Consider the following 57,671-nt stretch of genomic DNA (forward strand, 5'->3'; position numbering starts at 1 on the left):
GCCTGGCAGACCGCGCGGATAATCCTGGCCAAATGATCCTGGCCGACGTCGGCGCCGGCCCGAATGACCACATCGCCCAAACAGATCTCCACTGTCAAAGACGCCGCTTGGGTGACCTCGACAAAGCCAAGCCGATCCGCATCTCGCTGCGGCGTGACCGCACCGTTCTTGATCGCCTTGCGCCGCCAGCCGAACAGCCGGGCGGGCGCCATCCCCGCTTGTCTGGCAATGGCCGATACATTCGCGCCCGGCTTCAGTGTCGCCTCGATCAGCCGCGACTTCGCTTTCGCCGACCAGCGCCGCCGCGGACGCTGCGGGCTTGCCTCCAGCCGGTTCGGGACCGCCTCAAGAACATCATCAGGCATAGGCGCAGACATAGAAATTGACACTGCAAGCTCCTCGGCTCCTTGCTTCAGTGCCACTATCTCTCGCTCATCACCTCAAGCCGCGCCAGATGGGGTCAGCTTGGCGCTTACCATACATCTGGCGTTTGATGGTTTTGAGACGGTTGATCTGTCCCTCGACGGGGCTGGTGCTCCAGGGCTGGGTGATGGCCGCCCGGACAGCCTCGATGTCACGGCCGATGCCTGCTGCAAGGGAGGCCAGTTCGCTGTCCGCGGTATCGGCGATCCATTGCTCGAGGCCGGATCTGGCGCGGCGACAGGCCGGAGCCGCGGCTGCATCGGGCGGGCGAACTGATCGGAGTGTGGGTGCCGGACGTAGTCCACGAGGCTATCCGCGATCTGGTCCGGGCTCGGGAATCCGGAGCCGACGACCTGCGCCGCAAACGCCAGCAGCTGCTCTCCCTTCTTCTGCGCCATGGTCGGATCTACGAGGGCGGCGGTCATTGGACATTGGCGCACCGGCGCTGGCTCGCCCGCCAGAGCTTCGAGCATCCGGCGCAGCAGATCGTGTTCCAGGAGAAAATCGACGCGATCGAGGACGCGGTTCAGCGGCTACGCCGCTTGGACGAGCAGCTGAGCGCCATCGTGCCGACCTGGTCCATGGCGCGGGTCGTCGAGGCCTATCAGGCGATGCGCGGTGCCTCGTTCCTGGTCGCAGTGATCTTCGCGGCCGAGATCGGGGATGTGCGCCGCTTCGATACACCGCCACAGTTGATGGCCTTCCTCGGCCTGGTTCCGGGGGAGCGTTCGACCGGCGACACGGTCCGCAGATCGAGCCTTACACTCGCCGGCAATCGACGCGCCCGCCGCGCGTTGGTCGAAGCGGCATGGACTTACCGCTATCCCGCCAGGGTTAGCGAGGCCCTGAGGGTCCGGCTCGAGGGTTTACCCAAAGCTGTCCGCGACATCGCCTGGAAGGCGCAGGTCCGGCTCTGCGCTCGCTATCGTTGCGGATTCCGACGTGAAGCCGGCCGCCATTCCGATCAAACACCGGCCACCATTCCGGTATGAAGCCGGCCACCATTCCAACCAAAGACCGGCCAGTTTTCGGCACTGAAGATTACCTCCTGGGTCAGCAACTTTGGCATCAAATACCTCGCTACGAGCGAGGAGATTTTGATGCCGGCAAAGAGAAGGCTGACCATGAGACAGTTGAGACAAATGCTTCGGCTTGCCGGAAGCGGGACCAGCGCTCGCAATGCGTCAAACAGGGTACGCGGCGCCGTACAGAGCCGAACTGGGCCCATGCGAGATCCGTGAGGCGGAGATCTTTGTGGCGGTCTTGGGAGCGTCCAGCTTCACATATGCCGAAGCAACCTGGACCAGACACTGCCTGATTGGATTGGTTCACACGTCAGGATGTTTCGTTTTTTTGATGGCGTTCCCCGACTGATCGTCCCCGACAATCTGAAGTCGGGCGTCAGCCGCGCCAGCTTCTACGATCCCGAGATCAATCGCAGCTACAGCATGATGGCATCCCATTATGGCGTCGGCGTTCTTCCGGCACGGCCGCGACGGCCGAAGGACAAATCGAAAGTCGAGAACGGCGTGCGTTTCGCCCAGTCATGCATTCTGGGGCGGCTGCGCAACCAGACCTTCTTCTCGCTGGCCGAGGCCAATGCCGCCATTCGCCAGGCACTCGATCGCATCAATGATCACGCGCCGGCTGGGCGTCAGTCGCCGGCAGCTCTTCGAGACAGTCGAGCGCCCGGCTTTGGCCAGTCTTCCACTGGAGGATTACGAGTTTGCCGAATGGCGTTTGGCCCGCGTCTCGACGGATTACCACGTCGAGTTCAAGACCTTCTTTTATTCCGTGCCCCACAGCCTCATTCGCCAGCAAGTCGATCTTAGAGCAACGGCACGCATCATCGAGATCTTTCACCGCGGCAAGCGCATTGCCGTCCATCAGCGCCGCTATGGCGGCCCTCGTCATGGAACCGATCCGGATCATATGCCCAGCTCCCACCGGCGATATGCCGAGTGGACGCCGGATCGTTTCCGTCGCTGGGCCGCATCCGTCGGCCCCGAGACGGAAGGCTTGATTGTCGCAATCCTCGCCAGCCGCCCACATCCTGAACAAGGCTTTCGAACATGCCTGGGTGTCCTGCGCCTGTTTCGCGATGTCACACGCGATCGCGCCGAAGCCGTGTCAGCCCGCGCTGTCGAGATCGGTGGGCTGAACTGCAAGAGCATCGCCTCGCTCATCGCCAATCACAAGGCCGCAAGGCATTCCACCGAACCGACCGCCATCGTCGATCACGCCAATCTGCGTGGCCCTGATTACTTTCATTGAGGAGACACACCAATGCTTATCCATCCGACGATCGACATGCTACGCGAACTCGGCCTTCATGGCATGGCCACCGCCTTCCAGGAGCTCGACGCACAATCCGAAGCACGCGGCCTCGAACATGGCGAATGGCTTGCCATGCTGCTCGAGCGCGAGGCTACCATGCGCCGCCAGAAGCTCGCAGCCCGCAAAGCAGTGGAGCATAAGACGATAATCCCCGTCACGAACAGAGAGGGAGGGATGGCGGTCGCCTTTCCCTTGCCCGTGACTTGGTACTGGGCAACGGCACAAGTAGCTCCCGCGCGCCGGGAATCCTCCCAAGGCGCGATATACCTGGGCAGCGCTTGGCCATGACACCTTTGTCATGGGCCTGATAATGCCGCCAAGCCGCTATCGGATCAATAGAATGATTTAATAGCGCGTCGAACATCCCCAGCGAAATAGCCGGGGCGCTTCACGCGTTCTGCCGCTTGGAATACATTCGCGAACAGCGGTACGTTGTGCTCCAACCTCTTCGCAAGGTTGCGGCACCGCTGGCGCGTGCCTCGGGGCTCCGGCGCCGAATGGGCTTCTGGCTGACCAGTTCCCAGCAGACGGCATAACCGCGCTCGTGCGACCAATGGCGCATAACCTTCTCGGGCACGGTTTGCGCGCCGAACGAGGACAGCGGCGAGAACCTTCGGGCCGGGCGGCTGGATACCCCCCGATCAACGTGTAAGGGAGGGGAAGGAAGGCGAGGGGGTTTTCCTCGCGCCGCCCGCCGCGATGGGCATCCGGCATCTGGGACAAGAGAGCAAGGGCCAGGACTTAGCTGTCGTGACCGCAGGATCGCCTCGGCCAGGTGGCCCAAGCCTGCATCGCTGAGAGCGCCATTCGCAAACCTCGAGATTGGCGACCAGGAGCCGTTGCATCAGGTAACTACGAGGACCACCTGCGCGCGAACACAGCATAGTGGTGTCTGCCGCAGGAACGCTTTATCACTGCGCGAGGGCGCGCGACCCCGACCTTCGGACGATCGGCACATTGGCGGCGTCCCTGGGCGTCTCGGTATGGGCCTTTTGGGAATTTGGGACGCCGCCGTGCGCAAGCGTTGAAGCATTTGGGGCTACGGTATCAGGAGATCGCAGACCTGACGGAACAGGAGGATCGGCTGTGCGCGTGATTGAGCAGATCCTGGCACGGTAGGACCTGTTAAAGTTTGAAGCGGCCAAGGCGCTGATCATTGAGGCGGTACTGCCAAACCAGGTTCGGATCCTTAGGGTTGACGCCGGACGTCGACCAGGCGGAGCGCTCGAACTTTGCAGCGTCATGCAAAGGAAGATCGTCATCACAGCGCGACGGCTGTAACGACGAGCGAAGGCGATAACGTCCGATACTGTGAGTTAGAAATTCGATGACACAGACGGCGGCGAGGGACAGGATCAAGAAAGCAGTGGAAAAGCTGAGCAGGCGAAGGCCGGCTTCCTGATCGGGCAGGGCGAAGAAAGCGAGCACGCCGCCGGCGAAAATTGCGAACGCGAACCTCATGAGCATGACACAGAGCCTGTTTGAAAGAGGCAGCCATCCCCGCTGGGGCAACCTCCGAGAAGAAGCAGCTACCTCCGGCCAAAAAGAGACGCAGGACAAGCCAGTAGCATACAAGAAAAGTAGACGAATCGGCGTAGATTCATTTGCTACGATAGACTGAAAATATGCTTTATATTTCTTTGACTGGCATTCGAAAATCCGCCAGCGTCGATGCAATGGCATCATTTTGCTGAAGGGTTCACGATGCAAGCGAATCTCTGGCAAGTCGCAGGAGACAATGCGCTCTATAAGGAAGCGGCGGCGTTCGTCGATTGCAATCCGAAACCATGGGCGGAAGAGGTTTCCGAATTTCTGCGGAAGAAAGGCAAGCCCGAGACGATCACGTTGGTGATCGGACAGTTCATCGTGGCGGCCCTGTTCGAAGGACGACACGCGGACCTGCTGTACTGGTCGCTGGTTGCGGCCGAAGTGAACTGCGTTGGGATGGAGCAATGGCCTGATGATGTGCGCCAGGAGTTGGCGAGCCATCTGAAACGGGGATTTGGAAAGCTCTCGCCGCGCAATCTCTCCCATTGAAGGCGGCGGGCCGACGGCGTGGCCCTCAATGGGGAGACGGGGTCACACCTGACCAGAGGCAACGTTGATGTCGCTGCCGGCGGGACCGGGAGCGGATGAAGCGAGTTTTGTGTCATCACCGTTGGGCGTCGGAAAGTCGCCTGGTCCCATTTGGCAGACCGCTTGCGCGCGGCATCCCTGAGGAATGGATTGGCCGGCCGAATTGAGGCCGGCATAGCGGCGGTTTACGTCGTTCGTCCAGTTACGGCGCTGGGCTTTCAGTGCTGCCGTTGTAACGATCGGCGAGGCAGCGAATACTTGACGTGCCGCCGCACGATTTGACGGCATCGCGAAGCGTCATTACGGTGAGCGCTCTTCGTGCGATTGGCTTGCCGCTCTGCAGGTCGGTGGTTGTCCTCCCCAGCTCGCGCTTTCGATCGAGCGGTCGACAAGCCCCGCCCCCGGCAGCCAAGTTCAGCCTGTTCCCTTTGTATCGCGCCCGTAAGGCGACCGGTAACTTTGGGGTTGGACACCGGTGGTTTGTTTCAACGGCCGAGTAGGGATGCAGTGAGACCCGAAACGAGACCAATCACGCGGCGAGGATTTCAAGCTGCTCGGCCAGGGCCGGACTCAGATGAAGGCGTACCTCGACTGTCGCTTGCGGATCGTATGGACCTATTTCGATGGCGGCCAGGATGATCGCGGCTAATGCTGGTGATTTGTAGCCCAGCATCGGCCGGATCTAGCAGGCTTCTCTGATTGGGATCGGTGAGGTCAAGCGTTTCCTGTCTTTTTTCCGGACCATGTCTCCCCGCGGGTCACTCGCTTCTCTTCGCGGTCGGCGCGGAGCGGCCGCATGATGGGCCGCATCGTCAACGCCAATCCCGACGAACCAGCGGAACAGAAGGTCGTATTCCAGCCGCTCCATCAACAGCCGCTCCGAGCGGATCGAATAGAACGCCTGTAGCAGCATCGCTCGCAGCAGCTTTTCCGGCGGGGTTGAAGGGCGCCATCGGCGAATACAGCGCCGCGAAGTCCCGCTCCAACGCCGCCAGCGCCTCGTTCACAATCGCCCGAATGCGGCGCAACGGATGATCGCGCCGCACCCGAGCCTCGAGATCAACATAACTGAACAGTTCGCCAGACCGGTCGTCCCCGCCGCGCATGCCTCGTTCTCCGAATCTCTTCGGAGACACTGAATCACGCTCATAGCCTCGCTGCGAGCCACTTTTTCAACAGATGGGGTGATTGGGGTCTCGCCCGAGCCAAGGTGCGGGCGGCTGCTCCTGTATGGATGTTAGAACGTGGTCGCCTTGGAGCGCCACAAACATCGGAAGGAGCAGCCGTGAAGTATTTTGCTGGATTAGATGTATCTTTGGAAGAGACCGCGATTTGCGTCGTCGATGAGAGCAGTCAGATCGTGAAGCAAACACGAGCGGCGAGCGAACCACAGGCCTTGTCCGATGCGTTGCGGAAGCTCGATCTGCCGCTGGAGCGCATCGGGCTTGAAGCGTGCTCGCTGACGGCCTGGCTTCACGATGGATTGTGCGCCGAAGGTTTGCCTGCGATCTGCATCGAGACGCGCCAAGCCAATGCGGCCATGAAGACGATGCCGAACAAGACCGATCGCAACGACGCCCGCGCGCTTGCGCAGATCATGCGCACGGGCTGGTATCGGCAGGTGCATGTCAAGAGCCGGCAATGCCGGCTGTGGCGTGCGCTGCTGGTTGCCCGCCGGACGGTGCTGAACGAGATGCGCAGCATCGAGAATGTCGTGCGCGCCATGCTGCGAGAGGCCGGCGTCCAGCTCGGTACGCCGTCGCGCACCGCCTTTGCTGATCGCGTGCGCGAACTGGCCAGTGCCGAGGTGATGGCGATGGTCGAGCCGCTGCTTACGATCCTCGGCACCATGCTCAAGGAGTTCGCCCGGCTGACCAAGAAGGTTCTCGACATCGTCCGCAGGGAGGAGGTCTGCCGGCGGCGGATGAGCGCGCCAGGCGTTGGTCCGATTACGGCGCTCGCCTTCCGCGCCACGATCGACCGGCCGGAGCGGTTCGGCTCCTCGCGGGCGGTGGGAGCGCATCTGGGGCTGACGCCAGCGCGATACCAATCCGGTGAGACCGACATCCAGGGCAAGGTCAGCCGCTGTGGCGACGAGCTCGCCCGCACAGCACTCTACGAGGCAGCCCATTCACTGCTTGTGCGTTCCAAAAAGTGGTCGAGCTTGCGCGCCTGGGGCATGAACATCGCCAGACGCCGCGGCATGGCGCGGGCGCGGGTGGCGGTGGCCCGCAAGCTGGCCGTCATCCTGCACCGCATGTGGGCCGACGCAACCGAATTCCGCTTTGGAAAGGAAGCCGCCGGATCGGCATGAAATGAAATAGCGCAAGGAACAAAAACGAACACAGACAGTGGTTCGCCCGCGAGGGTGATCTGGATCGTTCCCGTGGGGACGATGGGCAAGGCGATCTCGTTAGCAGGCACGATCCTGGGCGAAGTCTCCCAAGGTCGTTCAACAGATTGAGACGCCTCGCTCTCCTGACCCCATCATGCGGCGGCTCCGCGCCGACCGCGAAGAGAAGCGAGTGACCCGCGGGGCGACATGGTCCGGAAAAAAGACAGGAAACGCTTGACCTCACCGACCCCAATCAGAGAAGCCTGCTAGCGACGCGCCGATGATCCTCCTCGAACCAATTGTTCAATAGCGCGCTGCGTCGTTTAGCTCCCACAGAATTTTTTTCGGTTTCTTTGTTTCTCTTCAGTAAGAGCTTTCTAAAACTGAACGTAAATCAGCAACACTTCCATAACCTGCGATGTTAACGTCAGCCTTAACGAGTTTTGGCGGGCCACGGGCTATGATGGAGACGGGGCAGCGCTTGAGAAACCAGCTAGTCGAAAGGTGCATCCTGGAAGCGATCAGCGTTTTCAAATGGCAATGCGGGCTGCCGAGAAAAAGCTACTGACGTGGAAAGTGCGCTCCTCCAAAAGCGTGCGACAGATAACAGTCCACGTGCGACCTTTTGAGATCGGTGGGATCAATGATCGGGGGCTACTTTCCTGATCACGGCGTCATCGATGTCGCCAAGCTGTCTACCAGGCGTTTTCACCACGAACAACTCGGAGGGCCTATGGGATCAATCCCACAACAGACTCCTGATTGCCTAATAGTAAAGGGCCGCCGAAATGAGACGAAGTAAATATGTGGAGTACGATGCCACCGGTTTGGCCTCCTCGTGAGGGGCCGGCGAAGTGACGCCGTGCAATTGACGAGCTTGGCTCGCGAGGCGCACGACGAGTTCAACCCCATCACCAGATGGCCGCCAGAGTAGAATTTCCAAACGGTCTCTCCTGCATTCATTTGGCTCTTCGCATTTGTTCAACGGTGTCTAAAGCCGGGATGTTGTCCTTCCGAAGGCGGCGGTGGCCGCCGATGGCTGGGGCTACTGACCAACGCAGAAGCCGGAGTTGTGCGCTCCTCACGAATACTATTCACACCCAAACTTGTACTTGTAAAGGCTTTCCGCATGACTGTCCCCTCGATTACCAATCCAGACTTCGAAGTCCTGTTCGACAACAAGCCGCGCTGGAACCTGCCCGACTACCGCCGCTGCGGCTTCCATAACCTCCACACCACGGCGCGCTACGCCATGTCGCTGCGTGCCCCCCGCGTCCTGCCACTCAGGAAGGAGATCGACTGGACCATAGGCGAGCGCCCCGGCGTCGCACGTTTCCTCGCCATGCCACACTTTTCGGCCTTCGTCGTGGTGCGCGACGATCGCATCCTCTACGAGGCCTATGCGCCGGACTTCGGGCCTGACAGGGCGCATACCATTATGTCAATCACCAAGACGACACTCAATCTCATGCTCGGCCGCGCGGTGGCCGACGGCCTTGTCAATCTCGACGAGCGAGTAGGCACCTATCTGCCGGAGATCGGTACTGGCTACGCCGAGGCGACCGTCAAGGCGGTCGCCGACATGAACGTCACCAACGACTTCAGCGAGGACTACAGCGACCCCTACACTTCGGCCTTCGACATGGATGCCGCCTGCGGCTGTCGCCTTCCGCCGGAAGGCCAGAAGGAGGAAACGATCCGCTCCTTCCTCTGCGGCATTACCGGCGGCGACCTGGCAAATCGCACCGGGTACGCGCTTTACAAGTCGAGCAACACTGAAGTGCTCGGCTGGATTATCGAGCGCGCCAGCGGCCGGGCGCTGCGCGACTGGCTGATCGAGATCGTCGAGGCGGCGGGCCTCGAAGGGTGCTATCACACGCCCTGCGACCGCGAGGGCGTGCCGGTGTTCGGCGCCAGCCTCACCGCCCGCGATCTCGCGCGTTACGGCCTGCTATTCGCACGCAAGGGCGAGGGTATCGACGGCCGCCGGGTCGGCGATGCCGCCTTCATGGAAGAGACCCGCCGCAATCCCGGCCCTTCCATGCCAAAGCCGCTAGACTGGTTTCATTATAGCCGTCAAACGTACACCGACGGCACGTGGGTCGGACATAGTGGCTATGGTGGGCAGTATATGTTCGCGAACCCTGACACCGGCACCGTCGTTGTCGGGCTCGGCGTCCTCGAGAACAAAGACGCCAGCGACCCCGAAATTGGCGCCGCTATGATGAAGATGGCCGCCGATCTTGTTGCGGAAAAATGAGAGCTGTTCGACGGCAGCCGGAATTCGACGTTGCTCTAGTTGCGCTAGACGCTTTGCCGTCTTCACCGTGCTTGGTGAAGGCTGCTCACCGCTATTCCGCCAAGGTGGCCTGAGCAGGGCTGGCGTCGGAACGCTGCTCGCACGGTGTGAGAATGTGCGACTGTCCCATAGTGATGGGCGACGTTCTCCTCACTAAAACACGATCATAAGCATTACCCGGTTCCCCACCCTCCCAGGGCAGGTTGGCTGTCGTCGAACATGCTTCGGCGACAGCCTTTTTTTGGCGAAGTTGCAATTCGCGCAGTCACGATCTCGTGCCAGCATATGAAACGGTACTGTCACATTGATTGAGCGGTAAGGAAAATAAGGTAGCAGCCGATTTCCATTTGAACCGAGTGTTGTCGTATGACAGGCCAAGACCCGACCAGAGGCTACCGATCAATTCTTGCCGGACCCCCTTTCCACTCTCTCCAGTATCCGGATCAATATCGTGATGGCGCGTCCGACACACCTGAACCCGGCGGGCTGGAGCGGCATCTAATGACCTGAGCGGGCAGTTTGTCGAACAGGTCGGTGGCGCTACCCCATGCCGCCGAGCCGCAGAGGAATCCGTCTCCCCTTGGGGCATAGCTTCTCTTCGATGATCTGCAGTTTGCGTTCGGTTGTCCAGCGCCGATGCCGGACATCGCCAACCTTCAGTTCGACCTGTCGATACTCGTTAGACATAGCCTATCCTCAAGCATGTGCTTCAGCCCTCCTGCTTATGCCGAGTGTGCGGTCGACAGGGGGGCAGTTCAAAACGAGCAACGGAAGTCGTAGCGCCTCTTCGTGTTGACCCGAACGTTCTCTTCGAAACCTTTTTCGTTTTGCAGGTAATCTTCGGCAACTCTTTCTTTGACCATGTCGCTAGTATCTCAAAAAACTGGGAGGAAGATGCTGTCAATCCGCCGCCTTCGGGAAATTAGAGTCTTTCTCGTGGTTAGCCCATCGTTCTGCGGACGGACCGGGCAAGACCGTGTGCTAGCACTCGGTCGACAGGTCTCGTTGACGGCCGGGAAAGAGAGAATCGTACGAATCTCGTCAATCATTCGCCAGCAAAAAATAAATTAGGGGAAAGGGTATATCACCCATGAATAAGCACTATCGCATTCTCGATCTCATCCGGCGCAATCGTTCGCCGCATGAAAATCATCTCATCGATGGCCTGGTAGACGGCCGGGTCAGCCGCCGCGACTTCATCCGCCATGGCAGCCTACTCGGTGTTTCGCTGCCGCTACTAAGCCGCATAAGTGCCGTCGCGGGTTTCGGTGGCTTGCCTTCGCTCGCTCGCGCCCAAGGTACGCCCGGCGCCACCATTCGTGTCGCCTGCGGCGCACCGACAGCCCTAATCGATCCGATCACCACTACTGATAGTAGTGGTTTTCTGATGTTGCAGCAAGCTGGAGAATATCTCTGCGTTGCCGATTCAGACCTCATACTACAACCGGTATTAGCTGAAAGTTGGAAATCCAACGACATAGGCACGGTGTGGACGTTCAATCTGCGCAAGGGCATCAAGTTCCACAGTGGCGGCGAGATGAAGGCAGACGACGTGGTCGCAAGCATTGACCGCCTCGCCGATCCAGCTAGTGCTTCAAATGCGCTGTCGGTGTTCAACGGAATCTTGCGGAAGGGTGCGACGAAGAAGGTTGACGATTACACGGTCGAATTTCACCTCGACGCGCCGAACGGCAACTTCCCCTATATGATGTCGGCCGACAATTACAACGCCATCATCATCCCCGCGGGCTACAAGGGCGATTACGAGAAGAGCTTCGACGGCACCGGCCCGTTCAGAATAGAGAAATACGCGGCAAAAGTGGGCGCATCCTTCGTCCGCAACGAAACCTATTGGGGCCAGAAGGCGCTGCCCGAACGCACCGAATTCACCTTCTTCAATGATGAGCAGTCGCAGATCCTAGCATTGCAGGGCGGTCAGGTCGATATGATGGCCGGGGTATCGCCTCTAGCCGGCGTTGTCCTGCTTAACGATCCGAACTTCAATGTCATAAGTGTGAAGTCGTCCGCGCATAACCAGTTTCACATACGCTGTGATTCCGACCCGTTCAAGGATCCGCGCGTGCGTCGTGCTATCGCGCTCTGCCTTGACCGCGACAAGCTGGTTGCCGGCCTGATGAAAGGCCGGGCTTCACTAGGTAACGACAGCCCATTCGCTCCAATCTATCCCTCGACTGACGTGAGCGTGCCGCAACGCAAGCAGGACATCGCACAGGCAAAGCAGCTCATGGAAGCGGCGGGCGCTGGCGATGGCTTCAAGGTGACGCTAACCACCGAGCGCTATATTGAAGTCCCCGAATACGCGCAGCTCATCCAGAACTGGGTCAAGGAGATCGGCATCGATCTCGATCTTAGCCTCCTGGACCAGGGCAGCTATTATGGTGATGGGATGTTCGGCAAGTCGAACTGGCTGGATTCGGTGATGGGCATCACGGACTACGCTCACCGCGGCGTGCCAAACGTCTTGCTTAGCGCACCGCTGAAAAGCGAAGGCACCTGGAACGCCGCGCATTTCAAGAACAGGGATTACGACGCGCTCGTGTCCAGCTACATTGCGCATCTCGATCTCGAGGCGCAGAAGGCGACAGCCGGCAAGATTCAGAAACTTCTGCTCGAGGAAACACCGGTCATTTTCGGCTATTTCACCGACCTACTGGTGCCAACCGCGAAAGGTGTGACAGGCGTGCAGTCGACGCCCATGGCCCAACTTTTTCTTGATAAAGCGTCGAAGGCCTGAACCGAAGCGAAGCGAATTTGTCGCCAGCCAGCTCTCGCACGGGGCTGGCTCCACGAGGAGTCTTAGCCATTCTCTCCTTCTTTGCACGACGTGTATCGCTGTCGCTGGTTACATTATTCCTGCTCAGCATCATGGTGTTTCTGGGCGGCCAGGTGCTGCCCGGCAATGTCGGCCGCGCCATATTGGGGCCGTTCGCCGATCAACGCGCTGTCGACGCGCTCAACCACACGCTCGGCGTCGACCGTCCGCTACTCGTCCAGTACTCCACCTGGATCTGGAACTTCGTCCGGGGCGACATGGGCACGTCCTATATCTTCCGCTCGCCCGTGGCGCCCTTCGTCATCGACGCGCTGGGCAATTCGATGAAGCTGGCGGCGGTCGCCTTCGTGCTGGTGGTGCCGATCGGCATTCTCGGCGGGGTCGTGGCAGCCCTCAACCTCAACCGCCCGCTCGACCGCATCATCAGCCTTGGTGGCCTGTCGGTGACGGTGCTGCCGGAATTCGTCACCGGCATCATCCTGATCCTGATTTTCGGGGTCTGGCTGCGCTGGCTGCCGATCTCCGCGGCATGGCCGCGCGATACCGGCTTCTTCACCCAGCTCTACTGTCTGATCCTGCCTTCGCTGCCGCTGTTCCTGGTCTTGTTCGGCTACATCGCCCGCATGGCGCGCTCCGGCATGATCGAGGCGCTCGATTCCGACTACACACGAACAGCGGTGCTCAAGGGCCTGCCGTGGCGAACGGTGATCTGGAGGCATGTGCTGCGCAATGCACTGCTGCCGACCATCACGGTCATCGCGACGCAAACCGGCTATCTCATCGGCGGCCTCGTGGTGGTCGAAACTCTGTTCCGCTATCAGGGCATCGGATCGCTAATCGTCACCGCCGCGCGCGGCAAGGATTTCCCGATGCTGGAATCGGGGACTTTGGCCATCGGCATCGTCTATGCAGTGGCAAATCTTGCCGCCGACTTTCTCTATTCCGTGCTCAATCCGCGCATCCGGCTGGAGTCAGACCAATGAGCGCCGTCCAGACCACTTCCCCCACGCCCGACGACACCGGCGAGCGCGGTCCGCTTGCCGAAGTCTATTTCTCGCTGCTGCGCTCGCGAACCTTCCTTGTCAGTCTTGCCATCGTGCTGTTCTGGGTTGCCTGCGCGATTTTCGGCGAACATTTCGCGCCCTACGACCCGCTCGCCGACGACATCATCAACGCGCTCGCGCCGCCTTCGGCCGAACACTGGTTCGGCACCGACCAGATCGGCCGCGACGTCTTCTCGCGCGTCATCGTCGGCTCGCGCGACATCCTGACCGTCGGCCCGCTGGCGACCTTGCTGGCAACCGTGGCCGGCACCGCGCTCGGCCTCATGACCGGCTATTTTCGCGGCCTCGTCGACGATGTCGTCAGCCGCATCCTCGAAGCCTTCATGGCGATCCCGGTGGTTATTGTCGCGCTGTTGGCCATCGTTGCGCTCGGCACCTCCAAGACGACGGTCATCGTCGTCATCGGCCTTAGCTTCGCGCCGATCATCGCGCGCACGGTGCGCTCCGCGGTGCTGGCCGAGCGCGAACTCGATTATGTCGCCGCCGCACAGCTCAGGCATGAAAGTGCGCTGCATACGATGTTCGTCGAGATCCTGCCGAACGTCATCCCGCCGATCCTGGTCGAAACGACCGTGCGGCTCGGCTATGCCATTTTCGCGGTCGCCACGCTCTCCTTCATGGGCTTCGGCATCCAACCGCCGTCACCCGACTGGGGGCTCTCGATCTCCAACAATTACGGCATGATCGGCGGCGGCTTCTGGTGGACGGTGCTGTTCGATGCCCTCGCCATCGCCTCTCTGGTCATCGGTGTCAACCTGATGGCCGACGGCGTCCATGGAGCACTCAATGACTAACTCCGCTAAGGCGCAAAACGCCCTCGAACTGCACGATCTGTCGGTTGCCTACGGCGTTGGCGGCCGCAACCGCGCCGTGCTGCGCAATCTCAGCCTCACCATCGGCCAGGGCGAAGCCTATGGGCTGGTCGGCGAATCCGGCTGCGGCAAATCCACCGTGGCGCTCACCGTCGTGCGCTACCTGCCAAGAAACGGCTCGATCATCGGCGGCGCGATTTCGCTCGACGGCCAGGACGTGATGAAGCTGGACGCCGAAGCGCTCAGGCGGGCGCGGGCCGAAAGCGTCTCCATGGTCTACCAGGATCCGGGCAAGGCGCTGAACCCGTCGATCCGTGTCGGCCGGCAACTGACCGAAGTCTTCGAGCTTGGCGGCATTACGGGACAGGAGGCCACCGACAAGGCCATCGCCATGCTGAACCGGGTGCGCATCTCCGACCCGGTCAGCGTCATGCAACGCTATCCGCACCAGCTTTCGGGCGGCATGCAGCAACGCGTGGCGATTGCCATGGCGCTGGCCAACGATCCGTCGATGCTGATCCTCGACGAGCCGACGACCGGTCTCGATGCGACGGTGGAGGCCGAGGTACTCGACGTGATCGCGCGGCTCAGGCAGGAACTGTCGGCATCGATCCTGTTCATCAGCCACAATCTCGCGGTGGTCTCCAACATGTGCGACCGGGTCGGCGTGCTCTATGCCGGCATGCTGGTCGAAGAAGGGCCGACCGAGGTCGTGTTCAACGATCCACGCCATCCCTATACCGTCGCCCTGCTGCGCTGCCTGCCGCGCGGCGGCCAGCGCAAGGACCAGGGTCGGCTCGACACCATTCCTGGCTTCCTGCCGGGCATTGGTGCCGCCATCAAGGGCTGCGCCTTCGCCGACCGCTGTGCCCTGGCGACGGAGCGCTGCCGCACAGAATTGCCGCCGCTGTACGACCTGAGTGACGATCGAGGCGTTCGGCTTTCGCGCTGTCACTATCACGAGCAGGCGCAATCCCTGCCGCGCGAGACGCCGAGTGATGTGGCGCCGTTTGCACCGAAGGCGACAGCCGTGCCGGTGCTGCGGGTCGCCGGGTTGAACAAGACCTATGGTAACGCGGTACGGGCGGTTAAGGACGTATCACTCACGCTGCGGTCAGGCGAGACGCTCGGGTTGGTCGGCGAATCCGGCAGCGGCAAGACGACCTTCGCCAGGCTGCTGCTCGGCCTGGTGCCGCCTGACGCAGGCGGCACCATCGAACTCGAGGGCAAGGCGCTGGCGCCTCGGCTGGAGAACCGCAGCGACGACCAGATCAAGGCGATGCAGATCGTCTTCCAGAATCCGGACTCAGCGCTGAATCGCTCGCATTCGATCCGGCATTTGATCGGCCGGGCGCTGAAGCGGCTGGCGGGCCTCAGCGGCAAGGCGCTGGAGGCGCGCCTCAACGATCTCGTCCGTTCGGTGCGGCTGACCGAGCGGCATCTCGCAGTTAAACCACGCCAGCTTTCAGGCGGCCTGAAACAGCGCGTCGCCATCGCGCGCGCCTTCGCCGGCGATCCCGGCATTGTCGTGTGCGACGAACCGACCTCGGCGCTCGACGTCTCCGTGCAGGCGGCGATCCTCAATTTGCTCGCCGACCTGCAGTCGAAGGAAGATGTCAGCTACATCTTCATCTCGCATGACCTTGGCGTCGTGCGTTACCTCTCCGACAAGATCGCCGTGCTCTATCTCGGCCGCATCATGGAGCTCGGCCCATCGGAAGACGTCTTTTCCGGCCCGCATCATCCCTATACCGAAGCGCTGCTGTCGGCCGTGCCAAAACTCGACCAGACGGAGACGGTGCGCATTCGGCTCGACGGCGAAATCCCCAGCGCGGTCAACCCGCCATCGGGATGCGTGTTCCATACACGCTGCCCGCGCAAGATCGGCCCGATCTGTGAGCAGGAGGAACCAGCGCTAGCCGAGACGCAGCCCGGCCATTCGATCCGCTGCCACATCCCTTATACTGACCTTGCCAAGCTCCAAAGCTCCACGCCGCTGCAGGAGGCATGGGGTAACCAACTCATAGCGTGTCAAACGGATTGGGATGGAGAAACCCCACGTGCCGCGGACAGCCGGCCCGACTGTATCGGTTTACAAGGATCGGAGCTCTCTCCGAATTCAGTATGTTAGATAACGAGGCAAGCGGATAAAAGATAAAGCAACCGTCGTTACCTGAAGCGTACTTGGCCCCTCGCGCCTTTGACGTTCGATTGTCTGATGGAAAAACGGTACGCGCTTACGAGATTGGGCCGCCCGACCTGCGGCTTTTGGTCGGGATTCACGGCATGCGTGATACCGGGCTGAGCCGTGTTGTCCACTACTTAGCTAGTGGCAATATATTCTGTCCCCTCGTCACGTTTGATCACCAAGGATACGGTGGAGCAACCCCCTCGAGCCTCGAGGCTGAGGTACAGGGTCAGCTCGTTCGTGAGGCCGGACACCGTCGTCGAGCGTGATCTCGCCAAACGACAAATCGGCAGTTCGCTAGCAAGCCCGCATTCCGGGGTATGACGCGGCCAATATGTGGCGGCGGCCGTCATGGCGGAGGCAGAAGACCGCGCGCAGGTCCCAATCTCGTTGGTGGCGCGGCGCGATCGGGTGAACCCAGGGCCGGTCGTATTATACGGCTGTTACGGAACATCGATTTGGCCCTCGTTCTTGACTCGGTACTTATCCATGACCGCGGTTTTGAGCCTGCTCGATCGCGGCGTTGCTTTCGGCATCGTGCACGTACGAGGGGGCGGCGAACTTCGGACGCCCGTGCCACGAGGCGGCTACCCGCGATCGAAATCGTCAGGGTTGGCTTACGCGTGAACCGCGAGGGATCACGATCCGCTGATCCTTGTGGCTCATAAGCTTGGTCCTGCGATCGCCGAAGTCGTCAGAGTTGATACCGCTTTCGGCGATTAACCTCGTGGAAGCGCTTTGCAAAGCGGTTGCCACAGGAGATCATAACAGTTGCGCTTGGCGGCACAGATCTTGACAAGGCCTTGGTAGCCGCCCGCGATATCCGCATGGTGTCGTTCACCGGCGGATTTGCAACCGGAGAGGCAATCAGCCCCTTGGCGATATTTCAGTCAATGGTGACAACGCCGTACCGTGTGTTCTGGCGAATATTCCGGCAAATCGCATTACGGCAGAAGGGGCAGCGCGAAGCATACGGATTCAGATCTCCCGGCCATTTGCCGCTGCCGCATGAGCGGCCGAAAGGCTGCAGTTTCCGCCCGCGCTGCAGATGGAACTTATCATTGTACTCTACCGGTCTAAAACCAGCCGCCGAAATAAGCGTGACAGAAATAGGGGCTGTTACAATTCGGCAAATGTGGCAGGGTGGCGAAGCACTAGCGTTGGCGACGCATCGCCGCGGCATCCTATTCCGGCCACATAGCCAGCGCTGTCGAAAAACACGACGTTGAGCAAAGTTTATCGTACTTAGAGTAAGTGATATGAACAAGCTAGACCGCATGGATTACCGGATTCTCAATGTGCTCCAAGAAAACGGCCGACTCCCAATTAAGATCCTAGCGGACAGGATCGGTATTTCCGTGTCGCCGTGCTGGCAGAGGGTCAAAAAGCTCGAAAAAGATGGGATTATCCGCCGTTACATCGCAGAAATAGCGATTGAGAAATTACAAACTGTCCAGATTGTTTTGGCCAAGGTAATCCTCTCAAGACAGAATCGAGAGGCATTGGAGTTCTTCGAACGTCATATATGCGCCATTCCAGAAGTTGTCGAGTGCTATGAAGTAATGGGTCAGTTTGACTATCATATAAAATTTGTTGTTTCCTCAATAGACCTCTATACCGAGATCGTAGAGAGATTTCTAACTCCCGAATTCGGAGTTGAAAGGTATTTCAGTGATATAGTGAGCCGGGTTGCCAAAGAGGATCGGGCTATCCAGTTTGGCAGTTTGGTATAATCAACGTACTGTAATTTCGACCAGAAATTAGTAAGCCTGACTTATTGGAACGACCGACCAGCTAAAGCTGCACGACGCCAAGAATGTTTCGGGAGTGGTCAATCCGCGAGATCATCGACGCGATCCTCTTTCGGGAAGATCATCTGGCGGCTCTGCCGTTCGTGGCTATGACGCGGTCAAGAACCTCAAGGGCAGCAAGCGCTACGCGCTCGTTGACACCGGCAGGCGGGGGGGGGCATCTCGTGAACCTGATCCGCCGCCATCCAGTCTTAGGGGCCTAGGGGCCCTACTTCAGGTGTCCTCCCTTGTTCCATTCTTCAAGCTCATCTGGGCCGATGGCGTATACGAGCACGTGACGACGGCCACGACCATCGCTGTCGAAACCGTTAGCCAGTCGAGTTGCCTTCGTCGTCTTGCCAAAGAGTTGGGCGGCCGAACGCTTCTGGGTGCGGATCAAAGGCCCGATGCCTCGCCAAGGGTTTCGAGACGACTGTCGAATCCGCCGCGTTCCTATACAATCCCTCCCTCATGTGCCTCACTCAATACGGAATAAAGCCTCACGAGCTCCGAAATCGGTTCCTTTAGTCGCCGTCGCGAGCTGAAGCTTTCAATTCGGAGCAGATCCAAGAAAAGACTTTTTCGAACGGTGACAGAAAACAGAAGCACTTATCAGAGGCTATTTGCTACAACTGCCTGCACCTAAAATAATACTCTCGGAGACGTTTGCATATGCCTGCCGCACAATTGGAAATCACTACTGGTGAGTCGTTCCCACAGAGGGGCATGATACGCCAGGAGATTGAGCAAGAATTAGAGCAGTTGCGTACACAAGATGCGGACCCGCGTTCGACGTTCCCAGATCGTTGGCTCAATGACCGCGGGCTCCTGCTTGATGACGGCACAATCGAAGTTGCCAAAGCCGCTCACCTCGCCTTTTTTACAAAGGGCAACAACTACCCCACCGTTGTAAAATTCGAACGCGATCTAATACAGATGGCCCTTAGTCTGTTCCACGCTGGAAAGGACGCAACCGGGGCCGTGACCAGTGGCGGATCTGAGAGCCTCTTTCTTGCTACTGCCGCTGCTCTAGCATACGCCAAAGAAAGACGGCCTCACATCGCCACGCCGGAAATCATTATCCCTCAGACGGGCTATCCCACATTCGAGAAATACGAGCGGTATTTCGGATATTCAATTCGTCGCGTTCCAGTGGACGCAAATTTCCGCGCAAACGTCTCGGCAATGTCCGAAGCAGTTACCAAAAACACAGTCATGATGCTTGCGTCAATGCCATCCTGGTCGCATGGCGTTTGTGACCCAGTTCGCGAGTTAGCGGAAATTGCCAGCAAACACAGTATTTGGTTGCATGTGGACGCTTGCGTTGGTGGGTTTTTAGCGCCTTTTGTCCGCGAGCTCGGACGAAACCTTCCCGACTTCGATTTTCGAATTCCCGGCGTAAGTTCAATCTCGGCGGATTTCCATAAGTACGGCTATAGTGGCAAGGGAGTTTCGGGTATTTTCTATAAAAATAGGGAGGCCCGCCATCAGCCCTTCATCTTCGATGCATGGGCAGCTGGACTTTATCGCTCACCGGTTCTTACTGGGACACGTAACGGAGGCGCAATTGCTTCGGCTTGGGCGGTCATGCGTTATCTGGGGCGTGACGGATACCTCTCCCGTGCAGCTCAAATCCTCAAGCTGAGAGATGCCATACTGGCCTTGGTTGAACGATACCCTGGGTTGAAGATAGTCGGCGGGGCTGAACTCAACGTGGTCGGAATAGGCAGCGCCTACTCCGACATATATTCGATTGCGAGCAAGATTAAAGGCTACGGATGGAATATCAATTTACTGAAGGAACCGGAAGCAATACAATTTGTGCTTGGGCCACTGCGGGATGAATATATTAAGTTGCTAGTGAATGACCTTGGGAAGGCCGTGGAAACAGTACGGCGCGAAGGGTTCAAGGCTCCTTGTCCAGCTGTGGTCTATTCCGATGAATTCGTCGACTGAGGCGGAATTTTTTGTTGTTTTGCGGAATTATATGCAAAATGGCGAAACCCAATCCCGGTATTTGAATGGCCAGCCGCCGGTCGTTCATGGCCCGCATGTGGATGTAGGGCGTCCTCTGAGAGTTGAGGAGAGGGGGTCTATTCCGTGGCGATTCGGTCAGGCCTTGGCTGCTAGAGATTACTCTTCTTTCGGCAGTCTGCCCAATCCTTGAACAACCCCAGTCAATAGAGCGACTAAGTGTTATCTTAGATACAGCGGCTCTTGGAATTGTACCGGTACGGAGAAACCAATGGGACTTTCTGAAACAGTTCTGGCTAAGTTGAAAGACAAGTCGTTAGTGACGGACAAAGCTCTTGTAGGGACTAGGTGGATGGCGGCAGGTTCAAAGGGCCTCACGTTCGAAGTCACCAATCCCTCAACCGGCGAAGTCCTCGCAACCCTTCCAGATCTCGGCGAAGTGGAGGTCAGGTTGGCCATTGACGCTGCATATGTCGCCCAAAAAAACTGGGCAAAGAAGACGGGCAAGGAGCGCGGCGCAATCCTGCGAAAGCTTTACGACCTCTTACTCTCGAATGTCGATGATCTTGCCACCATCCTCACTTTGGAGATGGGAAAACCATGGCCAGAGGCGAGGGGAGAGATTCTTTATGGTGCATCCTATGTCGAGTGGTTCGGTGAGGAAGCAAAGCGAGTTTACGGCGACACCATTCCAGGTCATCAGCCGGACAAGCGAATTATCGTGATCAAGCAGCCCATCGGAGTTGTTGGGGCCATCACGCCGTGGAACTTTCCGAATGCGATGCTTGCCCGCAAAATGGCCCCGGCAATCGCTGCCGGCTGCAGCATCGTGTCAAAACCTGCGGCTCAGACCCCCCTATCCGCGCTCGCTCTGGCTCTCCTTGCCGAACGCGCCGGTCTGCCATCCGGTCTTTTTTCTGTGCTCACCACGACCGATGCGGCGATGGTCGGTCAGGAATTCTGCGGAAATGAGAAAATCCGGAAGCTCACGTTCACAGGCTCGACCAATATCGGAAAAAAGCTGATGCGGCAAGGCGCAGAACAGATCTTAAAGCTCGGCCTCGAACTTGGGGGTAACGCGCCCTTCATTGTCTTCGATGACGCAGATCTCGACGCTGCCGTCGACGGCGCAATGATTTCCAAATACCGCAATGCCGGGCAAACCTGCGTCTGCGCCAATCGGCTCTATATTCAGGAGGGCGTCTATGATGCCTTTGCCGCCAAGCTTGCCAAGCGCGTTCGCCAGATGAAAGTCGGCGACGGCTTTGCCGAAGGGGTCACGACGGGCCCTCTGATCGACCGGAATGCGCTGAAGAAGGTACAGGAGCACGTCACAGACGCGGTCGCTAAGGGGGCTACGGTGGAGGCCGGTGGCAAGCCTGCGAGCCAAGGCGGCCTCTTTTTTCAGCCCACTATCTTGACCGGGGCAACAGGGGATATGCGCCTCTCCAGGGAAGAGACGTTCGGCCCTATCGCACCGTTGTTCAAGTTTTCAACCGAGGAACACGTCATTGAAATAGCGAACAACACCGAGTTTGGCCTGGCTTCGTACTTCTATTCCAGGGATGTCTCGAAAATCTTCCGGGTGGCGGAGGCTCTTGAATACGGCATGGTCGGGGTCAACACTGGGCTGATCTCCACGGAAGTTGCGCCTTTTGGCGGTATCAAGCAATCTGGACTTGGCCGCGAAGGTTCAAAATACGGAATCGATGACTATACAGAGATGAAATATTTGTGCCTGAGCGTGTGATCGGCATGGGCTCCGAACGAGCGCTTCGAGCAGGCGCTCCGCGAGGCGGGCCTCCAGCGGTCGGACGGCGACGGCTCGGTCCCTGGAATGCCGTTTCTGTTGAAGGACACCGGGCCAGGGCAGGCCGGAGTGCCGCGGACCTCGGGCAATGTAGCACTGAAGCGCATCAAATACTCGCCTGACTCGGATGAGCCTCTGGGGAAGCGGTTCGGCGAATGCGGATCGATCATCTTGGGCGCCACCAGCGCTGCTCGATTCACCCGGGATCCGCTGGTTGCACCTCGGCGAGATGGCCGATGGGCTGGATGTGGTATTCGCCGAGATCGCCGAACTAGCCTGAATATCTCAAAGTAAGGGGTGCATCGGCCCCAAGAATCTGAGAAACTGCGTTGTAACAAAGAGTTATCAGATTCAGGAACGGGGTCCGATGCACACACACTATATCTCCGATCAGCTCGAATTTGAATGCTTCGACGGCCACAAAGTGGTCGCCGGTTTCGACGGCGGAGTGATCACCTCAGATGCCGGCGCCTTGCTTGTGCGCCACGTTGACAAAACCGTCGGCCTGTTCGGCCGGGTGGCTGCCTGTTTCATCGACCGACGCGATCCGGACGACGGTGCCCAGCGTAAAGACGCTGGTGGGACAGCGCATCGCGGCGATCGCGCTGGGATATGAGGACGTCGACGACCACGACACGCTGCGCCACGACCCCGTGCTGGCCCTTGTGTCGGAAAGCCTGACGCCGAAGCGGGAGGATTGCGCGGTGCTTGCCGGCAAGTCGACGCTCAACCGGCTGGAGCTCAGCCGGGTCGGGGAGCCGACGCGCTACCACAAGCATGACATGCGGGCGATCGAAGCTCTGTTCGTCGATCTGTTCCTGGAAGCCCACGACACGTCGCCGGGCGAGATCGTGCTCGACCTCGACGCCACCGATGACCCGCTGCACGGCCGCCACGAAGGCCGGTTCTTCCATGGCTACTACACAACTGTTACTGCTACCTGCCGCTCTACATCTTCTGCGGCCGGCACCTGCTGGCGGCAAAGCTCAGGCGTTCCAACATCGACGCCAGCAAGGGAGCGGTCGAGGAGGTCGAGCGGATCGTGCGGCAGATCCGCGGGAAGTGGCGCAGGGTGCGCATTGTCCTGCGCGCCGATTCCGGCTTTGCCCGGGAAGAGCTGATGGCCTGGTGCGAGGCAAACCGCGTCGACTATGTCTTTGGCCTTGCCCGCAACGAGCGGCTGGAAAAGAAGATCGCTCCCGCCTTGCAGGAAGCTCGCCTGGCATCCAGGAAAAGCGACAAGGCCGCGCGCGTGTTCCGCGACTTCATGTGGTCGACGAAAGACAGTTGGTCACGCCGACGGCGGGTCGTCGCCAAGGCCGAGTGGACGACGCAGGGCGCCAATCCGCGCTTCATCGTGACCTCGCTCAAGCCAAAGCGTTGGGCGGCACGGGCCCTCTACGCCGACCGCACCAGCGCTCACACCATGCGTGCCAATCAGCTGCGGCTCTGGTTCGCCTCGTTTGCCTACGTCCTGATCTCCGCCTTGCCGCCTCGGCCTCGCCCACACCAGGCTCGCCAACGCCACCTGCGGCACGATCAGGCTGAAGCTGCTGAAGATCGGTGCGCAGGTCCGTGTCTCGGTGCGTCGCATCAAGGTCGCAACGGCTTCAGCCTGTCCAGACGCGGACGAATTTGCCCTGGCCCACGCTCGAATACGCGCCGCGGCCGGCTGATGCCGTCGGACCTGAACCCTTCCCGCAAACCACAGAGGATAAATTGCACAAGCCCCAGCACCGCCGCTCTCCGCGGCGCAGGCCGCTCTCGTCCTCAAAAGCAGGATGAGCAGCGCCGACCCGCACCAGTCAAGATACGGCTCGAGCCGCGGCACGGTGAGAGAAGCGGGCTAGCCCGAATATCTCAGTGCGCCCTGACGGCGCGTATCACCAGTGGAGGAAGGTTCCACCCAGATAGTAGTCGATAAGTCTGGTAGCTGACGAGCGGTTCGGCCGGGTAACTGGCCGGGTCGAAGCCTCGCGACAAAGGCCGCCTTGGGCGGTTGAGTAATCCGATGGGCCGTAATGCGAGTAAAGCCTGAGCAGAACTCGAAAGTGATGATGCGGATGCCGACCCGCCTGAGATTCGGGGAAGGCCGCGTGAACGGGGAAGCAATCGACATGTGCACCCGTTCGATCCGCCGGGGTAGTGGGCACGGCACGTTGGAAGGGTGATGCGGGTAATCGGGGGAGACCCGTTTGGCATGAGGGTAGCGGCCTCAACGCGGCCTTAAGGGCGGCGGTGCCGGCGGGAGTCGGACAGGGTCATACTACTTCTGAAGCTGGGTAATGCCGGTGGAGGGAAGGGCCCTGACTTCTGGTGCGCTTTCGAAGTTGGTGAGGAGGGGGTGATTGGCGATGAGCCTGGAAACACCCGAAAAGATCAGGAACCTGCAGAGGAAGCTGTATTGTAAGGCGAAGGCGGAGCCTGCCTTCCGCTTCTACCTGCTCTACGACAAGATCTGCCGTAAGGACATGCTGCGCCATGCCTATGCGCTGGCCCGCGCCAATGCGGGTTCGCCGGGCGTGGACGGGGTGACCTTCGCGCAGATCGAGGCGGAGGGCGTGGAGACGTGGCTGGGGGGCCTGCGCGAGGAACTCGTCTCGAAGAGCTACCGGCCACAGCCGGTGCGACGGGTGATGCTCCCGAAGCCGGGGGGCGGCGAGCGCCCGCTCGGCATCCCGCCTATCCGGGATCGGGTGGTTCAGACTGCCGCCAAGCTGGTGCTGGAACCGATCTTCGAGGCGGACTTCGAGGATGGTGCCTATGGCTATCGGCCCAGACGCAGTGGGACCGACGCCATCAAGGAAGTGCACCGGCTTATCTGCCGGGGCTACACTGACGTGGCAGACGCTGATTTGTCGAAATACTTCGACACGATTCCGCATTCGGACCTCCTTAAATCGGTGGCCCGACGCATTGTCGACCGGCACGTGCTGCGGCTGATCAAGCTGTGGCTGAAAGCGCCGATCGAAGAGCGGGACGGTGACGGGAAACGGCGCTTGAGCGGTGGCAAGAGCAGTACGCGCGGCACGCCGCAAGGTGGGGTCGCAAGCCCGCTGCTCTCGGTCATCTACATGAACCGCTTCCTGAAACATTGGCGGCTCACCGGACGCGGCGAGGCGTACCGTGCGCATGTCATCTCCTATGCCGACGGACTTCGTCATCCTCAGCCGCGGGCACGCGGAAGAGGCGCTGGCGTGGACACGTTCGGTGATGACGAAACTTGGGCTGACGCTCAACGAGGCGAAAACCTCGCTGAAGGACGCCCGTACGGAAAGCTTCGAATTCCTTGGTTACAGTTTCGGCCCGCACCGTTTCCGGAAAGACGGCCATTGGTACCTGGGCGCGAGCCCGTCCAAGAAGAGCGTGCAGAGGATCAAGACGAAGATTGGCGATCTCCTGGTGACCGGCAACAAAGAGCCGTGGCCCGCGGTCTGCACCCAGCTGAACAGACTTCTGCGCGGCTGGTCTACCTACTTCGGCTACGGAACACGTTTGCCGGCCTATCGGGCGGTCGACAACCACGCCTATGATGCTGCTTCGTGGATGCCCGCCGTCCGGCACTGATCGAGCATGAGGTGAAGACGCTGGTCGGTCAGCGCATCTTCGCGCTCGCGCTTGGCTATGAAGATCTGAACGACCATGATGAGTTGCGCCATGATCCGGTGCTGGCCGGCAAGCTCAAGGCGCGCCGTCACAAGAAATGCGCGGCCGTTGCCGGCAAGTCGACGCTCAACCGGCTGGAGCTGAGCCGGCCGCAGCCTTCGCGCTATCACAAGATCAGCCACGATCCGGTGGCGATCGAGGCGCTGTTCGTCGAGCTGTTCATGGGTGCGCACGCCGCCCCGCCCGAAGAGATCGTGCTGGATCTGGATGCCACGGACGATCCCCTGCACGGCAACCAGGAGGGGCGGTTCTTCCACGGCTACTACGGCAACTACTGCTACCTGCCGCTCTACATCTTCTGCGGCGATCACCTTTTGTGCGCCAAGCTGCGGCCCGCCAACATCGACGCGGCCGCCGGCGCGGTTCAGGAGGTCGAGCGCATCGTGTGCCAGCTGCGTCAGCGCTGGCCCAAGGTCCGCATCGTGCTGCGCGCCGATTCCGGCTTCGCCCGCGAGGAGCTGATGGCCTGGTGCGAAACCAACGCCGTCGACTACCTGTTCGGTCTGGCCCGCAATGTTCGGCTGGTCCGCCACATCGCGGCCGAACTGGAGGCGGCCAAGGCAGAAAGTGCCCTCACCAGCCGGCCCGCCCGCCGCTTCAAGGACTTCCTGTGGACCACGCGCAAGAGCTGGAGCGGCCGGCGCCTGGTCGTGGCCAAGGCCGAGTGGACGCAAGGCGAGACCAACCTGCGTATTTCAGACGATCGTGAGCACGGATTTCACCGCATAGTGAGCACGGATTTCACGGGATCATGAGCAACGATTTCGCGGGATCGTGAGCAGCGATTTCAGACGATCGTGAGCAGCTTTTCGAAGGTGCTGGACGCTTCGGCCGACAACTCAGCCAGTCTACAGGATGCCTCGTTCAAAACGAGGAAGCCTGATGCGAACCCAGAGATTGTCGATGCGCCGGATCAGAGAAGTTTTACGTCTAAGACATGTTCAAGGACTGACCGAGCGCGTCATCGCGCGCACGCTCCGGGTGAGCAATGGCGTCGTCCATGGTTATCTGCGGCGCGCCCGTCTTGCCGGGTTGAGCTGGCCGCTGCCTGAAGGGATTGATGACGAGGGCCTTGAGCTGCTGTTCTTCCCGGCGCCGAAGGCGGCGTCGCAAAGCCTCCGCCGGCCGGTGCCCGATTGGAGCTATGTGGAGAAGGAGTTGCGCCGCCGCGGCGTGACGCGGGTCCTGCTGTGGGAGGAGTATCGTGCCGCCAATCCCGACGGGTTTGGCTATACGTGGTTTTGCACGACCTTCGAGGCCTGGAAAGAGCGCGCGCGCCCGACGATGCGCCAGACCCACCTGGGCGGCGAGAAGGTGTTCGTCGATTTCGCCGGCGACCCCATCGACATCTTCGATCCCATCACCGGCGAAGCGCACGCCATGAAGCTGTTCGTCGCGGCGATGGGCGCCTCGAACTACACTTATGCCGAGGCGTGCCCGAGCGAGAGCCTGTCCGACTGGATCGGCGTGCACACGAACCTCTTCGCTTTTCTGGGCGGCGTGCCGAAGTTCGTGGTCTGCGACAATCTCAAGGCCCCCGTCACCAACCCTGATCGCCTACGACCCCGGTCTCAACCGGACCTACGCCGAGATGGCGAGCCATTACGGCACCGCAGTACTCGCGGCGCGGCCGCGACGGCCGAAGGACAAGGCAAAGTCGAGGTTGCCGTGCAAATTGCCCAGGTCCTGGCGCGGCTGCGCAATCAGCGCTTCTTCTCCCTGGCGGAACTCAACGCCGCCATTCGCGTGCTTGTCGATGAACTCAATGCCCGCCAGATGCGCGGCTTCGGCTCCAGCCGTGCCGAGCTGTTCGCCGAGATCGACAGGCCGAAGCTGGGCGCACTGCCGGACCAGCCCTACGTGTTCGCCCGCTGGAAGCGCTGCCGCGTCGCCCGACTACCACGTCGAGGTCGACGGGCACTGGTATTCCACGCCCTACCGCCTGATCCGGGAACTCCTCGACGTGCGCATCGCCGACAACGCCGTCGAGATCTTCCACAAAGGCCAGCGGATCGCCAGCCACGCCCGTGCACCCAACCGGCGCGGCCATACGACCGTTGCCGATCACATGCCGAGCGCGCATCGCCGCTACGGCAAGTGGACGCCAGGAGGATTGATCGCGGCCGGCGAGAGGATCGGGCCTTCCACCGCCGCCTTCTTCCAGGCTGTCATCGCTGACCGGCCGCATCCCGAACAGGGCTTTCGCACCTGTCTCGGCATTCTTTCTCTGACCAAGAGCTACGGCAACGCGCGCGTCGATGCAGCCTGCCAACGCGGCATCCTCATCAAGGCACGCTCCGTCGCCTCGATCCGTTCGATTCTTAAGATCGGCCTTGATCGCGCTTTCCTCGACGAGACGCCCGACCATCAACCCCTGCGCCACGGCAACATCCGCGGTCAGGGCTATTTCCACTGAACCATGGAGATCTCAATGCTCACCCATCCCACCCATGAACGGCTGATCGCACTCGGCTTGGCCGGAATGGCCAAAGCCTTCGAGGAACAGCGACGATCGCCGGACCTCGAGGCCCTGTCGTTCGAGGAGCGCATCGGTCTTCTTGTCGACCGCGAAGCGCCGAGCGCGACACCAAACGGCTCACGACGCGGCTCAATTCGCCGCGCTGCGCCAGAGCGCATGCGTGGAGGATGTCGATTTGCGCACCCCGCGCGGCATCGACCGCGCCGTCTTCGCCAGGCTCGTCGTCGGCGACTGGATCGACCGCCATGAGAACTTGCTGGTCACAGGCGCAACCGGCCTGGGCAAGAGCTGGCTTGCCTGCGCGCTCGGCCACAAAGCCTGCCGCGACAATCGTTCGGTGCTCTACCATCGCGTCCCGCGGCTGTTCGAGGCGCTGGCGCTGGCGCGCGGCGACGGGCGCTATGGCCGCCTGCTCAAGATGCTCGGGCGCGTTCAGCTCCTCATCCTCGACGACTGGGGCCTGTCGGTTCTCAGTGCCGCCGAGCGGCCTGAGCGGCCCCATCCACTCTTCCCGTCAACAGCAAGGAAACAGCGCCGAACCACACCAACCGCTCCAAGCGGCGGACATCCATTGCCCGCAGCTCAAGCGCCGGCAAAATCGCTGCCGCCAGCCTCGCGCCCAAAGACTGTGTGAGATATCCGGGCTAGCGCCGCAGTGCAAATTCAGCAATTGCACGCACTCTCAGCAGCCAGGCTAGGCGTCCTCGCCGCCATCGCGCGTGGGAATTCATACCGTGGTGCGAACTTCGCGACAGGACATTCGAAAGGCAGTTCCATCGCGCCTCAGGCCTGAACCTGCTGATCAACGTCATCGTTTACTGGAACACCCTGTATCTCGAACCGGCATTCGCTGACCTCAATCGCAATGGCATCGCCACCCCGCCGTAGGTAGTCAAGCATCGCCCCGCTCGGATGGCAGCACATTAGCCTCATTGGTTGCCGTGGCGAGGATGGCGATCGAGCGGCGCGACGACCACGCCAATCAGACGGCTAAGCCCCTTACTTTCCAATCTATCGAATGATAACGCCATCGCCTCCATCTCGTCGGCCCGGCCCTTGCCGATCAAACCGGTGGTGAAATTGACGTACTTGGTGTGGAACTCTTCTGCGGTCATGGGATCGTCGCGATCGCCTTTCGGAGTGCGCGGCTCCGACATGATTTCTCGGCCGTCGTTTAGGTAAAGCGTCACGTCGGCCCAGCGCTTGCCGACGCTGATGCGGGTGTAGTGCTCGTTTTCGACAAGCTCCGTGGCCTTGGAAATGCGCCGGATTTCTTCATCCTGCAGAACCTCCGGCAAGAGCTCCTGCGGCCCTATTTTGCCACGCACGATCATCGTCGCAACCGGAAACGCGATCGAATAGCTCATTTCGTCCAGCGTCTTCGGGTTGTGACCGGCAAGCCGAACGGCATAATGGAACGTCTGAATGCGGACGCGCGTGACATCCTTACTGGAAAGGTTGTTGTCACGCATCAGGTCGAGCGCGGCATCGATCGATGGATGCGCCCAGCGACAGACAGGATAGGGTTTGTATGAGGTATCTTCGGCAACACGCCAAGCATCTCCGAGATCACGCCACCACGGCTCGGCGCTGGCCCCCTCAGCCGTGATCGCCGGCGCGCCAGTGAAGCCGAGTTCGGCCAAATAGGCCGCCATGACGCCTGAGGGCGCACCCCAGCCGACCCCATCACGCAGCATGGTTGGGAAATCGATGCAACGCATCATTTGGCTGCGCGGCCCGTGATATTCTGCAATGCCCGCGGCGTGGCGCGTCTGCTGCTGGCTGAGCCCCAGCAGTCGGGAGACACCCGCAGCTACGCCGACTGCCGTCCACGCCCCTGAAGTATGGTAGTCGGAGACGGTGCCGTGAAGCGTCAGGCCGGCGCGGTAGGCAACCTCATAGGCGACGGCCAGCGCAACCATGAATTCTCTGCCTGAAATTGCAGCGCCCGAGGCCCTGAGGGAATCGGCAACGGCAAGCAGCGCAGGAAACACCGCCGAGCCGGCGTGACCCTTGCAAGGGCTGTTGTTGTCGTGGCCATCGATAGAGTCGACGGTGAAGGCGCCGGCGAAGGCCGCCCCCGCGGGGCTGACCGGGCGCCCGTCGAAAATCATCCTGGCCGAGCCAACTTCAGGCGACGAGCGCCATAGGCGATCGGCGATCTTCCTGGCAATAGACGAAATCTCTGTGGTCGCGCCCACCACCGCGACGCCGAGTGTGTCTGCAAAACTGCGCCTGAGAACGGCACGGATCTCCTCAGGAATGGCATCGTAGGTCAGGCTACCGGCAAATTCGGAAAAAGTGATCATGTTAAACCTCGCACAATCTCTGATGCGGCCAATTTCCAAGATGATGGTTTTCCAGGGACACTCTCATCCTAAATAGATGGACACCGCATAACTTGGCAAATTGCGATGCCGTTAGAAGGCGGCCCGGATCCGCTGGTCGATGAGGCCCTGCGCTGGCCTGCGATGCGGCGGCAATCTTCGAATGGGGTTTTCCCTGCGGCCAACCCTCAGCGCTGATTTACGAACAACACGCGGATCAAGGCCACGGCCCTGATTTCGACCCGTCTTTGTCCGGCGCCTGACGAAAGGTTGCGATCAAAGCGGAATCGCCACGTGCCATTCGACATTTTCCTTCTGAATCATCCTGTGGATCCAGAACCCGTCGGGCCCTATTCGCTCGTTCGGGGCAGAAAGTAGGGCGTCACTTGGTCGTTGTGTCCATAGTTTAATGACCCACCCCAGCTAAAAAATTGAGGTATTTGTCACCGGTCTCGGCGATCAGATAACTCCACTTCGCTCCGACGAACCTTGCAGGGTAGAAGCGACAATAGCTCCGCGCTTCCGATTCATGTCCTCTCTCATTGCATTTTCTCCAGGGACGTCATGATTCGAGTTCTGTCCGCTCTGCACCGAGTTGACACAGAGAAACTGCATATTGCTGGCTTGAGTCCGTCCAATGCTGAACCGGCCGGAAGTTATACATACCAAGCAGCTTGTGGAAGGCATACAATTCGACCTTCCGCATGATCTCCGTCCTAATCATCTCTCCCTTCTCGAGATGAAAGGAGAAATTCAGATTTTTGAGATTGATTATTTGTTCCTGCATTGCTTCCAGATGGCTCTCCATTCTATACATAGATTTATTATGGAATGCCACGTGTCGAAACTGGAATGGATCAAAATCTCCATTGAAACGCCAGTTTAAATGTTGTAGGACACACAAGTTGGTCAGAATAGCCGTTTGGTTATTGTAGGCCGCCTCTAGGATTTTCGTTTCTTTGTCCAAATCCATCCCGACCAAAAGATAGTCGCCAGATGACAAACCCGATCGCGCCGATAGGAGCAGATCATGCAATTCGTCATCGTGCATGTTCCCCATAGTGCTGCCGAGGCAAACTAAAAGTTTTGGTCCAATTAGATTGGCGACTTGCGCGAGTCCGGTTTGGTAGGTCCCGACAATACCTAAGAAGTCCAAATCGGTTGTCACAGAGAAAATGTTCTCAGCCGCCCTCTCCAAGATCGAGCGATTGATGTCGATCGCAGCGTAAAAAGTGCGGCCGTGCTGCTTCACATATGCATCAAATAATTGAGTCGTTTTCTCGGCGTTTCCAGATCCCAGCTCAACGATGGAGATAGGACCTGTGATGTCGGCTATGGACGTTGCATGTTGGGCTAGTATGTCCTTTTCTGTTCTGAACAGGTAATATGTTTCCTCGTGGCAGAGACGTTCAAATAGGCGGGAACCTGCATCATCGTAGTAATAAATGGAGTTCACGCTGCGCGGTGATTCCGATAAGGACGCCACCAATAGGTCACCCTTGAATAACATTTCTTCGGGTACGTCCGCGCCGAGGATCTCATATTTATTGCGTGCAGCCACTGCGGTTGTCCCGGGACGATGTCGAGCCATAGAGATAACTCCATTCAATAACGGTGTACTAGGGATGCGTACGGGACGGCATGCGTATTGACGTTGTCACCAGCGGCGCGAATATCGTTGGCAGCTCCTGCCGTTTCATAAAAAGGTAGCATCAAAAGTCGTGCCAATTTCGCCGAGAGAGCGTTGGAAAGTCTTTTTCTGAGTGTTGTTCAATGTCTTAAATGGGGGCAGTGGGAGCCGAGCCGTTAACATTGTGTCGAGGAGCCCACAGACCCGACAGGAGGTGTCGGTTGCCTACATGAAGTGTTGGAAGAATGGGCGGCCCATAATCTGCTGATCAGGCAACCTCGCGATTGCACTGAATCAGTTCGAGGGCTGGTTGGGCGTTGGTCGCGCGCCATCGTGACGACCGCGAAGGGTCGCTCGGCCCCCGAGGGCCAGCATGAAACCCACTGCGTTGCGGGGGGCCGGGAGCTCCAGACGGGCTACAGGAAGATGCGGTGGCCTGTGGTCGGTGATCCGAAGCCGGACGAGCTGCTGTCGAGGGGGCGCCAGCGCCTAGCGATCGCGAACGGTCTCGCTCCGCGCTCGTTCGCCGGCGTACCTGGGCTTGGCGACCGAATGTGGTCGCCCGCCTCGACCTTCGGCTGAAGGGTTAGCTTCAACAGCTCCTCAGAAGACCTGATCCTGTCGATGCTTTCGTTGTACGAGGCGCTGGCGACCGGCACGAGCTCCTCGGAAAACAGCAGGTGTGAGGTACATTCTGGCCAGTCGCCGTTTCCAAATCGTATAGAGATGTCGATGCCGTTGGTGAGGGGCGGTAGTCCGTGGTAGGCGGTAACGACGCTGACTGTAACCTCGGGATGGAGTGGAACTCCCGCGGCGAAGCCAGAAGTTCGCGTAAGCCAGATAGCACGATACGGCGGCCTTCGCTTGTCAGCTGTACGGGCCGCGCCTGCCTGACGAAAAGCTGCGTATTGAGGAAATCCCTTCAGACCAACATCATGGAACGTTTTTGCCGATATCAATTCCGTAGACCGGGGCCGACGCGGCGCTTTCCTATTTAAGATAATCCTACCTCCATTTGATTTGATCACCTTATGATGGCGCCAGAGGACGAGGCGGACCATCTTTTTGATGGTAGGGCCCGCGGCCAAGCGCGAAGGCATCGAGCGTCTGCATGCCACGATGGGCCTGTCGGAGCGGCGGGGCCTGCTCCGTCGTCAGCGCCGATCGCTAGATGATCTGCTACCAGTCCCGTCCGTCGCCATTGCTGAGAAACGCCGGCAACCGACACCTACTGTCGTGTTTGTCGAATCCGCGACACACTGTTTTCGGCCTGGTTGCCTGCTGCACTCCGCGTCAAGTCATTGAACAAAACTCAGAAAAATATTCTCAGGCTCCTCAGCGCAACTGGCATGGCTTTTGAGAAGACCTCTTCGTGAAACGCGAGGCGAAGGCGGCACTGGTGTTCGCCCGGAGGATTCGAATGGTCAGTGATAGCCAGAGCTTCTCGTTGCCCCGCACCGTCCAGTTGCCGCGAATGACATTCCGAAGATCGGCGGAGATTAATGCAGCCGATGTATGGGAAATAATCGCGAAGTGTCCGCAACTAGACCGCAACTTACTGTATTACGAGCTGCTGCTTGCAGTGATTTCGCCGCCACCTGCGTGCTTGCTGAGGGAGATGGTGAGGTGGTTGGTTGGTTGTCGGCCTACCCGCGGCCGAGCGACCGCTCCAGGGTCTGCATTTGGAATTGCTGTGCAACCTAAGCTACGCAAAATGCGCTTGGGCAAGGAACTCATCCTCTCAGCCCTGAACGAGCCGGCTTGCGAGGGCGTGACGCACATCAAAGGCACGGTGACGCTCCCGAAAGGGCACCTAGATTTCTTCGCAGTTTGGCTCGGGATTTGGGTGCACCAATCCGGCAAGCTCTAGGTCGACCACGAGACCAAGGGACAGCGTGAGAGCGAGTCACGATAGGCATCAGTCCATCGAACGCTCCATCGGCCCGGCGGGCCTGCCCGTCGATCTGCCAAGCGATCACCTAAATAAGGAGGCAACGATGACTGACCGAAATGCAACAGATGGCGTGGGCGAATTCGCGATCTTCAACCATCTGGAGTCTGAAGTGCGCAGCTACGCTCGCAGCTTTCCCGTCGTTTTCGCGACAGCGCGGGGAGCTCAGCTGTTTGCGCGCGATGGGACAGCCTATCTCGACTTTCTCATGGGCTGCTCGAGCTTAAATTATGGGCACAATCCCCCCGAGCTGAAGTCCGCGCTCGCAGACTACATTGCGAGTGACGGCATCACCCATGGCCTCGATCTGTATAACGAAGCCAAGGAGTCCTTTCTGCACGAATTCCACGAGACGATCCTCAAGCCCCGGCAACTAGACTACGTCGTACAGTTTCCGGGTCCGACCGGCGCCAACGCGGTCGAGGCTGCCCTCAAGCTAGCGCGCAAGATCACTGGTCGGCCCAACATCATAGCCTTCACCAACGGCTTTCACGGTGTGAGCCTTGGCGCTCTCTCCTGCACCGGCAACCGGTATCACCGCGCAGCCGCCGGCCAGCTGCTCGGCGGCGTCACACGGCTACCCTATGATGGCTATCTTGGATCCAGTGTTGACACCGCCGACTACCTTGATCACCTGCTCTCGGACCCCTCCAGCGGTGTGGACGCCCCGGCAGCGGTGATTGTCGAGACAGTTCAGGGCGAAGGCGGCCTCAATGTCGCCGGCACGGAGTGGCTGCGCAAGGTGGCGGCCATTGCGCGCAGATACGGAACTCTGCTGATCGTAGACGACATCCAGGCCGGCGTTGGCCGGACCGATGCGTTCTTCAGCTTCGAGGCGGCCGGTCTCCGCCCGGACATCGTCACGATGGCGAAATCGATATCGGGCTATGGCTTGCCAATGGCCATCGTCCTAATTGACCGACAACTCGACAAGTGGGAGCCGGGAGAGCACAACGGCACGTTCCGCGGCAATTGCCATGCTTTCGTCACCGCGCGCGCAGCCCTTGAGCACTTCTGGCGGACGGACAGCTTTGCGGCGTCCGTCGAGGAGAAAGGCAATCTGCTGAAAAGCCGCCTTGAGCAGATCGCGCAGAAATACGACCCAAGCCGCGTGTCAGCCAAGGGTCGTGGCATGATGCGAGGCATCGATCTGAAGTTTGGCGAAGTTGCCAGTCAAGTCATCAGCACCGCCTTTCAGAATGGCCTCATTGTCGAGACCGCTGGTCCCAAAGACGAGGTCGTGAAGTGTCTGCCACCTCTTGTCATTGGGGAGGATCAGCTTAGCCAAGGCCTCGACATCCTCGAGGACGCTATCGAAAGGGTGATCGGCAGCACCGTGAACACGGCAGCGTAGAGGTGAATCATGATCGTCAGGGATTTCAATAAGGAGAATCTGACAGCCCGGCGGGTTCAGACGACGAGCTGGCAAAGCGTGCGGTTGCTCCTCAAGAATGATGGGATGGGCTTCTCCTTCCATATCACCACGATCCATCCGGGCGCCCGGCTCAAGATGCACTATCGGAACCACCTTGAGGCAGTCTACTGCATCTCTGGAACGGGTTCTATCGAGGATCCGGAGGCGGATGAGATCCATGTCGTGAGACCGGGCACCATTTACGCGCTCGATAAGCATGATGCTCACCTGCTGTGTGCCGAGACCGAATTGGTGTTAGCCTGCGTCTTCGTCCCTCCATTGGCCGGCAGCGAGGTGCATGACGAGACCGGCGCGTATCCTCTCGACTTCGAGGCGATCTGATGTCGCCTCAGAGAAAGTTAATGAGCTCGGGATCGAGAGTATTCGGCTCCTCCGCCTCCCCGCGTCGCTCGTCTGCTACAGGCCCGGCTTCCCCTGGGCGAGCACGTCCTCAGACCAGGAAAGTACGACGACGCGTGGGTTCAATCTACTTCTCACCGCTCGCGTTTCGGAGAATCTTCGCACGGCATGGCAGCGCTTGCGAGCATGCACGACGTCTTGCCGCGAAATAGTCGCTGGTGCTGCGAGTTGTCAACTGACCAGCCCACTCGCCGAAAGAATTGGAGGTGAAATCTCTTGCCTAACCGCCAGCCTAGTGCCCACACCGTCGAGAAGATCGGAGGCACGTCGATCTCCAACACCGCTGCCGTACTCGAGAACGTTCTAATCGGAGGACGCAAGGGAAGCGCACTCTACAACCGCATATTCGTCTTATCCGCTTACAATGGGATGACGGACCGGCTTCTAGAGCACAAGAGGACTGGCAAGCCAGGCGTCTATGCGCTTTTCGCGCGCGTCAGATCAAGATCGGCTTGGGTTGAAGCTGTCGCAGAAGCCCATCGGGAGATGAGGAGGATCAATGCGGAGATCTTCGGCAACTCGCCGGAAAGGCGCGTCGCCGACGATTTTGTGAGCGACCGCATTGAAGGAGTGCGCGGCTGTCTGTTGGATCTTCAGCGAGTTTGCTCCTATGGACACTTCAAGATCGAAGAGCACCTGAATGCCGTGCGCGAGATTCTGGCCGCGCAGGGCGAAGCCCACAGTACCCACAACACGGTTCTGCTCCTCAGGACGCTCGGCGTGGAGGCGATGTTCGTAGACATGACGGGCTGGCGCGACGACACTGAAATGAGCCTTGACGCGCGAATTGGGAAAGCTCTATGCGCGATCGATCTCGGCAAGCAGCTGCCAATCGTCACGGGTTACGGCCAATGCCCAGGTGGGTTGATGCGGCTCTATGGCCGTGGCTACACCGAGGCCACATTTGCCCGGATCGCAGTGCTAACAGGCGCCAGGGAGGCAATAATCCATAAGGAGTTTCATCTTTCGACAGCCGACCCCAAAATCGTGGGTATTGAGCGGGCCCGTGCTATCGGTCGCACCAACTATGATGTCGCCGATCAGCTCGCCAACCTGGAACTGGAGGCGATTCATTGGGCCGCGGCCAAGGAACTGCGCCATTCAAATATCCCTCTTAGGATCAAGAACACGTTCGATCCTGACTGCGGTGGAACCGTCATCACGCCCGACTACGTCTCCGACACGCCTCGGGCAGAAATTGTCGTGGGCTTCAGGGGAGTGTATGCTTTGGAGCTCTTTGACCAGGATATGGGAGACGTGATCGACTATGACGCCGACATTCTCCAAACGTTGAAAGCCCATGCGGTCCGCGTCGTGACCAAGACATCGAATGCAAATACCATCACGCATTACCTCGCTGCGGCACCTGAGGCAATCGCGCCCGCTGTCAAGGCGCTGGAGGAAAAATTTCCAACGGCGAACATTGCCACGAGAAAAGTGAGCATTGTCTCGGCCATCGGAAGCGCCCTCAATGGCCAGAGCCTAACGGCCATTGCTGTGCAAGCGTTAGCGGATGCTTGCATAGATGTCCTGGGAGTGCAGCAGCTTATGCGCAACGTGGATATAATCTTCATAGTAGATGAAGTGCGCTTGGACGACGCAGTTAGGGCGCTTCATAGCGCCCTGATCGAAGATATCCGGCTGCGTCTTACCGCGCAGGCTTCCGCCGCTCGGACGCGCTGAGGCACCATCGCTGGCAAATGGATCTGTTGCAACCTTTGGATTACCAGCACTGGGCTTGCCGCTCCGCGATTGCGGAGCGGCAAGGAGGGCGTGTGCCGCTGTGCCGCCGGCGTGGTGTTGATCGCGTCGTCTGTCGCGCTGGAGTGGCTGCTTGCAGCCCATTCCATCGGGCAAATGAGGTGGCATGACTCACCTTCCTCGCCTGAAGAGCTCCTCCCGCTTCCGAAGAAGCCGCAGAGGCTGCCGATCGTCCTCAGTCCCGAGGAAGTTCAGCGGTTCCTCGGTTGCGTCCTCGACGTCAAACACCACGCCATCCTGACCACTTGCTATGCCGCCGGCTTGCGCATCTCGGAAGCGGTCAGCTGAACCCACTGGCATCGACAGCGAGGCGACAGGATGATACCAGACGTCGAGCATCGGTCGAACAAGGGATTGAACAACCGGGCGGAGAATGCACACGTGCGCACCGCTGCGAAAACGGAAGCGGATGATGCAAGGCTTCCGATCACCAGCAGCACTGCAACGCTTCGTTTCGATCTTCTCGGCTCTGCGCAATTTCTTCGTCTCGCCCCGCTCAAAAGGCTTCGCTCTCGCTATACATATTCACCGCCTGCAGGCAATGGCGGAATGGAAAGCCGTGGCCATGGCTAGGGTCAGGACCTATTAATTTGTTGAATTGATATCTGTTGGGTGATTCAAGGTGGCAGGAGGTGCCGCCTTGAGTGGTTTGCTGATGTTGACCCCGGAGCAAATGCGCCGCATCGAGCCTTATTTTCCTTTGTCGCGGTGTGTCGCGTGTAGATGACCGCCGGGTGCTGAGCGGCATCCTGTTCGTGATCCGCAATGGTCTTCGCTGGCGAGATGTCCCATCCGACTACGGTCCGCACAAGACCATCTATAACCGCTTCATCCGCTGGAGTCGGCTGGGTGTGTTCAATCGCATTCTGGCGGAACTGGCCGCGCAGGGCTGTCAAACGGACAATCTGATGATTGATGCCACCAATCTCAAAGCGCATCGCACGGCGGCGAGCCTGCTCAAAAAGGGGCTCTATCCCGATGTATCGGACGCAGCCGAGGTGGACTGACCACCAAGCTGCAAGTGGTCTGTGACGGCAAGGGACGCCCGCGGCTGCTGCATCTGAGCGAAGGGCAGGCCAATAATCACAAGACTGCTGCGGCAGTGATCGAGGATTTGCCCACCGCCAACGCTCTGCTGGCCGATCGGGCCTACAGTTCAGCGGCCTTCCCCCAGGCGCTCGTCGAGCGCGGTATCACGCCATGCATCCCAACCCAACCAAGCATCGTGTTCAGCACAGCTACGATCCTGTCCTATACCGACAACGCCACAGGATCGAGAACATGTTCGCACGCCTCAAAGACTGGCGACGCATCCACACCAGGTACGACCGATGTGCTCACACCTTCCTGTCGGCGATCGCCTTCGCTGCAGCCTTCATCTTCTGGATCAATGAGTCATCGTGTAATTTGTGGCTGCTTCCTCGGGCCTCGGGTGAGGCGCACACTCTGGTTGTCGAATCCTGAAACCTGTCGATGGAAAGCACGCAGGTCTGCATTATTGATGAAAATGGACGCAAGCTGAGTTCCGAGAAGGCTGAGAGCACGCCGGATGCGATCGCCGACGCATTACGCCGACACGGCCCGATCGAGCGGGCGGTGATCGCACCGGACGTATGTCACCCGCGATCGGCCTTGGCCTGCGGGAGTTGGGCGTCAACGTGGTGTGTATCGATGCCCGCCAAGCGCACCAGAGCCTCAAGGCGATGAAGGCGAACAAAACCGATCCCCATGATGCTGCAGGGCTCGCGCAACTGGCAAGAACGGGCTTCTACAAAGAGGTTCATGTCAAATCGCCGGCCGCGCACCGTGTACGCAGCATGATCACCGCTCGCGGTCATCTGGTGGAGGCCCGTGTCCGGCTCGACAACATGATCCGTGGGTTGTGCGCCACCTTCGGCTATAGGCCGGGCGTCGGGCAGGGAAAGGCCTTCATCAAACGCATCATGGAAGCATCCCACATCCCTGGTCTTGGCGAAGCGATTACTTCGTTGCTGACGGTGCGCGCGCAACTGGTCGAGCAGATTCAGGAACTGGATCTCAAGCTGCGTATGCTCGCCGCTCAGTCGCGGGCCTGCCAGATCCTCATGAGTATACCTGGTGTTGGCATCCAGACTTCAGCCGCCTTCTCCGCCGCCATCGACGAGGCCGGCCGGTTCCGACTATCGCGAAACGCGGGTGCCTACTTTGGGCTGGTGCCCAGGCGTCAACAATCCGGCGAACTCGACTGGACCGGCCGGATCACCAAGCAAGGTGACAGCACGGTCCGCAAGCTTGTCTATGAAGCAGCCAACTCAATCCTGACTCGGAGCCGGGAGAGCTTCGCGCTCAAGACTTGGGCGCTAAAAATCTCGAAGCGCCGCGGCCTAAAGAAAGCCCGAGTGGCACTCGCGCGGCGTCTCGCTGTCATCATGCATGCCATGCTGCGCGACGGCACTTTGTTCGAGGCTTGAGGTGAGGTAGAAACAGTTTGCCAGCGGTGAAGCGCCAGCGCTGATCCGAGGGCGGTGTCCCGCGAGGGAACGCAGGGACGGACGATATGCGAAGGTAGTCAGATGGGCCTGACAGCCCGCTTCGAGTCAATGCAACGTCCGGCCTTGTGAGACCCGATACAGCACGACCAGCTCCGGCTCGGCCAGGCGGACAGATCCTTGAAACCCTCAAGGGATACACCGCCAAGCTCTGCAAATTACAGATCCTGACCCTAGCTGACATCAGCGGCCGCAGCTCTCAACGCGTGTATGCGCAGACAACGTGACATCGCCGTTCGAAATCCTCACCGCCTGATTGACCTCGCATCAGGCCTCTCTGCGCCCCTATTCAGCCGTTGCAACAGAACCCTGAAAATTCTTCGAGACGCGCTCCGTGCCACAGGGCTGGTGATCAAAATTGTTTGCAGGATCTTTACGACCGCAAATCGCTGAAAGCTGAAAATGGTACGTTCACTGCTCTCATGGTGAGTTCCGTTGCATCGCTCAATAACCTTACCGATCTCTTCGGCGGTCACCCCCCATCTGGAGTGTCCCGTCTAACCGCGTTGATGCACGGCGATGAGCTCTTGGCGGCCTGAAGCGGCGATCTGGCCGCCGTTGCGGTGCTTTTTGGCAAACCTCGTCAGGCGCCGGCGGTGATCCGTCGTGATGGCAGGTGGGGTTTGCAGGTTGCGGTCGGCAGGTTCGGTTCGGGGCGTCTGCGCCCTGTGGCTATGTCGCGAGCCGCGGGATGCGGTCGAGGGCGATGCACGTGTCGAATTGGGCGACGGCAAAGCTCGAGCGTTTCGGCGACGCAGGCCCACGACGGACTTGCCGCCGACAGATGACAAGCCGCTCAGCGGCAGCGTAAGATCATTCATGGCGGTGTGGTCTCCGGAAATGATCGGATCGGCCTTAGCAACCAGATCCTACGCCATTTCAATGGCTTGAACCTCATCCGCCAACCCACCGTGAATTTTCCAGGCTAGCCTCCTCCCGATTGCGGCTGGCAACACCGTCTGCTAAGGATCCGCAGATTGTTCCGTTTCGGTACACGACGGAAAGGGTGTGACTGACCAACCGATTAAGCCGACGGCACGCTGCAGTACAGCCTCCGTCTCAGCATGGCTCGGTGAAGTGGCGATGACATGTCCAATGGCGTCTCGGTAATCACCTTTCCTGACGATCGGCGTCTTAGATTCAACATAGAATTTGACCTCGGCTACACCTGGCACACCAGCCGCCTGACTGCCGCCATCGATCCAATCGAGGGTGCCATCGCGATCAGGGACTAGGATCCGAGCCGCCGCAGTGTGCGAATGCCTTCTGCGCAAATCCCATTCGTCGCCGATGACGAGCTTGATGTGCTCGGTGATGAGATCGATACCGTAAGCCAGCTGAATCAATCGGGGATTCGGCGTGCCATGAAGCCGCGGATTGACTTCAATGACGACTGGGCCACGCTTCGTCCACCGGAATTCAATGCCCGTTGGCCCCCAGCCAAGGCCGAGAGCTCGCAAACAGCTCAGCGAAACATCTACAATACGCTCATGCTCGTCATCGCTCAGCAGGGCCGGAAAGGTGAACTCACGATAGACGAAATGCGGTGGAGGGCCGAAGTCGCCGATGCCAATTCCAATGATCTGATCTCCCATTATGTCGGCGCCATACAAGGGGCCTTGTGCGAATTCTTCGACGAGTATCCTCGGCGCAGACGGCCATGTGTGCTGCCCGCCCAACAGATAGTTTGTGTGTTCGACTACATCATCGGCCGTGCGGCACAATCGGACACCGACGCTGCCGCTGCCCGCCGCTGGCTTAACTATCACCGGCAGTCCGATCTCCGCGGCAGCATCCTCTACCTCCCCTGTATTGGCAGCCAAGCGATAAGCAGGGATGGGAATGCCAGCCTCGGCGAGGAGCTGACGTTGAGTGTACTTGTCGCGGCATAGTTCAATCGAATCAGGGTTCGGTCCCGGTAGATCGAAATGCCGGCAGAGCTTACCAACTGTTGCGTAGAACTGGTCGCCGGCGCACGTAATGCCAGCAATGTCATAGGTGGTCTGTAGCCGAGAACATTCGTGGATCAGCGCATCAAGATCGTCCGTATCGACACAGATTGTCCTAATTCCTTCCTCCGCAAGATAGTTGTACCGAGCTGCACCAGCCGACAGGGCAAGTGGATGAAGGCCAAGACGCCGGGCAGCTCGAACGTACAGCGGACTGATATCCCCTATACCTTCAACCAGGATGAGCGCTCTTTCTAACATTGCTGTTGACTCCAAGTTGCTGCTGTGCGGCCGTCCTTGCGTAATCACCATCAGCTTTTTCAGCCGTGCCTGACCGTGCGCTGAACGTACCATCGGCAATGATCTGCGATCGCAAAGGTTCTGAGAATTGATATGAAGAAACTGTTGCAACGCTTTGATAAGCGTATCCATCCGGAACAAGGCGCCCTTCATTTCAGCTCGATGTCAGCAATCCGCTTCGCCTTTCGCTATCAGAAGCGGTAGGTGAGACCTGCTCCAATCAACCAGGGATCGAGCTCGGCCTTCCCCGTCAGCTTCGCGCCGTCGACCGTGACGTCGAAGTCTGGCTTGAGGAAAAGCTTCTTCACGTCGAAGTTGACGCCCCAGTGCTGATCCACCATGTAGTCGAACCCGACCTGCAGCGCGGTGCCGAACGTGTTCTTAACCTTGAGAGCGTCGGCGCTGCCGGCATCCTGGTTATAGAATATCGTGTAGTTCACGCCGGCGCCGACATAGGGCTTGAAAGCGCCGAGATCGGTAAAATGATACTGCAATGTGAGCGTGGGCGGCAGCAGCCAAACCTTGCCGATCTTGCCAAGCCCGCCGATCGTTCCTTGGCCGTCGATGTTGGCGTAGGTGGTGCCGAGTATGAGCTCCGTGGCGATGTTGTCCGTGAAGAAATAGGAGATATCGAGTTCCGGCGTCACCGTGTTCGAATAGGAAAGATCGGAGCCGGGCACTGCATTGACGTAGCCCGAATCCTGAGTGACGACCCCCAATCCACGCAGGCGGATCTGCCAAGGGCTTGGCGCTTCCGTGACCGAGGCTCCTGCCTGGGGGACGCTCGCCGCTTGCGCAAGGTCCGCCGCGACGGCCTGCTGTCCCATCACGATGAGGACAATGGCCGCTGTTACTCCCCGCGCGGCGCGCATTTGGTTTCTCGCCATGATACTCTCTCCTTGCTTCAGAAATGTGGACTGAACTACGAAAAGTCCTGCTCGAATTGTTTGGGATTGCCGCGGCGCTCATGCGCCGTTTGTGTGGGACCGCGCACGCATCATTTGCGCCGTGCTCGCAATCACCGACCTGTACTCACCTAGGAGAGATAACCAAAGGCCTGCAGCTTTGCGGCCGTCTTACGCGCGTGGCCCGGGTGAACGCACGCCCGCTTCGTGGTGGAGAGCAGGATCGGCGGATAGTGGCAAGGGTGTTCCCGGCGCCACGGTGCGCGCGGAATTCCGGCATCTTGCCAAAAGTTGTCGACGCACTGACCGCGGCGCTGATCACGGGAACCTTGTCAGGGACGGTCGAGATCTCTGTCAGGGCGTCGCGGTCGCGATCGAACTGTGTTCCACCGAAGTGCCCCAGGGTCCTGGCCGGCTGGCTGGCGGCCCAGGCAAGTGTCCGTTCTCCTTCTACATCTTCGAGCCAAAGATAGGGATCATCGTCTGGGGCATTCAGCGTTGGGCGGAAATCGAATATGGTCATGTCCGGATAACGTGAAGAATGATGTCGACTGGAAAACAGCCGCAACGTCCTGTCGGCTCGGAAAGGCCCAGTTTTCGCGGCTGCGACCGCATGTTCGGCGAGCTTGATCATGGCATGATTTCTCCTCAGTCCTTGCCGCAGCGCGTTTGCGGATAGCCTTGCACGTGTCGTGCCAAACGAGAAAATCGTTTTCACAACAATAACATGGCTCTGATTGCGGTGTGTCTCGTGTCAGACTTTGTCGAAGACCTGACAACGAGTGCAGCCGTGACCGCCTGATAGAACCTCCTGTGCGAGCTCGGTGGGCACTGCGGAATAGCAGTGAAGCTCACCGCGAACCGGCCGAGCTTCGGATCGACATCGGCGACGGGGCGATCGACGGCCACTACGTCGCTGGTGCCGGGCGCGGCACAGCCTGAGGAGGCGTCCCTCAATGTCGGATTTCCGACAGGATCGCAAATCCGCCAACCAATTGTTAAATAAAGATTTTTTCCTTGGCACGGCCGATGCATGGGGTTCTGCGAACGCATCAGCGAGACCTCCTCCATGATCATGCGCACCTAAAATGCCGTCGCCGCAGTGAAACCGCGCTCTCGCCTGCCATCAAGCCGCCGAAAGGCCGGTGCTTCATGGTCGAGGCGGACGATTGCGCCGGCTTCAAACCCCTGAATGGGCTTGGAAAGCGTCTCGCGTGATGGCGACGCGGGCATCCAGACGGGCGGAAAGGACACACGTCGTTGCCCCACGTAGCCGGTATGACCCGTCGATTGTCACCGCGCTGGAATGCTCGTCTACATTCGACAACCCGAACGCGCAGGACAATTCTCGCAATCCGGTCGGCACCGGGGCTCGAAAACGCCCGCGAGGGGGAGCCCAATCGCTGTGGCCGAATTCGCCGCGAACAAGCCGCCGAGTCGGAAAAATATATAGGAGCAAAGCAAGTGGAGTTATCTTGCGTCGGAGTCGGTGCTGGCCCGTCCAATTTGAGCCTTGCGTGTCAGATACACGAGCAAGTTGGGAAAGGGGCAGTGTTCCTGGATCGGCAGGTCGACTTCCGCTGGCATCCAGGCATCGCATTCGATTCCTCGGAGCTCCAGGTCAGCCACTTCAAGGACCTGGTCACTCTAGTGAATCCGCGATCAGCCTACACTTTCGTAAACTTCCTGCACGAGAACGGGCGTCTGTATCACTTCCTGAACGCACAGTTCGAAGCCGTGCTCAGAGTGGAGTTCGAACAATACCTGAACTGGGTCTTCCACAGGAACCCACTTGTGCGTGGCGGCGAGACAGTGCGCGAAATCCGCTTTGACGGCGAGTTTCAGGTGCGGACGGATAAGGCGGTTCTCGGCGCCAGAAACGTCGTGGTCGGCATTGGCAAGCAGGCGCAAATTCCGCCTCAATTTCAGGGCTGGATTGGACGCAACCTGTTCCACTCATCGGTTTTACTGCACATCCATCCTGATGTTCGCAAAAAGCATGTCTGCGTCGTTGGCGGAGGACAGTCGGGAGCCGAGGTGATGTTGCACCTTGTCGGCCTGCCGAAAGAGCGGCGGCCTGCCTCGATCACTTGGGTCTCCCAGCGTGAGAACTACCTGCCTCTCGACAACAGCCCGTTCACAAACGAGTTGTTCATGCCCTGCTTTTCGGATCGTTTCGCGGCGATGAGCGAGTCGCAGCGTAAGCTGCTCCTGCGGCGTTTCGTGCTTGCCTCGGACGGCATTTCGGAAAGCACGTTGCGCGCGATCTATCAGGCGCTCTACCGCCACGCATTTTTCGAGCCAAACCGATCCGACATCACACTGCGTCCGGGCTGCACCGTCTCGCACTGCATCAACGCCGGCGCGGGTCACCGGCTGACCCTGCAGCATGGCATGGTCGAGGTCGAAGAAGTCACGGCTGACATCGTCATCCTGGCCACCGGTTACGAGAACGCGGTGCCAGACTTCTTGGAACCCATCGCGCACCGGCTGGAGCATATCGACAATGAATTAGCTATTCGCGACGATTTTTCGGTGAGCTGGGACGGACCGCGTGACAGACGCATCTTCGTACAAAACGCGAGCTTCGGGCAGCGCGGCCTGGCCGATCCGAACCTAAGCCTGCTGGCCTGGCGCGCGCGCCGCATCCTCGATAGCCTTCTTGGGCGCGCGCCATGCGCGAACCCCGAGCATCTTGGCTTCATCACCCATAGCTCGATCGAGCGCTGGCCCGACCCCGCAGCCGAAGAAATGGGCAGCGGGATATGACTCGTAAACTTTTGATCATCGGCGGTGGCATCCTAGGAATGATCTCCGCCTGGTGCGGTGAACGCCGGAGGCTCGCCCGACTGCCCTAACTGGGACGTCGACCAACCCGTCTTTCCAACAGGAGGCTCTTAACCCGCCCGAGGGCAAAGTGGCCGATCTCGACAAACTCAAGCCGCCAAATGGCATCTTCTATCGCGATTGAACTCACGCAGCCATGCGATCGGCCTCGAAGCCCATCATCTCGCCCAAAACGAGCCATAGGCGGTGAGGGCGGTATTGTAGCCGCCGCTGACTGAGACCGCTCGGTCGAACTCGCTGTCGGCGCGGTTGGTGGTCGCCTTGAAGATCAGACGCTCGAGGAAATGGGCAAGTCCGGATTTGCCGGGTGGCTCGTCGGCGCTGCCGACCTTGTACCAGACCATATGAGTGATGATTGGCGCGCGGTGATCGGGGATGTCGACCCTTCCATGCCATTGCCGAGCAGGAAATCCGCGATCTTGCCGCCGTCGGTGGCGGCCAGAGCCGGAGCGGTCGTCACCTGGGCCAGGGCGGTGGCAGTGAACGCCTTGCGCAGCCAGGGCGCGATCGATGGCTCTGGTTGGAAAGGCAAGGTTCGAGGCAAAGTGATTTGGTCCTCATTTTGTTGAACGCGCTGCGTCTTCGCCTCCCCGTAGGAGGATCGGCGGGCAGCCCGAGCCAGATGAATCATGGGCCAGGCCTTACTCGAGCCCCATCTTCGGCTGGACCCCGGAGACCTGCGGCGGTGTTCTGGGGAGGTGGCCATTGGAGGGATTTTCCTTCGTCCGCGACGTCTCGCGGACGACCAGGCATGCACCGTGCCAGATCAGAAAACCATTGGAGGCTGTTGACAAATCGGGCTCTGCCATGTTGCGCATCCGACATTGTGGGTGATCGAACAGGGCTGAAGGCGACGCGAGCACGGCTGAGAATACCTTCTTCCTTCGGAAGACGATTAGGCGCGCTGCCGGAGAGGGGTACAGGATGCGCTTCGAAGGCCGCTGCACCGACGGTCAGAATTGAAATGTTGTCGCTCCAGCGGAACGATGTCCTCGACAGTCAGACCGGGCGGTGCTGAATGGTAGAGGCGTGAGCAGCGTAGCTAAGTGGGCGCGGAGCCAGCTCGCGCGCGAAGACGGACCTTAAAAAAAACGGCGGGTGGCGACATTCGCGAGGCGCCAAGACGAGGTCGTAGGACTGGGCGGGAAAAACGATGCCGTTGCTCTCTTCTGGCGTGATGGCCTGCCGCGAGGCCGTTGAACGTGATGAGTTGCTGCGGGAAGGGGAGTGTTTTCGCGGGACCTTGGTCAACGTAAGAAACAAACGTCGAGCTCGCCTTGGATGGGGGCATGCAGCACATTTGCCGCTGCAGGACAGCAGCACGGAAGCTGTCCGTCGCTGGGCGCCAAACAGCAGAATTTAGCGGTCGCGATTGATTTCATGTGCGTAAAATACCGCCTGGTGCGCTCGGCTGCAAATGCATGCCTGGCGGAGTGGTCGCTTAGGTCAAGAGCATCGCGTGAGTAACAGCCTGACCTTGCTCAATCTGATGCGCGCTAACCGCCTCGCCGGATTGTGGAACTGCTCGCGGGTGGCTTCTACCACAAACAGCAAGGTCATGAAATCAAGCAGGAAGTCGTCAATCGCTTGGGCGATTGTTTCTGACTTGCCCTTGAACTGGTCCAGCAAAACGCGCGCGCTATCGATCGCTTCCACGCTGGTCGCATCGATCAACCCCTCGACCCTCTTGAAACAATCCAAATCGAAACTCCTTCATGCGCTTGCCAAGCCGTTATGCTCGAAGGCAGTTCCGTGAAATACCCGGCCTTTGACCTGCGGCACGAGCAGCGGTCGGCCTTACGTCCCGTGCCTCCAAACACGAGCCATCGACGTGGCGCTGAGGAGCGTTGGAAGAAATTGGGCGCTTCCGGCCACGCTCGAGCGGTAGTGTAGGACAGTGCTTGCTGGCGGCTACGCCCACAATGCGCCAGCTGATCGGGGCTTAACAATTTTTCGCTTTTTGCTGCGCCCAACTCTCGGCTATGACTCGGACAGGCCTAATGGCCTGCCCACGTTGCATTGTAAGAGAAGGAACAAGTATATGCCGACTGGAACGGTAAAGTGGTTCAACAGCACCAAGGGGTTTGGATTTATCCAGCCCGACAATGGCGGTCCGGATGTTTTCGTCCACATTTCCGCTGTCGAACGCGCGGGCCTCTCGACCCTCGCTGACGGCCAGAAGATCAACTATGAGATCGAGCAGGATCGCCGCACTGGCAAGTCCTCCGCTGGCAGCCTCAGCAAAGCTGGTTGAAATTTTCTCCTGCGTCCTGGCAAGAGTAGGCACGTAGGTCCTCATGGCCGCTCGATGGGATCGAGCAAAAACTGAGGGCAGCAGATTGCTGCAGGCGTCGCGAAGTCCTCATGAAACAAAGTTGTTTGAAAGGAAGGCGGGGTTGGCCCCGCCTTTTTATATGACGCGCAGATTAAGCCGATGGCTGCAACGCTCCAGAACGAATCTCGATTGCCGAAATCAAGCCGCGACCTTCTTGCGGGTTCGCTTCGTTGGCGCAGGCTCAGGTGCTTCCGGCGCCTTCGGTTTGCGGCCGAGCCCCATCGTCTTGGCCAATGTCGAGCGCGCCGCGGCGTAGTTCGGCGCGACCATGGGATAATCCGCGGGCAGGCCCCATTTGGCCCGATATCCATCCGGCGTCAGCCCATAGTGGGTCGACAGATGGCGCTTTAGCGATTTGAATTTCCTCCCGTCCTCAAGGGAGATGATGTAGTCCGGTGTCACCGATTTCCTGATCGGGACTGCAGGCGTAAGGGCAACCGGCTCTTGCGCAGAGACACCTCCGGCCGTCGCTCTCAGAGCCGCATGCACTTGGCCGATGAGGGCAGGGAGATCCCCCACCGGGATCGGATTGTTGGAGACGTAGGCCGACACGACATCGGCGGCAAGCTCAATGAGGGTGTCGACGTTTTTTCCGGCTTCTTCTGTCATGAAACTCTCCAGGCGGTGAAACATAGTCAGCGAAGCGTCGCTTCATAGGGCCGGTTACCGCTGAAAGCAACAATGTCTCGACAGCGTTATTGCCAATGCTCGTCCAGAAGCGACGTCAATGCGCCATATTTCCCGCCATGACCGCTGAGCCACTCGTTGTTGGCGACCCTGCCGTGGTGCGTGGCGCGTCCCGGCTGTAACTTTGCGCCGAAGTTGCTAGTAGTCGAGGCTAAGCGCGCTATTTGTGTCCCGCTTTACTTCTTTGGACTGTGAAATCGAGGGATCGTGATCGCTTGCTGGTGGGCGTCAGGACGATGGACGTTCATTGGCAATGGCCAAATGTAAGTTCATCGCCCGGTGAGCCGCTCTTCCAAGGGGCTGGGAACCGCCGCTGGTAACCAAGGACATCAATGTATTTCGAGGCGTTTCTTTGCCGGTCCTCGAGAGACGGCAATCGCTGCGGACGACACCTGTTCCACGATTAACAGCGCGGCGACACGGGCAGCTTCTCGAATCTGGAGCGGCTTCTCGCAAGCTGGCGCCGTGCCGAGAGGCCGGGCAAGGACAGTGCGTCGCCTGCTTCAATCATACGCGTCAACCTGCCAGCGACGCTGTCCCATACGGAATCCCGCGACCGGCCGTGTGATCTGGCCGGTAGTCGCCCCGGCCCTCTGCACGAAGCCTCGGGATGTGCTGACGATCAACCAGGCCACAAAGGCCGACGTCCTGAAGCGGGGGTCACATGAGTTTTCCACTATGCGCAGGCTTGCCATGCGCTTCCGCGGCATTTTGCGGGGCCTGTGAATTGGGCAAGCTCGACACTTCGATCGACGTGGCGTCAACTCCGGGTTCGTCGCCATCCCGCGTTTCGGTCGGGTCCTACGCCGTGACGTTGACGCCGTTCGCGATGCCATTGAACTACCGCGGAGCAACGGCCAGGCGAAAGGGCTGATCAACCGCCTGAAGACGATTAAACGTACGATGTAGGCAGAGCGGGCTGCGAACTCCTTAGGGCACGCATGCTGCCACTCAGCCGGCCTGATCACCGCACAAAGCGAGGAAGAACCTGGTCAAGTGCAAAGCGACAATTGCCTCGACAGCGGGTCCCGGAAGGTTTATGCTGCCCAATGTTACCGCAATCCGGAATGGCCATTGAGTACCTTCACGAGTGAGGGAGTGGAACTGCTTTGTCGGCCAAATTGTTGACGGAACGCCCAGCGCCCATTGTTGCTACATGTCTAGATTCTTGGGGCGTTTTGGATGATGCAATCCACCATCTCACTCCAAAGGGCAGTGGAATCTGGAACAATGTCGCTTTTGTTCGCAGGACATCCTTCGTGCCCGATTGGCATATCGTCTTTAACTCTGCTTCTCTTTTTGGGCTCCCTGTTGATATCGAGGCGAGCCCAAACAGGACAATTTTTGCAATCGGCGAACCGCCGACGAAAGCTCATCGCGCGTTTCATGAAGGGCAGGGGAAAAATACTATCGTCCTGACGTGTGACGCAGAGCTGGCTGCTCGGCAGAATGCAGCGCGCCGATTCGTTTTGTCTCCACCTATCACTCGGTCTTGGTCTGTAAACAAGACATATGACCAACTTCTGGTCAGCGAAGTCGTGGATAAGCCGCTTCGGCTCTCATGGATTACCAGTGACATCGCCCTGCTTAAAGGACATCGATATCGGTTGGCGTTTCTGCAACGGCTGAGAAAGGAGCTCGATTTTGACCTGTTCGGCCGAGGTTTTCGGCTGATTGGAGATAAATGGAACGCACTCGCACCTTACCGTTACAGTATAGCCTTCGAGAATACTCGTGCTGATTACTATTTTACAGAGAAGCTTATGGACTGCTTCGTTGCTGAAACAATGCCGATCTATTACGGCAGCCCGGCAATCACGAGGTTCTTCCCTTCGGACTCTATGGTTCTGATTGACCCAGAGGACAAGAACGTAATCCCAAAAATTCAAGAAATCATCGACTCGGACCTCTGGAAGGAACGTCGCGGCGCAATAAGAGAGGCGAAGCGGTTGGTCCTCGAGAAATACAATACGTTTGCTTATCTCGCGGGCTTCATCGAAAGCGTTCAGGATAAACCCTTACCGCCGGAAATTATACACATCGATTCGCCTGAAGTCGATTTTGCAATGGACGAATGAAGTACTCCAACGCTCGCTTCGCGTGCCCGGCGGTTGGTGGTCTGGCGAGATCGGTACGGAACCTCGGCGGAGAATGCCTGCTGCGCAGACGGCCGGCACGGGCGCACGAGGTCATGCGCCCCCGGCTGCCGCTGATCAGACGAACTGGGGAAGGCCAGGAACGGAATTGAGGACCTCGTCCACGAGTTCGTCGCCGGCATGTTCTTTGGCGCAGGCGATCGTCTCGTTGGCGAGACCGGCGATCTTTGCCATGCTGAGACCCTCACTCATCAATTGCTGGCCGAGCCCCATAAGGCCGCCACCCTCTGGGTCGTCGCCATGATACTTCGCTACTAATTCCGAAGCTCCCGGAATGGCCTCGATCATGCGCGCAACGGGACCGTCGGCCGCGTGGCTTTGCAGGAAACCCAGCATTAACCCAACGCCCTTCTCTGCGAGAGCCGGGCCAATGCCGGCACCAGTGGCGATGCGCGGTAAGAATTCTTCCATGCAGGGTCTCTCTCTCTAATGAGGTTTACCGGCGCCGGTCCGGCGCCCCGCGCCCTTAGCCGAACCACAATTGAACTCCACAAAAATAGGTCGGCGGAAGTGCTATTGCGCGTAAAACCGCCTCTGTCAACGCAAGCTGCGTCGGACGTGCGTGTTTCGCAACCGAAGATCATTCCAATTCACTTCATTACGCATTGGCGACCGCACAGTTTGCGGTGGCTCGCTTATGGGCCAATGCCCCGCGTCCGTCAAATGATGACGACAACGTGGTTATCTCCTAGGATCTGTGGATCAAGGTGTGAGGCAGTTACAGCCGGTGGACCTGCTCAACCGCCGCGCCGGCACAAGGGCTAGATTGGCGATACTGCGCGTGTTGGCCATGTCTTTCCTCGCGTGATGGGATGTTCGTAGAAGCGGAGCTATATGCTGTCGCATAGACCGTCGCTGCTTAGGTATTGAAACCGCCATCGCTGGTGACATCACAATGTGCAGTCGGCGGGTGTCGATAAGGTCGATTCACGCAATCAGCAGGTCCGGAGGAACGAATGAACCCTGAGGTTTCAGAAGCTCACTTTTCGCAAGGCGTGCAGCGCACATCGTGCAAGAGATTGCCAGTCTTGCGGACGCTATCGACTTTCTCAACGATGGCTGGAAGATCGCAGTGACCGAATCTACGAAGCGCACTCAGTGCGTGCTTTGCTACATCCATCCGGTTGCCGAGCAGGGATACTCCTCCTCCCTGAAGTCCAATCGAGAACAGCGATCACTTCCAAGAGGGTCCCAGCTCAGCCGCGAAAACAGGTGTCAGGCCCCGGTCCTCTCCCTCAGCTGATCTAGCTCAGGGCGTTCATGAGCCGCAAATCGCATAATGGCTGCGTGGACGACGCAGGAAGACCAATTATGAAAATCCTATTCAGTACGATGGCTGTCACCTTGCTGGCACCCACCGCCTTTGCTGCGGATTGGATCCCCACCGACCTCAGAGATACGGCATTGGCCACCTTCACGGCTTTGCCATCCACCACGCCGACAGTCGCCAATAACCCGATCACCCCGGAAAAGATCGCTCTCGGCAAGGCACTGTTCTTCGATCCACGCGTCTCGGCGTCAGGCGTCTTGTCGTGCAATTCATGCCACAACCTGGCCACCGGCGGCGACGACAATCACGAAACCTCGATCGGCCATGGTTGGCAGAAGGGACAGCGCAACGCGCCGACTGTACTGAACGCTGTCTTCAACATCGCTCAGTTCTGGGATGGTCGTGCCGCAGACCTGAAGGCTCAGGCGAAGGGACCGGTCCAAGCCGGCATCGAAATGGCCAATACACCGGGCCAAGTCATCGCCACGCTCAAGTCCATGCCGCAATATGTCCAGTGGTTCGATGCAGCTTTTCCGGCTGAAGCCGATCGGGTCACCTTCGACAACTTCGCCAAGGCAATCGAAGCCTTCGAGGCGACACTGGTCACACCGGCCCCGTTCGACAGCTTCCTGAATGGTGATGAGCTTGCCATGACTTCCGAACAGAAACAGGGCCTGGCGCTTTTCATGGACAAAGGCTGCTCGTCCTGCCATGCCGGCATCAACGTTGGTGGGCAAGCCTATTTCCCATTCGGCCTCGTGGAACAGCCCAGCGCCGAGGTCCTGCCGGAAAAAGACAAGGGCCGATTTGCGGTCACCAATGCAGCCGATGACTACTATGTTTTCCGCGTGGCGCCGCTGCGCAACGTTGCACTCACCGCGCCATACTTTCATTCGGGCAAGGTTTGGGATCTGAAACAGGCCGTCGCGATTATGGGGACCACCCAGCTTGGCGTAGTACTGGCGGACGAAGAAGTTGACCTGCTTGTTGCCTTCCTCATCTCGCTGACCGGAGAGGCACCCGAGGTCGCCTATCCCATCTTACCCTCCGAAACGGCGACAACGCCCCGGCCTGTAACGCAGATCTCAGGAAAATAAAGGGCCAGCTGGCTGCGGACGTGGCAATCGACAATGATGCGACTTTTACTTGGACGGACGAATCGCGAGGTCCATTTCCGAATTGGCGGGACGCTAGCAATACCCGAAACCTGCCACCTCGCCCGTAGTCTGCGCGAATCAACTGGGGAAGCGGACAGACGCGCAGCATCATATATTGTCGCCGCCTGAGCGAACGCGCCAAGCAGTCTACTTTGAGAAACGACGTGTGTACGATTTTTTCGAGGCGCGGGGCCGGTATGTTCCGAAGGACCAATACTATAGCGTAGTGTCACATTCATATTTCTGCGGGATGAGGACACGTGCCGAAGGAAAATCGCACATTTTCGCCGAGTGGCTTATTTCCAAGAGTGTGATCGATTTGGCATATTCCCGGCCGACATCCGCCAGCCGGCAACTCCCCACACGGTGAGGAAGAGAAGCCTCACGCCTGCACTTTCTGCCGGAGCGCGCGTGCTGCAGCGACCATGTTAATGAGGGCAGGGCGGACCTCCTCCCATTTGCGTGTTTTGAGGCCACAGTCCGGGTTTACCCACAGTTGGCGGTCGGACAGTCGCTCGCGGGCAAGCATGATTAGGTCCGAAATCTCGCCGACCTCCGGCACACGTGGTGAGTGAATGTCATAGACGCCGGGACCGATTTCGTTCGGATATTTCGAGCTCGTGAAGGCGTCCAGCAGTTCCATCTTCGAGCGCGACGTCTCAATCGAAATGACATCCGCATCCATTCCAGCGATCGCGTCGATGATCTCGTTGAACTCCGAATAGCACATGTGGGTATGGATTTGAGTCGCGTCCTTTACACCCGTTGAAGCGATCCGGAAGGATTCGACAGCCCAGTCGAGATAGGCTTTCCAGTCAGATTGGCACGCAGTGGCAATCCTTCGCGAAACGCGGCCTCATCGATCTGCACCATCCTTGCGCCGGACCTTTCGAGATCCCTCACTTCGTCGCTGATGGCGAGCGCGATCTGGCGGCAGGCTTCGGAGCGGGGTACGTCGTCGCGAACAAAAGACCAGTTGAGAATGGTGACTGGGCCTGTGAGCATTCCCTTCACGGGCTTTTCCGTAAGCGACTGGGCGAATTGCCACCAGCGCACTGTCATCGGATTGCGCCTCGATACATCGCCGAAAATGATGGGGGGACGCACGTAGCGCGACCCATAGCTTTGTACCCAGGCATGCTGGGTGAAGGCGAAGCCAGACAGCTGCTCGCCGAAATGCTGTACCATGTCGTTTCGCTCGAACTCACCGTGCACCAGCACGTCCAGCCCGATCTCTTCCTGCCAGCGAATTGCAGCCTCGATCTCCTTCCTCAGGAACGTCTCGTAGTCGACATAGCTCAGCTGGCCCTTCGCATGAGCGGCCCGCGCCTTGCGTACCTGCGGCGTCTGCGGGAAGGACCCGATGGTCGTCGTCGGGAACGGCGGCAGCCCGAGTGAGCCGGCTTGGACTCTGGAGCGCTCGGCAAAAGCGCTCTCTCGTCGCTTCGCGCTGTCGTCAATGCTAGCGATCCGCCCCTGAACAAGCGGGTCATGGATCCTCGTGGATGTCACGCGCGTGGCGGCAGCCTCGGCAGACGCTTTCAACGAGCCAGCCACCGCATCTCTGCCTTGGGACAGGGCCCGGGCCAGCAACACCAATTCGTCGGTCTTCTGGGCCGCGAAGGCGAGCCACGAGCTGATGTCGGCGTCGAGTTCCGTCTCCATGCGCAGGTCGATAGGCACATGCAGCATCGAGCAAGAAGGCGCGATCTCGACGCGGTCCAAGGGCCAGCCGGCGACGATCGGTTTGATGCGGTCGAGAATGGCGGGGAGGTTCGCACGCCAGACGTTGCGGCCGTCGATCAAGCCAAGCGAGAGCACCAGATCCTTCGGAGCGAGCCGACCCACCGTTTCCAGCTGCTCGGGAGCGCGCACGAGATCAATATGCAGGCCGGCCAGGGGCAGAGAAACCGCGGTTTCGAGATTGTCTCCCAGCGACCCGAAATACGTAGCCAGCATGATCTTCAGCTCGGGCGCGGCTTTCGACAGCTGGCCATAGGCGAATTCGAACGCAGCTCGTTCGTTCGGGTTCAGATCGAGGACAAGCGCTGGCTCATCGATCTGCACCCAGTCGGCTCCCGACAGCTTCAGCCTCTGCAGGACTTGCTCGTAAACGGGCAGCAGCCGCGGTAGGAGCGCGATGGGACCGAACCCTTCGGCACGCGATTTCGCCAGCTTGAGGAAGGTGATGGGTCCAAGGATGACTGGGCGTGTGTGAATGCCGAGAGCTTTAGCCTCGAGGAAGTAATCGACCGGCTTCGATGACGAGAGGGCGAACGTCTGATCATCATCGAGTTCCGGCACAATGTAGTGGTAGTTGGTGTCAAACCACTTGGTCATTTCCATCGCGGTTACACCAGGTCCATGAGCCTCCTCCTGGTGACCGGCGTGTCCACAATCCTCCGTCTGACCCTGGTTGCCGCGCGCCATTGCGAAGTAGATGTCAAGTGGGACCTCGCCGCTATTCCAGCCGTACCGGGATGGAATGGCCCCGACCATGGCTGCGGTGTCGAGCACATGGTCGTAAAGCGAGAAGTCGTTCGACGGGATTTTCGACACGCCGCGATCGCGCTGCTCTTCCCAGCTAGCGGCTCGGAGCGCCTTCGACGTCGCAAGAAGGTCGCCAGCGGACGATGTTCCGGACCAGTAGCTTTCGAGGGCGAATTTCAGTTCTCGCCGACGACCGAAGCGCGGCACGCCGAGCGTTGCTACAGGAATTTGCTGAGAGACAGTCATGTCATACCCCGATGGTTGGGGGCGTCGGTGACAAGGAAGGCGCTAGCAGGCCGGCACGCCGGTTGCAGCGGCCACCGAGACACCCCGCCCGTGGACGTAATTCGCCGTGGCAGGTCTCTGGCTCGCGGGGTCATAGCCTCTACCCGTCTTCCCGAGGGTATTCGCCTCAGTGACATGAGTGGATTGGCTCGCCGCTAACAGTTGCGGGGGCAGCGCCGGCATCGCACCGGCTTCCCTCTTAGCTTCGCTGCGGCAGCGCCGCACGCGAAGAACCACGACACGCAGACAATCACAACAATCCGCTCTCCTGTCAATGACGCATAACCAAATGTTTATGTCGTTATGCGATCGCGCTTTTACGCTTGTCTAACATTGTGAAATATTCAGTCGCCCATTGGCTGCGCTGCTGCGCTGCCACCATTGTCCAACTAATGGATTCCTGTCGGGCTGCGACATCCCTCGCAGGTCGCCCATGAAGGATTTCGGACAAGACATCAAGCGCGTGACAACGTCGTTAGAATGCAGAAGATCGCAGCGAGCTTTGACACAGTTCCGCCACTGCGGTCATCGCGTCAGTAGGGCGGCTGGTTAGTTGCCCGCGCATCTACAGCAACCCAGCCCGTTCCGCCTCGCGGCGCAAATTCTGCCGCGGCCTTGGCCCGAGCTGCTGGATCGCCAGCCCGGCTGCCAGCGACCCGAGATCGCCGCAATCCTGCAGGCTGCGTCCGGTCGTGTAGCCGTAGAGTAAGCCAGCGGCGTAGAGGTCGCCGGCGCCGGTGGTGTCGACCAGCTCGCGGATCGTCGTCGCCTGGATGGTGACGGTCTCGTCGCCGCGCACGATCACCGAGCCTTTTTCGGAACGGGTGACGGCGGCAATCTTGCAGTCCTTGCGGATCTGAGCCAGCGCCTCGTCGAAGGATTTTGTCTGGTAGAGCGACTTGATCTCGTGGCTGTTGGCAAAGACGATGTCGACAGTGCCCGAGCGCATCAGCTCGAGGAACTCGTCNGAGCGACTTGATCTCGTGGCTGTTGGCAAAGACGATGTCGACAGTGCCCGAGCGCATCAGCTCGAGGAACTCGTCGCGGTAGCGGTCGACGCAAAACGAATCCGACAGCGTCATCGACACTTCGCGGCCGGCGGCATGCGCCAGCCGCGCGGTCTGCCGGATCGCTTCCTTGGCGCGCGGCGGATCCCACAGATAGCCCTCGAAATAGGTAACCTTGGCGCCGGATGCCTTGTCGGCCTCGACG

34 protein-coding genes, 18 pseudogenes and 1 riboswitch (2 of these 53 cut by a window edge) are annotated in these 57,671 nt (G+C 59.4%); of the genes and pseudogenes, 34 read left to right on the plus strand and 18 right to left on the minus strand.

The window, feature by feature from the left end; all coding sequences use genetic code 11:
• Positions 1–422, minus strand: partial view of a transposase gene (locus X751_RS1000000167625; protein ID WP_198022469.1) — the 5' portion only. Its footprint begins 4 nt before the window's first position; only the first 422 of its 426 coding nucleotides appear in the window; its start codon is at positions 420–422; its stop codon lies beyond the left edge, outside the window.
• A 13-nt stretch (positions 423–435) separates the two neighbouring features.
• Positions 436–612 (minus strand): annotated as a pseudogene (locus X751_RS1000000166235) (hypothetical protein); the annotation flags it as partial.
• Positions 613–674: 62 nt separating this feature from the next.
• Here X751_RS1000000166235 and X751_RS137800 point away from each other — a divergent pair.
• The 3 genes and pseudogenes from X751_RS137800 to X751_RS1000000168170 all read left to right on the plus strand — a co-directional run.
• Positions 675–1,352 (plus strand): annotated as a pseudogene (locus X751_RS137800) (transposase); the annotation flags it as partial.
• Between the two features lie 703 nt (positions 1,353–2,055).
• Positions 2,056–2,697 carry a hypothetical protein gene (locus X751_RS1000000168165; RefSeq protein ID WP_245265841.1) on the plus strand — a complete coding sequence of 214 codons (642 nt, stop codon included), beginning with the start codon at positions 2,056–2,058 and terminating at the stop codon, positions 2,695–2,697.
• 12 nt (positions 2,698–2,709) lie between these two features.
• Positions 2,710–2,871, plus strand: a pseudogene (locus X751_RS1000000168170) (AAA family ATPase); the annotation flags it as partial.
• A gap of 1,014 nt (positions 2,872–3,885) precedes the next feature.
• On the opposite strand, the gene X751_RS137790 reads toward X751_RS1000000168170, so the two are convergent.
• Positions 3,886–4,227: a hypothetical protein gene (locus X751_RS137790; protein ID WP_023746076.1), complete on the minus strand. Its 342-nt coding sequence runs from the start codon at positions 4,225–4,227 to the stop codon at positions 3,886–3,888.
• Positions 4,228–4,464: 237 nt separating this feature from the next.
• On the opposite strand from X751_RS137790, the gene X751_RS137785 reads away from it, so the two are divergent.
• The gene (locus X751_RS137785) at positions 4,465–4,797 is read left to right on the plus strand and encodes a hypothetical protein (protein ID WP_245265842.1); all 333 of its coding nucleotides are present in this window, start codon (positions 4,465–4,467) and stop codon (positions 4,795–4,797) included.
• Positions 4,798–5,365: 568 nt separating this feature from the next.
• Here the strand turns inward: X751_RS137785 and X751_RS1000000167200 are convergent.
• Positions 5,366–5,509, minus strand: coding sequence for a hypothetical protein (locus X751_RS1000000167200; RefSeq protein WP_023746078.1), 144 nt, complete (start codon positions 5,507–5,509; stop codon positions 5,366–5,368).
• 135 nt (positions 5,510–5,644) lie between these two features.
• Positions 5,645–5,942 (minus strand): annotated as a pseudogene (locus X751_RS1000000166245) (transposase); the annotation flags it as partial.
• Positions 5,943–6,121: 179 nt separating this feature from the next.
• On the opposite strand from X751_RS1000000166245, the gene X751_RS137775 reads away from it, so the two are divergent.
• Positions 6,122–7,150: an IS110 family transposase gene (locus tag X751_RS137775; RefSeq protein WP_023746080.1), complete on the plus strand. Its 1,029-nt coding sequence runs from the start codon at positions 6,122–6,124 to the stop codon at positions 7,148–7,150.
• A gap of 1,150 nt (positions 7,151–8,300) precedes the next feature.
• The gene (locus X751_RS02905) at positions 8,301–9,431 is read left to right on the plus strand and encodes a serine hydrolase domain-containing protein (protein ID WP_023746081.1); all 1,131 of its coding nucleotides are present in this window, start codon (positions 8,301–8,303) and stop codon (positions 9,429–9,431) included.
• Positions 9,432–10,005: 574 nt separating this feature from the next.
• On the opposite strand, the pseudogene X751_RS1000000167630 reads toward X751_RS02905, so the two are convergent.
• Positions 10,006–10,157 (minus strand): annotated as a pseudogene (locus tag X751_RS1000000167630) (transposase); the annotation flags it as partial.
• A gap of 403 nt (positions 10,158–10,560) precedes the next feature.
• Here X751_RS1000000167630 and X751_RS137770 point away from each other — a divergent pair.
• From X751_RS137770 to X751_RS1000000167215, 16 genes and pseudogenes are all read left to right on the plus strand, one after another.
• Complete coding sequence (locus X751_RS137770; RefSeq protein WP_023746083.1) at positions 10,561–12,225, plus strand: ABC transporter substrate-binding protein; 1,665 nt, start codon at positions 10,561–10,563, stop codon at positions 12,223–12,225.
• A gap of 68 nt (positions 12,226–12,293) precedes the next feature.
• Entirely contained in the window at positions 12,294–13,247 is a 954-nt protein-coding gene (locus tag X751_RS137765; RefSeq protein WP_031247305.1) for an ABC transporter permease, read from the plus strand.
• A complete protein-coding gene (locus tag X751_RS137760) occupies positions 13,244–14,122 on the plus strand; it encodes an ABC transporter permease (RefSeq protein WP_023746085.1) in 879 nt (292 codons plus the stop codon). Before X751_RS137765 ends, X751_RS137760 begins: the two co-directional genes overlap by 4 nt.
• The gene (locus X751_RS137755) at positions 14,115–16,271 is read left to right on the plus strand and encodes an ABC transporter ATP-binding protein (RefSeq protein ID WP_023746086.1); all 2,157 of its coding nucleotides are present in this window, start codon (positions 14,115–14,117) and stop codon (positions 16,269–16,271) included. Before X751_RS137760 ends, X751_RS137755 begins: the two co-directional genes overlap by 8 nt.
• A gap of 658 nt (positions 16,272–16,929) precedes the next feature.
• Positions 16,930–17,200, plus strand: a pseudogene (locus X751_RS1000000168175) (aldehyde dehydrogenase family protein); the annotation flags it as partial.
• A gap of 387 nt (positions 17,201–17,587) precedes the next feature.
• Positions 17,588–18,061, plus strand: coding sequence for an Lrp/AsnC family transcriptional regulator (locus tag X751_RS137750; RefSeq protein WP_023746087.1), 474 nt, complete (start codon positions 17,588–17,590; stop codon positions 18,059–18,061).
• A 729-nt stretch (positions 18,062–18,790) separates the two neighbouring features.
• Positions 18,791–20,074: an aminotransferase class V-fold PLP-dependent enzyme gene (locus X751_RS0134285; RefSeq protein ID WP_023746088.1), complete on the plus strand. Its 1,284-nt coding sequence runs from the start codon at positions 18,791–18,793 to the stop codon at positions 20,072–20,074.
• Between the two features lie 289 nt (positions 20,075–20,363).
• Positions 20,364–21,842, plus strand: coding sequence for an NAD-dependent succinate-semialdehyde dehydrogenase (locus X751_RS137745; protein ID WP_023746089.1), 1,479 nt, complete (start codon positions 20,364–20,366; stop codon positions 21,840–21,842).
• A 427-nt stretch (positions 21,843–22,269) separates the two neighbouring features.
• Positions 22,270–23,578, plus strand: a pseudogene (locus X751_RS01000000164315) (IS1380 family transposase).
• 960 nt (positions 23,579–24,538) lie between these two features.
• Positions 24,539–24,994 (plus strand): annotated as a pseudogene (locus X751_RS1000000168180) (reverse transcriptase domain-containing protein); the annotation flags it as partial.
• 121 nt (positions 24,995–25,115) lie between these two features.
• Positions 25,116–25,373 (plus strand): annotated as a pseudogene (locus X751_RS1000000168185) (group II intron reverse transcriptase/maturase); the annotation flags it as partial.
• 53 nt (positions 25,374–25,426) lie between these two features.
• Positions 25,427–26,323 (plus strand): annotated as a pseudogene (locus tag X751_RS137740) (IS1380 family transposase); the annotation flags it as partial.
• 127 nt (positions 26,324–26,450) lie between these two features.
• Entirely contained in the window at positions 26,451–27,746 is a 1,296-nt protein-coding gene (istA, locus tag X751_RS01000000164325) for an IS21 family transposase (RefSeq protein WP_198022470.1), read from the plus strand.
• Entirely contained in the window at positions 27,682–27,984 is a 303-nt protein-coding gene (locus X751_RS1000000167210) for a hypothetical protein (protein WP_156936411.1), read from the plus strand. The genes istA and X751_RS1000000167210 overlap by 65 nt, the downstream gene beginning before the upstream one ends.
• A gap of 15 nt (positions 27,985–27,999) precedes the next feature.
• Positions 28,000–28,534, plus strand: a pseudogene (locus X751_RS01000000164330) (ATP-binding protein); the annotation flags it as partial.
• 182 nt (positions 28,535–28,716) lie between these two features.
• Positions 28,717–28,935 carry a Tn3 family transposase gene (locus X751_RS1000000167215; protein ID WP_280806727.1) on the plus strand — a complete coding sequence of 73 codons (219 nt, stop codon included), beginning with the start codon at positions 28,717–28,719 and terminating at the stop codon, positions 28,933–28,935.
• A gap of 41 nt (positions 28,936–28,976) precedes the next feature.
• Here X751_RS1000000167215 and X751_RS137735 read toward each other — a convergent pair whose 3' ends face one another.
• A complete protein-coding gene (locus tag X751_RS137735; protein WP_023746094.1) occupies positions 28,977–30,356 on the minus strand; it encodes an MmgE/PrpD family protein in 1,380 nt (459 codons plus the stop codon).
• A gap of 580 nt (positions 30,357–30,936) precedes the next feature.
• Positions 30,937–31,935, minus strand: a complete 999-nt coding sequence (locus tag X751_RS137730) for an L-histidine N(alpha)-methyltransferase (protein WP_050592409.1) — start codon at positions 31,933–31,935, stop codon at positions 30,937–30,939.
• 2,066 nt (positions 31,936–34,001) lie between these two features.
• Between X751_RS137730 and ectB the strand changes: the two genes are divergently transcribed.
• From ectB to X751_RS01000000164340, 7 genes and pseudogenes are all read left to right on the plus strand, one after another.
• Complete coding sequence (ectB, locus tag X751_RS137715) at positions 34,002–35,309, plus strand: diaminobutyrate--2-oxoglutarate transaminase (protein WP_050592410.1); 1,308 nt, start codon at positions 34,002–34,004, stop codon at positions 35,307–35,309.
• Positions 35,310–35,318: 9 nt separating this feature from the next.
• Positions 35,319–35,711: an ectoine synthase gene (locus X751_RS137710; RefSeq protein WP_023746099.1), complete on the plus strand. Its 393-nt coding sequence runs from the start codon at positions 35,319–35,321 to the stop codon at positions 35,709–35,711.
• 294 nt (positions 35,712–36,005) lie between these two features.
• Positions 36,006–37,472 (plus strand): aspartate kinase, encoded by a 1,467-nt coding sequence (locus X751_RS137705; RefSeq protein WP_023746100.1) that lies wholly within the window; start codon positions 36,006–36,008, stop codon positions 37,470–37,472.
• Positions 37,473–37,679: 207 nt separating this feature from the next.
• Positions 37,680–37,832: pseudogene (locus X751_RS1000000168190) on the plus strand (integrase); the annotation flags it as partial.
• A gap of 36 nt (positions 37,833–37,868) precedes the next feature.
• Positions 37,869–38,139, plus strand: a pseudogene (locus tag X751_RS1000000166265) (DDE-type integrase/transposase/recombinase); the annotation flags it as partial.
• Between the two features lie 51 nt (positions 38,140–38,190).
• A pseudogene (locus X751_RS1000000166270) lies at positions 38,191–38,939 on the plus strand (IS5 family transposase); the annotation flags it as partial.
• A 224-nt stretch (positions 38,940–39,163) separates the two neighbouring features.
• Positions 39,164–40,000, plus strand: a complete 837-nt coding sequence (locus tag X751_RS01000000164340; RefSeq protein ID WP_198022472.1) for an IS110 family transposase — start codon at positions 39,164–39,166, stop codon at positions 39,998–40,000.
• A gap of 575 nt (positions 40,001–40,575) precedes the next feature.
• On the opposite strand, the gene X751_RS137695 is transcribed toward X751_RS01000000164340, so the two are convergent.
• From X751_RS137695 to X751_RS1000000167635, 4 genes are all read right to left on the minus strand, one after another.
• Positions 40,576–40,899 carry a hypothetical protein gene (locus X751_RS137695; protein ID WP_023746102.1) on the minus strand — a complete coding sequence of 108 codons (324 nt, stop codon included), beginning with the start codon at positions 40,897–40,899 and terminating at the stop codon, positions 40,576–40,578.
• A gap of 141 nt (positions 40,900–41,040) precedes the next feature.
• On the minus strand, positions 41,041–42,288 hold the full coding sequence (locus X751_RS1000000166275; RefSeq protein ID WP_023746103.1) for an acetyl-CoA carboxylase biotin carboxylase subunit family protein: 1,248 nt from the start codon (positions 42,286–42,288) through the stop codon (positions 41,041–41,043).
• Positions 42,289–42,518: 230 nt separating this feature from the next.
• A complete protein-coding gene (locus tag X751_RS137690; protein ID WP_031247323.1) occupies positions 42,519–43,199 on the minus strand; it encodes an OmpW family protein in 681 nt (226 codons plus the stop codon).
• Positions 43,200–43,359: 160 nt separating this feature from the next.
• Positions 43,360–43,866, minus strand: coding sequence for a hypothetical protein (locus tag X751_RS1000000167635; RefSeq protein WP_198022473.1), 507 nt, complete (start codon positions 43,864–43,866; stop codon positions 43,360–43,362).
• Between the two features lie 830 nt (positions 43,867–44,696).
• Here X751_RS1000000167635 and X751_RS137685 point away from each other — a divergent pair.
• The gene (locus X751_RS137685; protein WP_023746105.1) at positions 44,697–46,001 is read left to right on the plus strand and encodes a SidA/IucD/PvdA family monooxygenase; all 1,305 of its coding nucleotides are present in this window, start codon (positions 44,697–44,699) and stop codon (positions 45,999–46,001) included.
• A 257-nt stretch (positions 46,002–46,258) separates the two neighbouring features.
• Here the strand turns inward: X751_RS137685 and X751_RS1000000166285 are convergent.
• Positions 46,259–46,710: pseudogene (locus tag X751_RS1000000166285) on the minus strand (insulinase family protein); the annotation flags it as partial.
• A gap of 815 nt (positions 46,711–47,525) precedes the next feature.
• Entirely contained in the window at positions 47,526–47,753 is a 228-nt protein-coding gene (locus tag X751_RS137675) for a hypothetical protein (protein WP_245260682.1), read from the minus strand.
• A 367-nt stretch (positions 47,754–48,120) separates the two neighbouring features.
• Between X751_RS137675 and X751_RS137670 the strand changes: the two genes are divergently transcribed.
• The gene (locus tag X751_RS137670) at positions 48,121–48,333 is read left to right on the plus strand and encodes a cold-shock protein (protein WP_023679670.1); all 213 of its coding nucleotides are present in this window, start codon (positions 48,121–48,123) and stop codon (positions 48,331–48,333) included.
• A gap of 219 nt (positions 48,334–48,552) precedes the next feature.
• Here X751_RS137670 and X751_RS137665 read toward each other — a convergent pair whose 3' ends face one another.
• Complete coding sequence (locus X751_RS137665; RefSeq protein WP_023746108.1) at positions 48,553–49,023, minus strand: MucR family transcriptional regulator; 471 nt, start codon at positions 49,021–49,023, stop codon at positions 48,553–48,555.
• Positions 49,024–49,436: 413 nt separating this feature from the next.
• On the opposite strand from X751_RS137665, the pseudogene X751_RS1000000168195 reads away from it, so the two are divergent.
• A pseudogene (locus X751_RS1000000168195) lies at positions 49,437–50,195 on the plus strand (hypothetical protein); the annotation flags it as partial.
• A 15-nt stretch (positions 50,196–50,210) separates the two neighbouring features.
• Entirely contained in the window at positions 50,211–51,179 is a 969-nt protein-coding gene (locus X751_RS1000000166290; RefSeq protein ID WP_084558332.1) for a glycosyltransferase family 10, read from the plus strand.
• Positions 51,180–51,314: 135 nt separating this feature from the next.
• On the opposite strand, the gene X751_RS137655 is transcribed toward X751_RS1000000166290, so the two are convergent.
• A complete protein-coding gene (locus tag X751_RS137655; RefSeq protein WP_023737108.1) occupies positions 51,315–51,668 on the minus strand; it encodes a hypothetical protein in 354 nt (117 codons plus the stop codon).
• Positions 51,669–52,568: 900 nt separating this feature from the next.
• On the opposite strand from X751_RS137655, the gene X751_RS137650 reads away from it, so the two are divergent.
• Positions 52,569–53,624, plus strand: coding sequence for a cytochrome-c peroxidase (locus tag X751_RS137650; protein ID WP_023746111.1), 1,056 nt, complete (start codon positions 52,569–52,571; stop codon positions 53,622–53,624).
• A 442-nt stretch (positions 53,625–54,066) separates the two neighbouring features.
• Here the strand turns inward: X751_RS137650 and metE are convergent.
• Both metE and X751_RS01000000164355 read right to left on the minus strand, forming a co-directional pair.
• Positions 54,067–56,420: pseudogene (gene metE, locus X751_RS01000000164350) on the minus strand (5-methyltetrahydropteroyltriglutamate--homocysteine S-methyltransferase).
• Positions 56,421–56,510: 90 nt separating this feature from the next.
• Positions 56,511–56,712: riboswitch (cobalamin riboswitch) on the minus strand.
• A gap of 312 nt (positions 56,713–57,024) precedes the next feature.
• Positions 57,025–57,671 (minus strand): annotated as a pseudogene (locus X751_RS01000000164355) (adenosine kinase) (it continues 422 nt past the right edge of the window).

The organism is Mesorhizobium sp. LNJC394B00, assembly GCF_000502555.1.
Classification (GTDB): domain Bacteria; phylum Pseudomonadota; class Alphaproteobacteria; order Rhizobiales; family Rhizobiaceae; genus Mesorhizobium.

Excerpts from the sequence above, each read along its gene's own strand:
- X751_RS1000000167635 (WP_198022473.1), bottom strand. The coding sequence starts at position 43,866 with ATGATCAAGCTCGCCGAACATGCGGTCGCAGCCGCGAAAACTGGGCCT.
- X751_RS137690 (WP_031247323.1), bottom strand. The coding sequence starts at position 43,199 with ATGCGCGCCGCGCGGGGAGTAACAGCGGCCATTGTCCTCATCGTGATG.
- ectB (WP_050592410.1), top strand. The coding sequence starts at position 34,002 with ATGACTGACCGAAATGCAACAGATGGCGTGGGCGAATTCGCGATCTTC.
- X751_RS137770 (WP_023746083.1), top strand. The coding sequence starts at position 10,561 with ATGAATAAGCACTATCGCATTCTCGATCTCATCCGGCGCAATCGTTCG.
- X751_RS137665 (WP_023746108.1), bottom strand. The coding sequence starts at position 49,023 with ATGACAGAAGAAGCCGGAAAAAACGTCGACACCCTCATTGAGCTTGCC.
- X751_RS137670 (WP_023679670.1), top strand. The coding sequence starts at position 48,121 with ATGCCGACTGGAACGGTAAAGTGGTTCAACAGCACCAAGGGGTTTGGA.
- X751_RS137695 (WP_023746102.1), bottom strand. The coding sequence starts at position 40,899 with ATGAATGATCTTACGCTGCCGCTGAGCGGCTTGTCATCTGTCGGCGGC.
- X751_RS0134285 (WP_023746088.1), top strand. The coding sequence starts at position 18,791 with ATGCCTGCCGCACAATTGGAAATCACTACTGGTGAGTCGTTCCCACAG.
- X751_RS137655 (WP_023737108.1), bottom strand. The coding sequence starts at position 51,668 with ATGGAAGAATTCTTACCGCGCATCGCCACTGGTGCCGGCATTGGCCCG.
- X751_RS137735 (WP_023746094.1), bottom strand. The coding sequence starts at position 30,356 with ATGATCACTTTTTCCGAATTTGCCGGTAGCCTGACCTACGATGCCATT.
- X751_RS02905 (WP_023746081.1), top strand. The coding sequence starts at position 8,301 with ATGACTGTCCCCTCGATTACCAATCCAGACTTCGAAGTCCTGTTCGAC.
- X751_RS1000000167200 (WP_023746078.1), bottom strand. The coding sequence starts at position 5,509 with ATGCTGGGCTACAAATCACCAGCATTAGCCGCGATCATCCTGGCCGCC.
- istA (WP_198022470.1), top strand. The coding sequence starts at position 26,451 with ATGCGAACCCAGAGATTGTCGATGCGCCGGATCAGAGAAGTTTTACGT.
- X751_RS137790 (WP_023746076.1), bottom strand. The coding sequence starts at position 4,227 with ATGCTCATGAGGTTCGCGTTCGCAATTTTCGCCGGCGGCGTGCTCGCT.
- X751_RS137750 (WP_023746087.1), top strand. The coding sequence starts at position 17,588 with ATGAACAAGCTAGACCGCATGGATTACCGGATTCTCAATGTGCTCCAA.
- X751_RS137745 (WP_023746089.1), top strand. The coding sequence starts at position 20,364 with ATGGGACTTTCTGAAACAGTTCTGGCTAAGTTGAAAGACAAGTCGTTA.
- X751_RS137760 (WP_023746085.1), top strand. The coding sequence starts at position 13,244 with ATGAGCGCCGTCCAGACCACTTCCCCCACGCCCGACGACACCGGCGAG.
- X751_RS137710 (WP_023746099.1), top strand. The coding sequence starts at position 35,319 with ATGATCGTCAGGGATTTCAATAAGGAGAATCTGACAGCCCGGCGGGTT.
- X751_RS01000000164340 (WP_198022472.1), top strand. The coding sequence starts at position 39,164 with ATGTCACCCGCGATCGGCCTTGGCCTGCGGGAGTTGGGCGTCAACGTG.
- X751_RS137785 (WP_245265842.1), top strand. The coding sequence starts at position 4,465 with ATGCAAGCGAATCTCTGGCAAGTCGCAGGAGACAATGCGCTCTATAAG.
- X751_RS1000000166275 (WP_023746103.1), bottom strand. The coding sequence starts at position 42,288 with ATGTTAGAAAGAGCGCTCATCCTGGTTGAAGGTATAGGGGATATCAGT.
- X751_RS137650 (WP_023746111.1), top strand. The coding sequence starts at position 52,569 with ATGAAAATCCTATTCAGTACGATGGCTGTCACCTTGCTGGCACCCACC.
- X751_RS1000000168165 (WP_245265841.1), top strand. The coding sequence starts at position 2,056 with ATGATCACGCGCCGGCTGGGCGTCAGTCGCCGGCAGCTCTTCGAGACA.
- X751_RS137755 (WP_023746086.1), top strand. The coding sequence starts at position 14,115 with ATGACTAACTCCGCTAAGGCGCAAAACGCCCTCGAACTGCACGATCTG.